General features: G+C 42.0%; 52 protein-coding genes, 2 tRNA genes and 1 other annotated feature (1 of these 55 only partly in view). Of the genes, 15 read left to right on the top strand and 39 right to left on the bottom strand.

From position 1 onward, the window contains the following. Positions 1–571, top strand: the 3' portion of a protein-coding gene (locus ACFO4R_RS00850; RefSeq protein ID WP_379787065.1) for a DUF542 domain-containing protein. 77 nt of this gene lie to the left of the window's left edge; the window shows 571 of its 648 coding nt (coding positions 78–648); its start codon lies off the left edge, out of view; the stop codon is at positions 569–571. Between the two features lie 795 nt (positions 572–1,366). On the opposite strand, the gene ACFO4R_RS00845 is transcribed toward ACFO4R_RS00850, so the two are convergent. From ACFO4R_RS00845 to ACFO4R_RS00735, 23 genes are all read right to left on the bottom strand, one after another. Next, positions 1,367–2,779 carry a hypothetical protein gene (locus ACFO4R_RS00845; protein WP_379787064.1) on the bottom strand — a complete coding sequence of 471 codons (1,413 nt, stop codon included), beginning with the start codon at positions 2,777–2,779 and terminating at the stop codon, positions 1,367–1,369. 6 nt (positions 2,780–2,785) lie between these two features. Beyond that, the gene (locus ACFO4R_RS00840) at positions 2,786–3,643 is read right to left on the bottom strand and encodes a hypothetical protein (RefSeq protein ID WP_379787063.1); all 858 of its coding nucleotides are present in this window, start codon (positions 3,641–3,643) and stop codon (positions 2,786–2,788) included. Between the two features lie 13 nt (positions 3,644–3,656). Next, the gene (locus tag ACFO4R_RS00835; RefSeq protein WP_379787062.1) at positions 3,657–5,357 is read right to left on the bottom strand and encodes a B12-binding domain-containing radical SAM protein; all 1,701 of its coding nucleotides are present in this window, start codon (positions 5,355–5,357) and stop codon (positions 3,657–3,659) included. Position 5,358: 1 nt separating this feature from the next. Further along, on the bottom strand, positions 5,359–6,465 hold the full coding sequence (locus tag ACFO4R_RS00830) for a radical SAM protein (RefSeq protein WP_379787061.1): 1,107 nt from the start codon (positions 6,463–6,465) through the stop codon (positions 5,359–5,361). Continuing rightward, positions 6,466–8,229 carry a dynamin family protein gene (locus ACFO4R_RS00825; RefSeq protein WP_379787059.1) on the bottom strand — a complete coding sequence of 588 codons (1,764 nt, stop codon included), beginning with the start codon at positions 8,227–8,229 and terminating at the stop codon, positions 6,466–6,468. A gap of 29 nt (positions 8,230–8,258) precedes the next feature. Next, entirely contained in the window at positions 8,259–8,702 is a 444-nt protein-coding gene (locus tag ACFO4R_RS00820; protein WP_379787058.1) for a hypothetical protein, read from the bottom strand. A 63-nt stretch (positions 8,703–8,765) separates the two neighbouring features. After that, positions 8,766–9,668, bottom strand: coding sequence for a GTPase (locus tag ACFO4R_RS00815; protein ID WP_379787057.1), 903 nt, complete (start codon positions 9,666–9,668; stop codon positions 8,766–8,768). 126 nt (positions 9,669–9,794) lie between these two features. Further along, complete coding sequence (locus ACFO4R_RS00810) at positions 9,795–11,366, bottom strand: GTPase (protein ID WP_379787056.1); 1,572 nt, start codon at positions 11,364–11,366, stop codon at positions 9,795–9,797. Positions 11,367–11,593: 227 nt separating this feature from the next. Beyond that, positions 11,594–12,553: a YARHG domain-containing protein gene (locus ACFO4R_RS00805; protein WP_379787055.1), complete on the bottom strand. Its 960-nt coding sequence runs from the start codon at positions 12,551–12,553 to the stop codon at positions 11,594–11,596. A 129-nt stretch (positions 12,554–12,682) separates the two neighbouring features. Continuing rightward, a complete protein-coding gene (locus ACFO4R_RS00800) occupies positions 12,683–13,621 on the bottom strand; it encodes a YARHG domain-containing protein (RefSeq protein WP_379787054.1) in 939 nt (312 codons plus the stop codon). After that, positions 13,618–14,544, bottom strand: a complete 927-nt coding sequence (locus ACFO4R_RS00795; protein ID WP_379787053.1) for a helix-turn-helix transcriptional regulator — start codon at positions 14,542–14,544, stop codon at positions 13,618–13,620. Before ACFO4R_RS00795 ends, ACFO4R_RS00800 begins: the two co-directional genes overlap by 4 nt. Before the next feature lie 933 nt (positions 14,545–15,477). Beyond that, positions 15,478–16,500: a hypothetical protein gene (locus ACFO4R_RS00790; protein WP_379787052.1), complete on the bottom strand. Its 1,023-nt coding sequence runs from the start codon at positions 16,498–16,500 to the stop codon at positions 15,478–15,480. A gap of 423 nt (positions 16,501–16,923) precedes the next feature. After that, a complete protein-coding gene (gene atpC / locus ACFO4R_RS00785; protein WP_379787051.1) occupies positions 16,924–17,328 on the bottom strand; it encodes an ATP synthase F1 subunit epsilon in 405 nt (134 codons plus the stop codon). A gap of 3 nt (positions 17,329–17,331) precedes the next feature. Beyond that, complete coding sequence (gene atpD, locus ACFO4R_RS00780) at positions 17,332–18,729, bottom strand: F0F1 ATP synthase subunit beta (protein ID WP_379787050.1); 1,398 nt, start codon at positions 18,727–18,729, stop codon at positions 17,332–17,334. A gap of 19 nt (positions 18,730–18,748) precedes the next feature. Further along, the gene (gene atpG / locus ACFO4R_RS00775; protein WP_379787049.1) at positions 18,749–19,594 is read right to left on the bottom strand and encodes an ATP synthase F1 subunit gamma; all 846 of its coding nucleotides are present in this window, start codon (positions 19,592–19,594) and stop codon (positions 18,749–18,751) included. A 27-nt stretch (positions 19,595–19,621) separates the two neighbouring features. Then, a complete protein-coding gene (atpA, locus tag ACFO4R_RS00770) occupies positions 19,622–21,133 on the bottom strand; it encodes a F0F1 ATP synthase subunit alpha (RefSeq protein WP_379787048.1) in 1,512 nt (503 codons plus the stop codon). 15 nt (positions 21,134–21,148) lie between these two features. After that, positions 21,149–21,694, bottom strand: coding sequence for an ATP synthase F1 subunit delta (atpH, locus tag ACFO4R_RS00765; protein ID WP_379787047.1), 546 nt, complete (start codon positions 21,692–21,694; stop codon positions 21,149–21,151). Continuing rightward, on the bottom strand, positions 21,682–22,200 hold the full coding sequence (gene atpF / locus ACFO4R_RS00760) for a F0F1 ATP synthase subunit B (RefSeq protein WP_379787046.1): 519 nt from the start codon (positions 22,198–22,200) through the stop codon (positions 21,682–21,684). Before atpF ends, atpH begins: the two co-directional genes overlap by 13 nt. A gap of 45 nt (positions 22,201–22,245) precedes the next feature. Next, entirely contained in the window at positions 22,246–22,506 is a 261-nt protein-coding gene (atpE, locus tag ACFO4R_RS00755) for an ATP synthase F0 subunit C (RefSeq protein ID WP_379787045.1), read from the bottom strand. Between the two features lie 22 nt (positions 22,507–22,528). Continuing rightward, positions 22,529–23,074: an ATP synthase F0 subunit C gene (gene atpE / locus ACFO4R_RS00750; protein WP_379787044.1), complete on the bottom strand. Its 546-nt coding sequence runs from the start codon at positions 23,072–23,074 to the stop codon at positions 22,529–22,531. Positions 23,075–23,112: 38 nt separating this feature from the next. Beyond that, the gene (atpB, locus tag ACFO4R_RS00745; protein WP_379787042.1) at positions 23,113–23,820 is read right to left on the bottom strand and encodes a F0F1 ATP synthase subunit A; all 708 of its coding nucleotides are present in this window, start codon (positions 23,818–23,820) and stop codon (positions 23,113–23,115) included. Positions 23,821–23,907: 87 nt separating this feature from the next. Beyond that, a complete protein-coding gene (locus ACFO4R_RS00740) occupies positions 23,908–24,288 on the bottom strand; it encodes an ATP synthase subunit I (protein WP_379787040.1) in 381 nt (126 codons plus the stop codon). A gap of 27 nt (positions 24,289–24,315) precedes the next feature. Next, positions 24,316–24,540, bottom strand: a complete 225-nt coding sequence (locus ACFO4R_RS00735) for an AtpZ/AtpI family protein (protein ID WP_379787039.1) — start codon at positions 24,538–24,540, stop codon at positions 24,316–24,318. A 1,247-nt stretch (positions 24,541–25,787) separates the two neighbouring features. On the opposite strand from ACFO4R_RS00735, the gene ACFO4R_RS00730 reads away from it, so the two are divergent. Next, on the top strand, positions 25,788–26,453 hold the full coding sequence (locus ACFO4R_RS00730; RefSeq protein ID WP_379787038.1) for a GntR family transcriptional regulator: 666 nt from the start codon (positions 25,788–25,790) through the stop codon (positions 26,451–26,453). A 224-nt stretch (positions 26,454–26,677) separates the two neighbouring features. Here the strand turns inward: ACFO4R_RS00730 and ACFO4R_RS00725 are convergent, their stop codons facing one another. The 3 genes from ACFO4R_RS00725 to ACFO4R_RS00715 all read right to left on the bottom strand — a co-directional run bounded on the left by ACFO4R_RS00725 (position 26,678) and on the right by ACFO4R_RS00715 (position 31,072). Continuing rightward, positions 26,678–28,159: an alanine/glycine:cation symporter family protein gene (locus ACFO4R_RS00725; protein ID WP_379787037.1), complete on the bottom strand. Its 1,482-nt coding sequence runs from the start codon at positions 28,157–28,159 to the stop codon at positions 26,678–26,680. Positions 28,160–28,567: 408 nt separating this feature from the next. Then, complete coding sequence (locus ACFO4R_RS00720; RefSeq protein ID WP_379787036.1) at positions 28,568–29,350, bottom strand: dimethylarginine dimethylaminohydrolase family protein; 783 nt, start codon at positions 29,348–29,350, stop codon at positions 28,568–28,570. Between the two features lie 540 nt (positions 29,351–29,890). After that, entirely contained in the window at positions 29,891–31,072 is a 1,182-nt protein-coding gene (locus tag ACFO4R_RS00715; protein ID WP_379787034.1) for a stalk domain-containing protein, read from the bottom strand. 465 nt (positions 31,073–31,537) lie between these two features. On the opposite strand from ACFO4R_RS00715, the gene ACFO4R_RS00710 reads away from it, so the two are divergent. Then, positions 31,538–31,614: transfer RNA gene (locus tag ACFO4R_RS00710), tRNA-Pro, on the top strand. A 580-nt stretch (positions 31,615–32,194) separates the two neighbouring features. On the opposite strand, the gene ACFO4R_RS00705 is transcribed toward ACFO4R_RS00710, so the two are convergent. The 4 genes from ACFO4R_RS00705 to ACFO4R_RS00690 all read right to left on the bottom strand — a co-directional run bounded on the left by ACFO4R_RS00705 (position 32,195) and on the right by ACFO4R_RS00690 (position 35,272). Beyond that, positions 32,195–32,614: a PH domain-containing protein gene (locus ACFO4R_RS00705; RefSeq protein WP_379787033.1), complete on the bottom strand. Its 420-nt coding sequence runs from the start codon at positions 32,612–32,614 to the stop codon at positions 32,195–32,197. 372 nt (positions 32,615–32,986) lie between these two features. After that, a complete protein-coding gene (locus ACFO4R_RS00700) occupies positions 32,987–33,757 on the bottom strand; it encodes a hypothetical protein (RefSeq protein WP_379787032.1) in 771 nt (256 codons plus the stop codon). 163 nt (positions 33,758–33,920) lie between these two features. Next, positions 33,921–34,463 carry a hypothetical protein gene (locus ACFO4R_RS00695; protein ID WP_379787031.1) on the bottom strand — a complete coding sequence of 181 codons (543 nt, stop codon included), beginning with the start codon at positions 34,461–34,463 and terminating at the stop codon, positions 33,921–33,923. Beyond that, on the bottom strand, positions 34,451–35,272 hold the full coding sequence (locus tag ACFO4R_RS00690; RefSeq protein ID WP_379787030.1) for a hypothetical protein: 822 nt from the start codon (positions 35,270–35,272) through the stop codon (positions 34,451–34,453). Before ACFO4R_RS00690 ends, ACFO4R_RS00695 begins: the two co-directional genes overlap by 13 nt. 487 nt (positions 35,273–35,759) lie before the next feature. On the opposite strand from ACFO4R_RS00690, the gene ACFO4R_RS00685 reads away from it, so the two are divergent. Together ACFO4R_RS00685 and cuyB are read left to right on the top strand one after the other, a co-directional pair. Then, positions 35,760–35,836, top strand: a tRNA-Arg gene (locus tag ACFO4R_RS00685). A 484-nt stretch (positions 35,837–36,320) separates the two neighbouring features. Beyond that, positions 36,321–37,013 carry a cysteate racemase gene (gene cuyB / locus ACFO4R_RS00680; RefSeq protein ID WP_379787029.1) on the top strand — a complete coding sequence of 231 codons (693 nt, stop codon included), beginning with the start codon at positions 36,321–36,323 and terminating at the stop codon, positions 37,011–37,013. Between the two features lie 217 nt (positions 37,014–37,230). Here cuyB and ACFO4R_RS00675 read toward each other — a convergent pair whose 3' ends face one another. The 7 genes from ACFO4R_RS00675 to ACFO4R_RS00645 form a co-directional block, all read right to left on the bottom strand. Continuing rightward, the gene (locus ACFO4R_RS00675) at positions 37,231–38,211 is read right to left on the bottom strand and encodes an ATP-binding protein (protein ID WP_379787028.1); all 981 of its coding nucleotides are present in this window, start codon (positions 38,209–38,211) and stop codon (positions 37,231–37,233) included. Positions 38,212–38,229: 18 nt separating this feature from the next. After that, a complete protein-coding gene (locus ACFO4R_RS00670) occupies positions 38,230–39,480 on the bottom strand; it encodes a DnaD domain-containing protein (RefSeq protein ID WP_379787027.1) in 1,251 nt (416 codons plus the stop codon). A 386-nt stretch (positions 39,481–39,866) separates the two neighbouring features. Next, positions 39,867–40,979, bottom strand: coding sequence for a S1C family serine protease (locus ACFO4R_RS00665; RefSeq protein ID WP_379787026.1), 1,113 nt, complete (start codon positions 40,977–40,979; stop codon positions 39,867–39,869). A 12-nt stretch (positions 40,980–40,991) separates the two neighbouring features. Further along, entirely contained in the window at positions 40,992–41,780 is a 789-nt protein-coding gene (locus tag ACFO4R_RS00660; RefSeq protein ID WP_379787025.1) for an MBL fold metallo-hydrolase, read from the bottom strand. A gap of 616 nt (positions 41,781–42,396) precedes the next feature. After that, positions 42,397–43,668 carry a serine--tRNA ligase gene (serS, locus tag ACFO4R_RS00655; protein ID WP_379787024.1) on the bottom strand — a complete coding sequence of 424 codons (1,272 nt, stop codon included), beginning with the start codon at positions 43,666–43,668 and terminating at the stop codon, positions 42,397–42,399. A 48-nt stretch (positions 43,669–43,716) separates the two neighbouring features. Beyond that, positions 43,717–43,915 (bottom strand) — a binding site (T-box leader). Between the two features lie 48 nt (positions 43,916–43,963). Beyond that, the gene (locus ACFO4R_RS00650; RefSeq protein WP_379787023.1) at positions 43,964–45,376 is read right to left on the bottom strand and encodes an LCP family protein; all 1,413 of its coding nucleotides are present in this window, start codon (positions 45,374–45,376) and stop codon (positions 43,964–43,966) included. Positions 45,377–45,553: 177 nt separating this feature from the next. Beyond that, positions 45,554–45,904, bottom strand: coding sequence for a winged helix-turn-helix transcriptional regulator (locus tag ACFO4R_RS00645; protein ID WP_379787022.1), 351 nt, complete (start codon positions 45,902–45,904; stop codon positions 45,554–45,556). Positions 45,905–46,143: 239 nt separating this feature from the next. Between ACFO4R_RS00645 and ACFO4R_RS00640 the strand changes: the two genes are divergently transcribed. The 9 genes from ACFO4R_RS00640 to ACFO4R_RS00600 all read left to right on the top strand — a co-directional run bounded on the left by ACFO4R_RS00640 (position 46,144) and on the right by ACFO4R_RS00600 (position 55,058). Continuing rightward, positions 46,144–47,604: a leucyl aminopeptidase gene (locus ACFO4R_RS00640; protein WP_379787020.1), complete on the top strand. Its 1,461-nt coding sequence runs from the start codon at positions 46,144–46,146 to the stop codon at positions 47,602–47,604. A gap of 652 nt (positions 47,605–48,256) precedes the next feature. Continuing rightward, a complete protein-coding gene (locus ACFO4R_RS00635; protein ID WP_379787019.1) occupies positions 48,257–50,554 on the top strand; it encodes a patatin-like phospholipase family protein in 2,298 nt (765 codons plus the stop codon). Between the two features lie 18 nt (positions 50,555–50,572). Further along, positions 50,573–51,310 carry a hypothetical protein gene (locus tag ACFO4R_RS00630; RefSeq protein ID WP_379787018.1) on the top strand — a complete coding sequence of 246 codons (738 nt, stop codon included), beginning with the start codon at positions 50,573–50,575 and terminating at the stop codon, positions 51,308–51,310. Between the two features lie 13 nt (positions 51,311–51,323). Beyond that, the gene (locus tag ACFO4R_RS00625; RefSeq protein WP_379787017.1) at positions 51,324–51,803 is read left to right on the top strand and encodes a hypothetical protein; all 480 of its coding nucleotides are present in this window, start codon (positions 51,324–51,326) and stop codon (positions 51,801–51,803) included. Continuing rightward, entirely contained in the window at positions 51,800–52,072 is a 273-nt protein-coding gene (locus ACFO4R_RS00620) for a hypothetical protein (RefSeq protein WP_379787016.1), read from the top strand. Before ACFO4R_RS00625 ends, ACFO4R_RS00620 begins: the two co-directional genes overlap by 4 nt. A gap of 151 nt (positions 52,073–52,223) precedes the next feature. Beyond that, positions 52,224–52,724, top strand: a complete 501-nt coding sequence (locus ACFO4R_RS00615; protein ID WP_379787015.1) for a hypothetical protein — start codon at positions 52,224–52,226, stop codon at positions 52,722–52,724. Between the two features lie 101 nt (positions 52,725–52,825). Further along, complete coding sequence (locus ACFO4R_RS00610) at positions 52,826–53,329, top strand: helix-turn-helix domain-containing protein (protein ID WP_379787014.1); 504 nt, start codon at positions 52,826–52,828, stop codon at positions 53,327–53,329. Then, positions 53,305–53,862, top strand: coding sequence for an IS630 family transposase (locus tag ACFO4R_RS00605; protein ID WP_379787210.1), 558 nt, complete (start codon positions 53,305–53,307; stop codon positions 53,860–53,862). The genes ACFO4R_RS00610 and ACFO4R_RS00605 overlap by 25 nt, the downstream gene beginning before the upstream one ends. 485 nt (positions 53,863–54,347) lie before the next feature. Continuing rightward, positions 54,348–55,058 carry a hypothetical protein gene (locus ACFO4R_RS00600; protein WP_379787013.1) on the top strand — a complete coding sequence of 237 codons (711 nt, stop codon included), beginning with the start codon at positions 54,348–54,350 and terminating at the stop codon, positions 55,056–55,058. Positions 55,059–55,359: 301 nt separating this feature from the next. Here ACFO4R_RS00600 and sdaAA read toward each other — a convergent pair whose 3' ends face one another. Together sdaAA and sdaAB are read right to left on the bottom strand one after the other, a co-directional pair. Continuing rightward, the gene (gene sdaAA, locus ACFO4R_RS00595; RefSeq protein ID WP_379787012.1) at positions 55,360–56,238 is read right to left on the bottom strand and encodes an L-serine ammonia-lyase, iron-sulfur-dependent, subunit alpha; all 879 of its coding nucleotides are present in this window, start codon (positions 56,236–56,238) and stop codon (positions 55,360–55,362) included. A 3-nt stretch (positions 56,239–56,241) separates the two neighbouring features. Next, positions 56,242–56,910 carry an L-serine ammonia-lyase, iron-sulfur-dependent subunit beta gene (sdaAB, locus tag ACFO4R_RS00590; RefSeq protein ID WP_379787011.1) on the bottom strand — a complete coding sequence of 223 codons (669 nt, stop codon included), beginning with the start codon at positions 56,908–56,910 and terminating at the stop codon, positions 56,242–56,244. 544 nt (positions 56,911–57,454) lie between these two features. On the opposite strand from sdaAB, the gene ACFO4R_RS00585 reads away from it, so the two are divergent. Beyond that, positions 57,455–57,671 (top strand): transposase (locus ACFO4R_RS00585; RefSeq protein ID WP_379787209.1); only part of this gene is annotated, 217 nt, incomplete at its 3' end.

The raw sequence follows: 57,671 nt of genomic DNA, 5'->3' as shown, positions 1-57,671 counted from the left end.
CATCGACTTCTGTTGCGGAGGATGGCAGATCCTCGAAGACTCGGTCAAAAAACAGGGTCTCGATGTCGACAACTTTGTAGAAGAACTCAACAGTTACGAACCCCTAGGAGAGATAAACGACTGGAGACAGGCCCTAAACCTCGACAAAAAGGCCTTGATCCACTATATCGTTACAACCCACCATAGAACGGAAGAACAGCTGGTGGAAGAAGTCGAGAAGCTGCTCGAAAAGATCCTCTATGTGCATTACGAACACCACGGTGAAGTTTTGACCTCCATCTATCAAACCTTCCTCGCTTTAAAGCAGGATCTGATGCCTCACTTTGCCGATGAAGAAAAAATCGTCTTCCCCGAAGCTCTCCGAAATCCGACCACGGACTGGAGCAAGCTCAGAGATGACCATGACCGGGTGGGAGAACTCCTTCGCAAGCTACAAGCGTTGACCGACGACTTCACTCCTCCCGAGGATGCCTGCCCCACCTACCGACTCGCCTTCAGCAAAATGCACGAACTCGTCGATGACATCCACCTGCACGTATTCCTCGAAAACTCGGTCCTGTTCGAACATTAGTGCAATAGCCCATAATTCAAGAAACAGGGAAATACCGCACAATTGGCAAAATAACTTTCTTTGTGTAACGAAGTGTAGAAACCCTTTAAACACACAATTTATACGATTCTTCGATAGAAGTATGGATATATCTGTTTTTGGAACACGAAAATCCGTTTTATCTTCTATGGGTCACAGATTATTTACATCCACAGCTCAAAAGAATAATAGTATTATACGATTCTCCGATAGAAGTGTGGATATATCTGTTTTTGGAACACGAAAATCCGTTTTATCTTCTATGAGTTACACAGCATTTATATCCATAACCTAAAGGAAGAATAGTATTAGGGAAGAGCTTTGTTCCGGAAAAACTGATGTTCTACAACTTTTTCGAATTATAGGATGTTTTCTCATACTATTTAATCTATTAGGATTGTCCGGTTGTGAAGTTTGAATTCTACGTTTGCTCAAAATATTTCCGGCAAATATATATTCTCTCCACCTGACATTTTAAATGGGAGAATAGTATCAGCATAACATCAATTTTATACAAAAGATAAAATTCTTGAAAAGATTGATATAACAAACCTCTGTATTTTATAAAGTCGAAGAAAAAATCGGAAACTTGCCTTTGTACGCTGTTCCTCAGTGAAAATAAACAGGTGCTTATCTTATCGATACCGATCCTCCCGTAAAGTGGAAGGACGGCAGATATATAAGCACCTGTCATACGTTCGACGAGAACCGGGCATACTGCTCTTCTTCGATAGAACTATTGTCCTATCCATTCTACTTTTGTATGCGATAGTCCTGTTATTTTTTATTTTCCCATCCTTTTCCAAGCCAATACCTCAACTCTTGGGGGGTGTAAAATATCCTGCTATTCTTTACTTTATAGGTTTCTGCAAAGGATATACTATTTTTCATCCTCACATCGACAGAGTTTGCATTTCTGTCAAAACAGCCGTCCATGTACTTCATAAACTGTTCATACTCTCTTTCAACTTTCTTGATATAATCTTTAAGTAAGGTATCCAGTTGTTGGTCCAAGGAATTCATAGTCTGATAGTATCTTCTTAATTCATATCCGTCATTAAATCCTATTTTGGCCAAAAACATCTCTACTGCCAAATCCGCTTCTCCTCCATAGCGAATTCTTATTTCTCTAAAGACAAGTATGATTAGACGAGCCCAGGCAATTAAATTCAAATGGAGTGCAAAAGTTAACGCATTCCCGCCTTGAATGAGAGATCGAATTGCCGCATCCGCTCCATCGACCAAACACAAAGTTGCATTTCCGACTATTATCATCATCCGTAAATCTGCGTGCCTTTGGCTGGGGATACATTCTTTCCAAGGTTTTTTATGATAAAATCTCTGTTTTATAGCCCAAATCAATTTAATGGCTAAATCCATTATTATGATTGGTACAGACATTGCTGCACCGTGTCTTAAGTCATATCCCTCCTGAAATATCCTTACTGCAATGTCAGCAAAGGTTTCTCCGTCAAAGTCTCCAAATTGCATTGTAAGAAATAGTTCATAGAAAGGAATTGGAAGACCTGCACCTCGCCCAACTTTCCCCGGTTGCCTTGTGGAACTTGAGCCTACAAGATCAGACATAATATGACCTAACCAATTACAGATTCCACAGAAGATCCTCGATTCAAAGTTTGTACCCTGCATATACATAATTTTGTTATTTCTAGCATCTTTTATAGGATACAAACGAATGAGTTTTCCTTGAGATATAAAACTCGCTTGACCCGTGAATTGATCCAAAATAGAAAATAAGAGTCCTATAATGTCCGGAGAATGTGCCAAAGACATAAGATGGTGGTTTCTGGGGTTCATTCCTACTATTTGTCCGCTTGAATCTTTCAAGTCCGCTGCATATCTTGCATCAAAGTTTACAGGAAATGACTGTTCCAAATAAGAAATCGATCTTACCAAGTTGTCCGGTGCCCTTCTCGACTTTCCTTGATCAAAACTCCTCCCATCTACTTGCCAAAGCATTTGAGCAACTTTTGAAACAGCTATATCCGCTCCTCTATCCGTCATATTTCCCAAAGGGCCTATACCAGGCGTTTTAACAAAAAAAGAATCAATAATTCCGGCTGAAAAACCACAAAATGCCGCTATCATATAATCATACTTGTCACATTTTGAATCTACCCACTTCTGCCCTCTAACAAGTCTGTTTAACTCTAAATCGTTCTTATTCATAATCTATCACCTCGAAATCGTAGATCCTATCTTCTTGGACAATACTTCCGAAGAATTCAGAAGTATCATAAGTTCCTTTATCTCGTCATCCGTAAAATTATTAATATTTTTGTTTGGATTTTTATTGAGATAAGTGAGCGTTCTCATTATAGAATTGGAAAGCTCTATGGTCTCTTTATTCCATGTGGAAACCTTAACGTTGATTCCTTCTATTCTGGTTATCTCTTTTTTTATCTTTCTTATAGAGGATTCCAATTTTCTTCCCAGTTCTTCATTCGATAAATTGATTGCAATTAAGGTTGCTGCCAATGAAACCCCACCGATGACCCAACCTATGGGTCCCATTGCAGCAACCATAGTGCTTCCTCCTGCAACTCCCGCTCCTCCGGCAGCAAGTGCTCCACCACCCAGCCATGCTAAGGCTGCATTTGTAGCAGCTGCACCTGTAAGAGAAGAAATTGCAATTCCTGTAGAAGAAGTCCCAAAAAGCATTGCTATGGATACTGCTGCATGTCCTCCTAACTGGGATACTGCCAATCCTCCCAAGGTCCCCGCCATTCCTATTTTAGCTGTTTGACTGCTCTGCCTGTTTTCCGTTTCTACTCTCTCAAGCCGTTGCATTACATCAATAAATCTTTTATAATTCAGTCGTATCTTGCCTAACTTCGTGTCAATATCCCTACGTCTGTTTGCAAGTCCTTCAATATATTTCTCAACTCTCTGGATCGTATTGATTGAATTTTTTCTTGAATTTTGTAATCTTTCAATATTGTATATCGTTCTTCTCAACACTTCCTTATATTGAGAATCTACTTTCTGTAGATCCTTCATAGCCCTATCAACATATTCCGAATTTAACAACAAACTTCACCCTCTTCTAAAATTCACTCACATACACAAGACACCTGTCATTTAGCTTATAATATACCTCTTCTATCTTCTCTATAGATACACCAAACATCCTTGCCATTTCCTTGGAATTATAAACCCCGGAAGCATTGACAAGAATATCCTTCTCAATTCCTCTAAAACTGCCTACCTCCGTAAAAAGATCTTCCCCTTCAAGAATTATGTCCTCAAATGTTCTTATTATATAGTACTCGGGATGAAATGTTTGCTCACGATCACTTAAGTGTTCTATAAAGTTCACTATATGCGAATGAGAAAGGTAGTGTCTTTCCCAAGTGGGATTCAGGTGAATCCTCTTCCCATCTTGAAACAACCCCTGCAAAACATCTTCTTTTGTTGAGAGAAGTGTTGCTTCACTATATAAAGACTCTACATAAGACTCAAACTCTCTTTTTAATTCATAGATTTCCTTTGTTGAAAGTTCCTCTGTCTCTACAACCGGACTTCTCATTGTATTGAGGTTATATTCTTGAAAATGTTTGTTTATCTTCATATTGAATTTGCCGGGGTTATTTACAATTTCAGTGTTTGGATAAGGAGCGAAATACACAACATACAGCTCAATAATTCCCTTCGCCGAATAAATAAGTTCCTTCACCAATCTCTTACTTTCCTCTATACTGTGCCTGGTTTCAAGTGCTCCTCCTATAATAAAGTTACCTGTAATACCATGGATCCCCGTTTTCTTACAAATCTTTATAGTGTCTGCTATCATGTCGAAAGTAGTATTTTTATTATAGGCTTTTAACACATCATTCGATCCGCTCTCAATTCCAAACTGAATACAGGTCAAGCCGGAGTTGACCATTTCTTGCAAAACATCAGGGTTTTTCAAGACAAAGCTGACATGTCCTTCACAAAACCACTTGATCCCTCTTTTCGAAATTTCATTACAAAACTCCAAAACTCTTTCTTTTTTTATAGTAAATGTATCATCGTAAATGTTAATGTACCTCAACCTCTTGTTATGTTTGTATATATAATCGATCTCTTCCATAACATTAGGAATACTCCTAAATCGAACATTCTTGGCATTTGCTCCTTCATAGCAAAAAGTACATTTGTACGGACAGCCTCTTCCCGTAATAATACCCACTGTGGTTCCATCCCGAAATTTTTTGGATACACTGTCTTCCATACTTGGATAAGGTATCGTATCCAAATCCTCGATGACAGCATCTAAGGTTTGATTAACAATAAGGCTTCTCTCTTTGTCATCCCTTCTTATCAGAGAAGGGATCTTCTCAATATCAAAAGAATTGTCTATCAAACACTCCAGTAACCTCTTTACCGGAATCTCGCCCTCACCCATAATGGCAAAATCATTACCTGTCGCTTCAAAAAACTCATAATCCAAAGCCATTACCTGAGGGCCACCAACAACCGTAATAACACGAGGGAACATTTTTTTCACCCATGCTATTGCATGAGAAACGATCCTGATATTATCTGCTGCAACATAAAATCCTATAATCGGCACCTTATGATTTTCGACTTCATTCCTTATGACTTCCTTACAGGCTTCTACTCTTCCCGAAAACACATAGGCCTTAAAATCATGCTTCCTTAAATATGCTGCAATAAGATAATGTCCTATGCTATCTTGAAAACTTGAAGAATGACCGCTCAAATCTCTGGATATATTGACCAATAACAGCTCATAGAGCATCTCAGTTCCTCCCCTTTTCTTGGATCAGTTTCTCTTTCAACAACACAAGACCCTCTCCGTGAAAGAAGTCAAATATCTTTTTGTAATCTTTGCAGTACGGCGGTACTTTCGAAAGTCCTCCACCTATACTTGCATCCGCATTGCAACCGCAATTACATAAGTTTCTATATCTGCATCCCCGACAATCCTCAGGTGCATGTTCATTCCTTCGACTTAAAAGCATTTGAAGTTTGGAACTCTTATTCAGATCATACCTTTTTTGACTTATATTTCCCAATTTGAACTCGTCCATATCCGAATACTTCCCGCAAGGGTATATATCTCCCTTATGATCAATACACAAAAACCTATAGTTACAGGACGGATCAAAGGAACATTCGCGTATTTTTTGATCCCACACTATCCCTTGTAGAATTTTGTCAAGGGGAGCTATGCTTACTTCCAGATCGTTTTTCACAATATACTTAAACAGATCTATAAGATAGTCCGCATACTGCCCTTCTTTTAAAGCCAGTTCTTCTTTTCCATAAGCATTCCCATAATTTAATAGAGGATTTATTTTCAAATGCAAATTATTTTTCTCAAGAAAGTCTAAATACTCGTATCCCAAACTCAAAGTGTTCTGAGTCAGTACGGTTAGACAGGAAACTGATATCCCATGTTCCAAAAGGGTCAAAATATTTTTTGACACCCGATCAAAGGTAACGGTATTTGCCACTGTACGTCTTTGGAGATCATGAGATTCTCCCGGAAAATCTATGGATACTCCTACACTAATATCATACTTGGATATAAACTCGATGTATCGTTCATCGAATTTATATCCGTTTGTTTGCATGAAGATCTTTAATGAAATGTCAGGATAGTTTTTCTTGGCCCGTTCAATTGCGCCTTCATAGATAGAAGGGTCTATCAACGTAGGCTCTCCCCCGTGCAAAATAATGCTCACTATGTCCTCATTACCAGCTCTGCAAAGCTCGCACACATAGCTTAAGATCTCTGTAAGTTTATGCTCATCTACCTTTTGAATATTTCTTTTTTCTCCTACGGAACAATAGCTGCAGTTAAGGTTGCAGCCGTTTGTACCTTTTAAAATAACTGTCAACATCTACATTCTCATTCCCTCTAACCTATTTAATGCACTCTTAATTTCATGACTTGTTTTTTGATGAAGAGCCTCTACAGGTTCGTAATAACCTTTGGTAAGCCCTTCTATATAATCACTTACCGTTGAATCAAATACATCGTTTAACTGTAGAATAATATTATTCGCGATCTCGTTGTCATTGACTCCTATATCAAATGTGGAATACCTCGTCTCGCTTACGATCTTAGAGGTATAGTACTTCTTTTTAAAGATAATTTTTCCTACATTCTCGAAAAAACCTTCAGCATCTCTTTCCACTTCTTTCACATAAGAGTGCTCATATGCTATCTTCTCCTGTCTCATTTTCAGATCACCTATCCCCGTAAGGTGAAGATCCAATTGACTTACCTGCTGTGACTGCAACAATGTTTGCTCCATGCAGACCCTTTGAATAGCTTCTGAAATAGCCATATTTATGGAAGAAGCCAGTTCCTCCTCTTTGATCTCTCCTACTTCACCCTTTTCAACCTCTGCCTTAGCCTTTGCGATAATCTCCAAAACCTTCATATTGGCCTTCGCTTTGATTTGTTCGATCATATACTGTTTTTTCCCGATCAACTCATCCTTATACGTATCGATTTTTGAACAAAATTCTCCTATCTCCGAGTGCATTTGCTCCAAACTTTCTATTACGCTGTTGATCATTGCATTTACTCTGTCTCGGGGAGTTTTTTTCTTCATTTCCGAAGCATCATTTTTTGTAATTTCAACCAACTTGCTCAGAAGTTTCCCCATATTACTCGCCTCAAACATCTCTTGATCATTATGCTCTATGGCTTCCGTCGCCAACAAGGCAGAAACTGTAAGAACATCGGCATACTGCAACACATCTTCCATACCTTGTTCTCTCAGAGAAGTCAACATGTACTCTTCCTGGTCCTTCCTGTCTTTCTCGCTCTTAGGGATTAAGATACTGATCTCGTCTCCTTCATCGTCCTCTTCATAATCGTAAGCATCCGATTGTGTGAGCAACAAGAGCATGGGTTTTCCCATTTCGTGCAGTTGCTTTATTTCCGAAAATTCCTGCCTTGTCCCCGCCGCATCGGAATTGCTTGCAAAAATAATAAGATCAGAGTTTTTAACATATTCTTTTGCCAATAATTCATTTTGCTCTGTAACGCTCCCGATGCCGGGTGTATCAAACCAACACATCGCACCCAAATCGATCCATTGAATGGTGCTGGTCGCCTCACTCTTATTTACATAAAACTCTTGGCCGTTACACTCCCGTTCTTCATCCATTGTTGTCATCTTATTCTGTTCGTATATCTTGCCTCTATCATAGACATGGACCTTCATATCTTCAACCTTATCATATGAACTCGGAATCCCCTTCGTTCTTAATGTGTTTCCCATAATAAAATTTCCAAGGTAACTTTTTCCCGCCTTTACCTTTCCAAAAACGGAGATTGTAAATCGACTTTCAAAGTCCTGAATAAAGGCCATTCCTTTTATTCCTTCTTTAACCTTTTCATTGGATTCCTTTATGTTCGAAGATATTGTCTGTGATGCTTTATCAAAGATGTCTGCCACCATCTCATCATTCCGATTACTTATTTGACCTTTCAGCTTGGATACTATGTTCTTAGTTGATTCGGAAAGATGATCCAATACCTCACTCACTTCATTCTCCCTCTTGTTGATTTGATTTTTCATATCTTCAAATTTACTTTTTTCTTCCAGCATCACATCGACAAATTCGTTAATTTGCTCCATCATGTTCATCTTTCATTCCTCCAATAATATCTAATCCTCTATTTTTCGGTATTCTCTTTATCTCTTTTTGTTTCTTCAAGGATCTTATCGATCTTCTTGATCAATTTATCTATCTCTTCCACATTTTTTTCCAAATGATCATTTGTCTTCCGTATGTCTCTGCTCTCTTCTTCCCTGATTTTTCCGTCTCCATCCTGCTTAACTTTTGTAACATCCACCTTTACTCCGCTTTCATCCTTTATCTTTTTGGTTTTTAAATAGTCATTGACTTTTTCTATCTTATACTCATTTACCTCGTCTTCTTTTTCAGATATCTCTTTTTTCTTGCTTTCTATCCTACGTCTTCTTCTTTCAGCCGCATCTGAGTAATTACCGTAATTACCGTAATTATCGTAATCATGATGATCACTATAATCATCATAGTCCGCCGTCGCTATTCCTACTACTGCTCCTCCACCTATTACTGCAAAAATTACTGCCATATCTCATTCCTCCGTCTAACCAGATTAATTATTTCCCTTCAAAAACATCTTCCCATCAAAAATCTACCATCTTCCTACCTCGTCCAATTCGTCTCCCAATTTTTTCAACTGCTTTCTTTGAGTGGAGAAATAATCGAATACCGTCTTCCAAACATCATATCGCAGCTTATAGTTCTTCACGATTCTTTTGCGGTTCTGCTCTATCTCTTTTTCAAAACTCAATCTTCCCTTAGATAGACTTTTTTTCATATCTTCAGCCAGAGATTCCAAATCTTCCAAAGCGATTCTGTTTTTTAAGTTCAGATATTCCTGTGCATAAGATTCCAAATACTGCGAGAGTTCTAAAAGATTACTCTTTTTGATCAAGATGTCTTTTTGCTTTTCAACGCCGATCAAGTACTTCTTGACAGAAACATCGAAAAACGCAACCTCCGTCCCCAAAATATCAAATACCGATTTTTTGACCTCCTCGATGATACTACTGTAATCTTCATCGTTTTCTCTGGTGTCTCTCCATGTGCAAACAAAAAGTATCCTCTTCTTTATTTTTTCTGGATCTCCGATGTTATCCGCTATCATCTTCAGCCAATCTACTTCACTTCGATTGAGAGGGCCTGTTCTGATATTATGGAGCATCATAATGATATCCGCTTCCATAATAGTGTCAAAAGCCAATTTATCATCTTCCGTTTTCACATCGATTCCCGGAGTATCTATAAATTCAATGTTTTTATAAATAAAACTGTTTGCGGAAACCGTTGTTCTCGCAGCTCCTGTAGCGAAAAATTCCTCCTCAGAATTTACAAGGACATTGAATAAACTGCTTTTCCCCGAACTTACCATTCCTGTATTAACCAGTTTTACCACATTGTCGGATAGCCTTTTTTGAATCCCTTGATATCGTTTTACATAGGAATCTCCACAATATTTCTTTATATTTTTAATTTCACCCTTTGAAAAATCCATCCAAACCACCTTTCATATCTATAAAATATTCTTGTTTTAAAAAACTGCCTTCTATAGACGGCCATGATACCCGTTATAATCCGAACTCTTATAATCTTAAAAACGTACGGATCAAAGACCTAGCCACTATGCCAACATATTTTCCACACCTTCAAGTTTTTTTCTCAAGTTCGACAAGCCTTGCATTTTTCTCATACAGTCTTCATGAATTTGTATATTATGAGCTTTCATTGATTGTATCCTACCGAACTGCTCATCATAAACTTCTTGGACCTGCCTTGAGATCGCTGCATTTATTCTTCTTAACAGATCGTCCAAATCAGAACTCGCAAACTGTCTTGCTTCCTGTTTTTTTCTTATAGTTTCGTGCAGTTTATACTCTTCATTCCTGTTACGTGCCTCAACCTGCTTCTGTAAAAGTGCCTTTTTTTCCTGCTCTTTTTTCTTTCGACTCTTAAGAAAATCCCAAAAACCGGGTTTTTTAGGTAGTTGCTCTTCTTCACCCTCTACATATTCACCGGAGTCATCCATGGAAAAACTATGGAGTTTATATGCATCCAAGTTCTCAACCTCCAAAGAGTGGTTGGTAGAATAAACGCTATCTTCAAAGTTTTTCTGTATATATAGCATAAACGAGGTCATTCTCATGCTATATTTTTCATTTATGTCAAAAATAGCTTGGTTGGCAACTGACTCAAGGGCTTCATAATTTTCATGGAAGTATGAGTTGGTCAACTCTTCAAGTACATTATTCACGGATTGTTTTGCCATAATCCTCAAGTCATTTGTCAAGTTGTTCTTCATTGCAAGCAAGGAGTCCATTTTTCTTTCAAATTCCTCACTCTTATCTCCGATCATCTGCTGTGTGATCACCTTTTCCAAATTGTCCATGAGATCCTTTATATTTGAAATAGGCCGGCTGAATAAAGCTTTCACAGACTTATCGTTACGAATAAACTGCTCTATCCTCTGTTCCAACCTTTCCACTCCACTGGATTTGAACAACTCCGCACGTTCTCTAAGAACGCCTGTCAGGGCTTTTTTCGCATTTAAAACAACAACCTCATACTTATCTGCGATCTTACTGTCATTACTTTCTCTAATTAAGTTTTTTATGACCTTATGTTGGATTGTATTTAATTCTTCTTGGTGTAGAGCCTTAACCTGACTTTTCCTTTCCTGATCCCACTCCTTCTTAATTTCGGTCCCTCTGTCGTTTAAGACAATAATAAACGGAACGCCCTTTAAAATAAGGCTTGCTAACCTTTTATAATTGCTCCTGTCCTCAAACAACCCCTTTGTACTCATAACAAAAAGGATTACATGGCATTTATCCAGAAATTCCTGTGTTACTTGTTCATGTTCGATAGGTGCATCTACTCCTGGAGAATCCACCAGGATATATTCCCCCTTATCGTATTCCGAAATTTCCGCCGTCATCGGCCTGTCCGCCATTTCAGCAACTTCTTCCCTACACATTGCGTTGATCAAAGTGCTTTTCCCACTGTTGTAAATTCCATATACCATGATTTTGGGCTTTTCCACATCCAACAGTTGAATCACCTTCTCCTCCAACTCTTGATGGATTCCGCTTTCATGGTCACAAAACTCGTCCGATACGTATTGCGAAAACTCGGTAGCAATATCCTTCAACTTTGATGCAAAATCCTTCTTTTTCTCATAAATTCCTTGTACCATTCTTTTCCTCCCCTTTGTAACATGTTTAAACTTCTCTTCATGTGAACCAATGTTTCTATATTCCAATAACTTAGAATACATCCATTATCATAACTACCGATTACTTATGTTTTATATCTATAATCTTTTATAGCTTTTGCTTATTGTTGGATAAAGTCTTATTCAAAAATAAGATCGAACGAACCATCCTATATTTAAATGATCTTTCCGACTTCCCCTCCCCATCCCTACTTCAACATCTCCTCGACTTCCAGCAGGGCTTTGAGATTAGCTTTTTCGTACTCGTTGAAGAGCTGCGTTTTGATGTATTCATCGGTCAAGCCTTCCACGGGATGATACCAGCTCTGCGACATAAAGTAGTCTCTGTTTTTCGCCTTTTTGAACACGAAGCCGTGTCTGGCATACATCTCGTTTATGATCAGACGTACCAAGTCCCTGTCTCCCGTTTCATATATCATCTGCAAGTCTTCATCCGTCAGATAGTCGGTGTCCGAATACGGAAGGAGGTAGTCTTCCGAAGGAGGGTCTCCCTGTTGTTCATAAGAACTGCTTTCCTGAGGCGATGCCTGCTGTGTATTTGCTTTTGGTGCCTGCTGTGTATTTGTTTGCGCCGCCTGCTGTGTATTTGTTTGCGCCACCTGCTGTGCATTTGCTTTTGCTACCCGTTGTGTATTTGTTTGATCTGTCTGCTGTACATTTGCTTTTGCTACCTGTTGCTCACTCTTCTTTTTCCCAAACTTCACATCGCAGCTGTCTTCCATTTTTTCAAATAAGTCTTCAGCTACTGCAGGTTCCTGAGGAACATCATTGAGACTCAATACGTGATATTTGTACTCTTTCTTGTTAATTTTTCTGTACTTTAGAGTTGCAGTTACCGTTTGTTCTCCATATTGGACATTCCCCTTGATAGTGAGATACGTATTCCCGTCCTGTGCCGGATTATAAAGTTCGTAGGTGGGTGAATCCATAAAGTTCTCTACCAACTCTCCCAAGGTATATTCAGAATTGTCCGGTTTCATCTTCCTGATTGTCTTTACTTCTCTTGCCTTGACAGGATCAACATTCCCCTCTACACTTCCCAACGCATTGTTCAAGTTCTGCTGTTGAGAAAGATCCACATTTGATACAAAAAGAAATCCCAACACCAATAACGCTAAAGAGTTTGATATCAATTTATATTTGTTCATAGTTCCTCCAATTATTTAATCTTCTGTTCGCCGAAAATACGATGATATCAACATCTGCTCAGCAGACTGTCTTCTATAATAAACTCATCCACTTTCCGTTTCGATGATTTTGCCGATCCCTCCCCATCCCTACTTCAACATCTCCTCGACTTCCAGCAGGGCTTTGAGGTTGGCTTTTTCGTACTCGTTGAAGAGCTGCGTTTTGATGTATTCATCGGTCAGGCCTTCCACGGGATGATACCAGCTCTGCGACATAAAGTAGTCTCTGTTTTTCGCCTTTTTGAACACGAAGCCGTGTCTGGCGTACATTTCGTTTATGATCAGACGTACCAAGTCCCTGTCGCCCGTTTCATATATCATCTGCAAGTCTTCATCCGTCAGATAGTCGGTGTCCGAATACGGAAGGAGGTAGTCTTGCATCTCGGTTTCTTCTTCTCGTACTTCTCTCTGATCAGGAGTGTTTCTCTCACCTAAAACGTTTACCGGAGCATTGGCGTAGACCTTTCGTTCGATCGATTCGACACTTTGAGTTTCCTCCCCGATTGCGGATACCATCGCAGTATCCTCCTGTACATCTTCCTCCGGGCTTCGGTAGCCGAATTTGACATCGCAGTTTTCTTCCATCTTTGCAATCAGTCCTTCATAAAACAGGCCCATTTGGGGAACATCGTTTAAGGTCAGGGCATACAATTCATATCGACCCTCCTCGACTTCCTTATATTTAAGATTCGCCCTTACGGGAACATCGTGAAAGGTGATATTGCCTTTAATTGTGGCATAGGTATTGCCGTCTTCTTCCGAATCGTAAAACTCGTAAGTCGCCGCTTCCATAGTGCTGTGGACCAGTTCTCCCAAGGTATACTTCGAGCCGTCCAAGACGATCGATCTGATTTCATAGGCTTCTCTTACCCTTGCCGGGTTAAGTTTTAGTTCCATATCGTTAAGGACTCTGTTGAGGACCTGTTGCTGCGTATAGTCCATCTTTGATATAAAACTTACTCCTACTACAACAATCACGAAGATCTGTGTTATCATGTTAAGCCTTTTTATCCACTTAGCATTTTTCATAGCCCCTCCAATACTCTCACATAATCTCCCTGGCTCCTGAGCCACATCTCAATTCCGTTGCCGTAAACTTCGACTTTGATCTTGTAACCCTCCTTTCCTTCGGATAGGACCTCCGCCGTCGGAAGTCTGTCAAGAACAGATTCCAAGGACGGACCGGTATAGAGAAAACTCACCTTCTTAAGCTGCCCCGCATACATAAACTGGACCCTCTTCCTGAACTCGCCCTCCAAAAATCTGCTCGTGTAGGGGATCTCGAATCTTGTTTTTGTTGCCACGACCCTTTGGATGCGATCGATACGAAAGATGGTGGGATACTCCTTCGGCTTCTGCGTCATAAAGGCGATCAGATAGAAGTAGTACTCCGAGAACATAATCGAACAGGGGTCGACCAGATGTTTCTTAAGTTCTCCGTCTTTTCGAACATAACTGATCTCGATCGTCGTGGAACTTAGTATGTAGTCGGAGAGGTCCCACAATATATTGAGTAGTCTTTTGTTATGTCTTAGCGGAACATAGTAGTACTCCTCGTTTTTTATCATATCTTCTATTTTTTTTCGCTCGTGTGGCGACACCTGTAAGATGAGTTTCTTCAGCAGTTTTTGCAGTTCATCCTTGCAAAACGCCCGACTTTCGAGCAGGATCTTACAAACCGCCAGAGCCTCTTTGTCGATGAGAGAGGTCCGATTCGATTGAACAAGACTGTATCCCCTCTCCCTACGATCGTAGATGATGACATCTTCCCGGTTGACATCATGTTCGATCAAATAGACTCTTAGGTCTTCAATGTCTCTCTGGATGGTCTTTTCGCTGACCCCGTATTCCTGAGACAAACGTTTTTTGGTCACGATCTCGCCGCGCTTTAAGAGTTCATAGATATGAAGCAGGCGAAACCCTTTGTTTTCCTTGTATAATTCGACTTTCAAAATAAAAACCGCCTTTTCTTTCCTAAAATCTGATGTCTTTTGTAGGGAATGACAGAAAAGGGCGTTTTCTCCCCGGTTTATTTGTTTCGGATGTTATCCTATCCGTTGTATTGTCTACTTACTCGGTTCAAATTCCACCCTCGCTTAATACCATTCTCCCTTAGAAGTGTGCTTATATCCACGCCTGCAAGTATAGAAATCCATTTTATCGCCGGCAGAATAAAAGGCATTGATATCAATTATTCAAACGGATCATCGTATAAACCGACTTCAACTTTTACACAGTTGATATTGCGGGAATCTCAATCGGATTACAGTGCTGTACGAGTATCTGTTAAAATTGACAGCTTGAATGCTTTGAAACATATAATCATCCAAATGGTTTTTCGATAATGATATATTCTACATATCCGGTGTTTCAAATGGAGAATAGTATTACAACAGGCTTTTTGTTTTTTACATTTTTTTTACATTCTAAAAAGAATTTTACTCTTTTCCTACATTGATGTCAATAGGAAATAACGTCAAAAAGCTTAATATTTCAATATTTTTATTGTCGCTGAAACAGTTTTGTAAAAAAACTTGCCCCACCCTCTAAAAACTTGACTTTTCCTATAATAAGTCTTCCAAAAACTTCCCTCAACTTTGTAAAAAAGGAAATACGCCCTCTAGCGATTATCCTGATACAATTGCATGATTTTGAGGAGATCGTATTTGGAAGTTCGGCCTTCTGCTCAAACCGAACTTCCTCATCTCTTGTCTTATGCAATACCTTCCCGTTCCTGTCGTTATTTTCGATATTTTTACCGGAGATCGGTACTGTACTATTCTCCAATAGAGGTGTGGATATATCCGCTTTTCGACCACGAAAAATTGTTGTATCTTCTATGGAGCACAGATCGTTGATATCCACAACTCAAGGGAGTACGAGTATTAGTAGGTATAAGGATCCCAGTAATGATCCGCCTGCCATCTCAAGTACTCAAGATCGTCCGCATAAAGCCAATCCATACCCACACTTTTGTATCCTTCTTCCAAGGCATCCGCCACAGCATGTCCCCATACACTTGGAGCTCTGTACACATCTTCGATCACCTGATAGTCTATATCCGTCATATCGGTTGTCTGTACCTGATTATAGGTCGGAGCACTTGCCTGCATCGGTGTGCCGTAAGTTCTTCCATGCGTTTTGTAGTAATCCTTCAGATAATAGAGTTCTCTCTGTGCATAGTCCTGCTCGGAGATGGGTTCTATAGAGTTGGTGTAGTCGGTATTCCCGGTTTGGAAAAAACTGATCTGTTGATCGGAGTCAAACAATTCAAGTCCGCTGATGATGTCGTTCATCCACTCCTTGTTTACCTTGTTCGACTTCGCCACGACCTTGATGGAAATTGCACCTCCGTTGCCCAGGATGCCGACAAGGTAGTCCGCCTTTGCCGTCGTTGCCCTCTCGTAGTCCATCGTCGTCTTTACATAGCCCTTGGATATGAATTTTGCAGAAGGGTTCAGATTCTTCTTAAAGAAACTCAAGGTCTCCTTCTTTACCTTTGCATCCTCTCTTCCGCCGTTAAATCCGATCATGCTCTCCCTCGGCAGAAGCTCAAGTTCCGCCCTGTAATTTCCGTTTTCGAACTCCACCCGATACTCGGGATTTTGACTTCCGAGATAGCCCGCCTTGACCTTCGAGTCCTTGGGCACCCTTATGCTGATGTTTGCAGGGTAAGAGAGGGGTACCCTCTTGTGTGTGGAAGGATTGTCCTTCTTCATATCCATTGCCTTGCCCTTTTTGTCCAAGTGGGTATAGTAACCGTCGATATAGACGTATTCGACTTCATCGGGGTCGATCGGAAGGAGGATCCCGCCGTTGGCGATGTCCATATACTGCACTGCAAAACTGTTTCCCGCCATCTGTACAAAAAATAATACACTCATAAGAATCGTTGCTAATTTTTTCATCTCTGTCTCCTTTTCTCTTACGTTTTTTCCGATTTTCATACTATTATCTATTAGAATTGACAGGTTGAATGATTCGAAAGCATAGGAGCATCCAATCGTTTTCAACAATTGGATATTCTGTTCACCCGGCATTTCAAACGGAGAATAGTATCGATAAGTTATCCGCAAAACCGTCTTGTCTCACGCCTCACCTCCCATGTTTTGTAAATATCTCTTCTCTTTGCATCTCTCTTGCCGTCTTTCTGTTTTTATTATACGGATCCGGTTGGACACTATATGGGTATGTAAACAAAAAAAAGATAACTTTCATAAATTTTTTATGAAAATTATCTTTTTCTTTTAAATCGCTTTTCGGCAATTGGATATTTTGTGTACCCGGCATTTCAAACGGAAAATAGTATCAATCAAATCCCGACACTTCTCTTAGGGGTTTTTCTTCAAATCGATGCGGTTCAGGGCTTTTTTGAGCTTGAGCTCCGCGATCTTGTATTCGATGTCGTCTCTCTTACAGCTCTGCATCACCTTCTCGGCCCTTTGTTTAGCTTCTTCGGCACGACGCATATCGATATCTTCGGGACGCTCCGCCGCCCTTGTCAAAATAGTGGTCTTTTCCTGATCGACGAGCAGGATTCCGTCGGTAATAGCCGCATAGGTCTTCTGCTTGCCTTTGATGATCTCGATCTTTCCTATATCGACCTTTGCAACATAATCGATATGGTGTTTCTTGATCCCGACATTTCCTTCGCTGGTCCTCACAACGAGAAGATCAATTTCGTCATCGTGAAAGGTCCCTTCGGGAGTTACGATGTGGAGGCGAAATGTTGCCATAGGCTATTCCCCCTTTTTCGCTTTTTCGATCGCTTCATCTATACTTCCCACAAAGAGGAAGGCGGATTCGGGAATATCGTCGTGTTTTCCTTCAATAATCTCTTTAAAACCCCGAACGGTTTCTTTGAGCGGTACATATTTTCCCGCCATCCCCGTGAACTGTTCTGCGACACTGAACGGTTGGGAGAGAAATCTCTGCACCTTTCTCGCGCGAGATACCGTGAGTTTGTCTTCTTCCGAGAGCTCATCCATTCCCAAGATGGCAATGATGTCCTGCAAGTCTTTGAGTCTTTGGAGGATGGATTGCACTCCCCTTGCGACTTCGTAGTGCTCCTTGCCCAAGACCTCGGGCGACAATATCCTCGAGGTGGAGTCCAGCGGATCCACCGCCGGATAGATTCCCAGTGACGCAATCTGTCTGGAAAGTACCGTGGTCGCATCCAAGTGGGCAAAGGTGGTTGCCGGAGCCGGGTCGGTCAAGTCGTCCGCAGGTACATAGACCGCCTGAACCGAAGTGATGGAGCCCTTCCTCGTCGAGGTAATCCTTTCCTGTAAGGCTCCCATCTCGGTTGCCAAGGTGGGCTGGTATCCTACGGCGGAAGGCATCCGTCCGAGCAGGGCCGATACCTCCGAACCCGCCTGGGTGAAACGGAAGATGTTGTCGATAAAGAGGAGTACGTCCTGCCCTTCTCTGTCCCGGAAGTATTCCGCCATGGTAAGTCCCGTAAGACCTACCCTCATCCTCGCTCCCGGTGGTTCGTTCATTTGACCGAAGACCAGGGCGGTCTTGTCGATAACTCCGGATTCCTTCATCTCGTTATACAGGTCGTTGCCCTCACGGGTCCTCTCTCCTACTCCCGTAAAGACGGACAAGCCTCCGTGCTGTTTGGCAATGTTGTTGATAAGTTCCATGATGATGACGGTCTTTCCTACTCCGGCACCTCCGAAGAGTCCTATCTTTCCTCCTTTTTGGTAGGGACAGATCAGGTCGATGACCTTGATTCCCGTCTCCAGAATCTCGGCAGTGGTCTGTTGCTCTTCGTAAGAAGGCGGTTCTCTGTGAATGGGCCAGGACTCCTCCGTCTTAACCTCGCTGCCGTTGTCGATCGGTTCTCCCAAGAGGTTGAAGATCCTTCCCAAGGTCTTGTTTCCCACGGGTACGCGGATGGGGCCTCCCGTATCTACAGCCTTGATTCCTCGAACCAAACCGTCGGTAGAACTCATCGCGATGCAACGCACAACATCTTCTCCAATGTGCTGTGCCACTTCCACGATGAGGGTTTTGCCGTCGTGCTCTATTTCAATTGCATTCTTAAGGTTGGGAAGATGCGCGCTGTCAAAGCGAATATCGAGTACCGCCCCGATAATCTGCACTACCTTCCCTTCGTTTCGTTGATTCATATGCGTTTTCCTCCTCCGTCTACTTGAGTGCTTCCGCTCCCGATACGATTTCCGAGAGTTCCTGCGTAATATTGGCCTGTCGTGCTCGGTTGTAAAGCAGGTTGAGCTGCTCTATCATCTCCTTGGCGTTATCGTTCGCCGCTTCCATAGCGGTACGCCGTGCTCCCTGCTCCGATGCAAAGGCCTCCAATACGGCGGCATAGAGTACGCCCTCCAAATAGATGGGTATGATGCTGTCAAATACTGCCGTCGGAGACGGATCGTACACAACAGCCTTGTATTCATAATCTTCTTTTTCTATATAAAGCGGAAGAAGTTTCTTGACCTGTACGTTTTGTGTGAGTGCGGAGACAAACTCGGTATAGATCAAAGTCAGGTCATCGATCTCGCCTTTGTTAAACAGCTCCAAGACCACGCTTGCAAGTTGATTTGCCTGCACGAAGTCTATCGTTTCCGCAAAATCCGGAAATTTATAAGCGACATCGTAGCCCTTCTTCTCAAAATATTCGATCGCCTTCTTCCCTACGACGACGAGTTTGGCTTTCTTGCCCTTAAGCTGCATTTCGCTCCTGCGAAACAAATTGGCGTTATAGCCTCCCGCAAGACCCTTGTCTCCTCCTATGATGATGTAACCGGAGGTCTTGATTTCTCCCGACCTCACATAGGAAGACGAAAAATCGTTGGTCGTGTTTGCGATCTGTTTCATCGTACGGTACATCGTATCAAAAAAAGGTTTGGACTTCTCCGTTTTTTCCTTTGCCTTCCTCAGCTTGGACGATGCCACAAGCTCCATCGCCTTAGTGATCTGCATCGTACTTTCAACGCTCTTGATGCGATTTTTGATGTCTTTCATCCCTACTGCCATAAAGACCTCCCTTCTGCTCGAAACCCGTTATCGGTTTTTGAATTCAAGGGTGTACTCGCCCAAGGCCTTGTTCAACAATTCTTCCTGCTCTTTGCTGATGTTGTTCTCTTCGATCATCGAGGTTCCAAGATCCGGATAGTTTTCCCTCATAAAGGAGAACAGCCCCTTCTCGTACTCACGGATCTTCTCAAGTTCGACTTCCTTGAGGTAGCCGTGGTTGGCGGCATAGATGATCATAACCTGTTCTTCCACCTTGAAGGGAGAGTTCTGTTCCTGCTTGAGGATCTCCACAATCCTCTCCCCCTGATCGAGACGCGCCTTGGTGTCTGCATCGAGGTCGGAACCGAACTGCGAAAAGGCTTGTAGTTCACGATATTGGGAGTAGTCCAAACGCAAGGTCCCCGCGACCTTCTTCATCGGTTTTACCTGCGCATCCCCTCCTACCCGCGATACGGATATCCCGGGGTTTACCGCGGGACGTACTCCCGAGTGGAAGAGTTCGGTCTCCAAAAAGATCTGTCCGTCCGTGATGGAGATGACGTTGGTCGGAATATATGCCGACACGTCCCCCGCCTGAGTTTCTATGATGGGAAGGGCAGTCAGAGAACCTCCTCCCTTGTCATCGGAAAGTTTCGCCGCCCTCTCGAGCAGTCTGCTGTGCAGGTAGAATACATCTCCGGGATAAGCTTCCCGTCCCGGCGGACGTCGAAGCAGGAGGGACAGTGCCCGATAGGCGACTGCGTGTTTGGACAGGTCGTCGTAGATGCACAGAACGTGCTTGCCCTTGTCCATAAAGTATTCGCCCATGGTACAGCCCGCATAGGGGGCGATGTACTGGAGAGGCGCAAGCTCGGATGCGGTGGCCGCAACGACAACGGTATAGTCCATCGCTCCGCTTTTCTCCAAAGTCTCAACGACCTGAACAACCGTCGAAAGTTTCTGCCCGATGGCAACATAGACGCAGATGACGTCCTTTCCCTTTTGGTTGATGATGGTATCTATGGCAATGGTTGTTTTTCCCGTCTGACGGTCTCCGATAATAAGCTCCCTCTGTCCTCTTCCTATCGGTATCATGGAATCTATCGCCTTAATCCCCGTCTGCAGGGGTTGATTTACCTTCTGTCTTTCAATGATCCCCGGAGCATTTCTCTCGATGGGCATATAGGTGCTCGCCTTGATCGGTCCCTTTGCGTCGATCGGTTGTCCCAGTGCGTTGACTACACGCCCCAGAAGTTCTTCTCCTACGGGGACCTGTACTACGTTCCCCGTTCTTTTTACGGTATGACCTTCCTTGACATCCTTATCAAGGCCGAGCATGACCGCCCCCACGGAATTCTCCTCCAGATTCAGTGCCATTGCATAGACATCGTTATCAAAGGAGAGAAGTTCTCCGGACATGCAGTTGTCGAGGCCGCTTATCTTGGCAATCCCGTCTCCGACCTCCATAACCTTACCTACATCCTGCAACTGCGACTTCTGTCCGTAGTTTTTGATCTGTTCCTTTATCAGGGCACTTATCTCATCCGGTCTGATATCCATAGGTTCACCGCCTTTCTATATAATGGTCTCTTGTAAGTCTTTCTTCATATCTTTGAGCATACTCTCAAAACTCCTGTCGAGTTCCTTGTCGTCGGTTTTTATCTTGATTCCGCCGAGGATGGAGTTGTCAACGAGGTTTTTGAGTTCGATTTTTTTGTTCGGATTTGCTTCTTCGAGTTTTTTTGTAAGTCTTTGTTTCTGTTCTTCTGTCATTTCTACTGCCGTTGTTACAAAAAACTCTTTGATGTTCTCGTGTTCACAGTGTTTCTTCTTATACATTTCAAAGATCTCGGGAAAAGCTCCGATTCTCTCTTTGTCCACCAATATCTTCAAAAAGTTTACGATATAGGGATGACAGTTTTGAGCAAAGACCTTATCGACCATCTCCCTTCTCTCCTGTTTCGAAAAATAGGAGCTTTTGAGAAGATGAATATACTCTTCCTCCTGTCGATAGACCTCCCCGATATACTCCAGTTGTCGGTAGATTTCAAAATGTATCGCTTCTTCCTGTGCCACTTGGAACAGCAGGTTTCCATAGCGTTCGTGTGCTAGTTCTCCCATTTCGTATCACCTACACTATTGATAAACTCATCGATCAACTGCGACTGATCCTGCGTTGTCAGATTTTTTTGTATTACCTTTTCAGCTACCATCAATGCAATATCGCCGATCTCATTTTTGATGGAGTGAACCGCCTGTTGCTTTTCTCTCTTCAACTGCTCCTGTTTCTTCTTGAAGATCTGCTCCGCTTCCGCCTTTGCATGTTCAACGATCTCATCGTGTTGTTTCTCTGCGTTTTGTCTGGCAAGACGAACAATCTCTCTTCCTTCTTCCTTGGCGTTTTTGATACGCTCTTCATAGTCGCTGAGTTTCTTATCCGCCAGTTCTTCCTTTTCTTGCGCCTGAGAGATCTGATCTTCGATCGACTTCGTGCGTTCATCCATAAAGTTTTTGACCGGTTCGAACAGGAAACGTTTCAACCCGAGATACAGCACCAAGGTATTGAGCATTGTCAAAAGGATCTGCCAGCCTCCGAGGGCGACGAGTCCTTCTTTTATAAGGTTCAAAGAATCCCCTCCTTATCTATAGTTTCTCATCCCGTTCGTCTTTTCTTAACTCGTGAAGGGTTTTACGAAAATAAGGATCAATGCAATGATCAGTCCATAGATACCTGTCGTCTCCGCAACCGCCGCACCGAGCAACATCGTCTTGATGATATCTCCCTGCGCTTCCGGCTGTCTTCCTACCGCTTCTGCACCTTTTCCGGCTGCAAAACCTTGACCGATCCCGGGTCCGATCCCCGCTATCATAGCCAAACCCGCTCCGATTGCCGAGCATGCATAAATCAAATCTTGTCCTGTTATTCCTTGCATAGTCTTTTCCTCCTAATCTTTTTTATAAAAACGGATTTGCATACATCAATATCAGTGAAATGATGAGTGCATAGATCCCTGTTGTCTGCGCTACCGCCTGACCGATGAACATCGCCCTCATAATAAGAGATTGATACTCCACCCTGGTTCCCGAAGCCTCCGTTCCTTTGCCGGCCGCATAACCTTGGCCGATGCCCGGTCCGATTCCCGCTATCATGGAGATACCCGCTCCGATCGCCGATGCCATAATGACAATGACTGAACCTTGGAGATTGATAAGCGGATTTCCGAAGAGCAATATCAGTGCAATGACAAGGGCCAGAATGCCGGAAGTTTCGGCAACCGCCGCACCGAGCAGCATTACCATAGTAACCGACTTTTGAGCCTTGGGGTTCTTACCCACCGTTTCGGCTCCCATTCCTGCAGCATAGCCTTGGCCGATCCCCGGTCCGATTCCCGCTATCATGGCAAACCCCGCTCCCAGAGCCGATGCTGCAAAAATCAACGATTTTCGATCAAAGGTCATCAACCAACTAAAAAATTGATTGATAAAATCAGTTTGATTCAATAAACTCCCTCCTTGTATCGAATATTTGCTTCACAGGTCTACTCTATGGAGCCTGAAATATAAACCATGCTCAGCATTGCAAAAATAAAGGTTTGTAACAAACCGGAGAACACGTCGAAATAGACATGAAGCAGTACCGGAAAACCGAATTCCAAGATCGGAAAACTCATCCCGAACAGACTCTTCGACAGTCCTGCCAACGCTCCATAGACCAAACTCATAATGATCATACCGCCCACAACGTTTCCGAACAGACGGAAAGACAGTGAGATCGGGTTTGCAATCTCTCCGATGAGGTTGATCGGCGTAAGCAGAAAGAACGGCTCCGTAAACCCTTTGAGATAGGTCCCAAGCCCCTTTGCACGAACTCCATTGACATGACACATAAAGAAGGTAATCAGTGCCAAACCGAAAGTCGTATTGAGGTCCGCTGTCGGCGGTCTCAAAAAACCGGTCAGCCCCGCAAGGTTGGCAAATGCCAGATACAACATCAGCGAACCGATGTAGGGTGCAAAACTCGTCCTGTTCTTACCCATGGTACTTTCGACCATATCATAGACCGCACCGACCAAGGCCTCAAGTACATTTTGTACTCCTCTTGGAACCTTTTTGAGATCTCTTGTCAAAAGATAAGACGAAAGGATCAACACAGCAATAATGATCCAACTGACGACCAGGGTCTCGGTGATCTTTAACCCGAATGAGGTTTCATATAAGATATATGGTCCGAAACCTTCGTTGCCCATATTGTTCCCCCTTTCCTAAAATAAGTAATACCCTCTCCTGTAGGCAAACCGCCTGCAAGGAAGGCTTATCTATACAACAGCCCGACATCACTTGCGAAACAGGATGTTCAGGATGTTTGTACCGAAGATGACAAACTTGAGCAGCAAGAAACCTATGATAACGCCCAAGTAATGGACGTTGCTCGACTTGATTGAGAGATACAGCACCGCTCCCATCGTGATAAAACGGATGAAATAGTGGATGGCGGCATAGCGTTGTGCAGAAGACGCATGCATCTTGACCGCCTTCTCCATAGTGATCGCCATCTGCCTGAACTGAAGCAGACTTACCCCCACTCCTACGACGAGTCCAAGGATAAAAGGCTTGGGTTCTTTCAATAAAAAAAACGACAAAACGGCAATAACGACAGCCACTGTCACCGTTTTTATCGCTAGTTCTGCCTGAAATTTTAAAATTGTCTTATCCAAAGCGCTTGCACCCCACACCTGTCGGTCTTATAACTTCTTTTTGAAAAACCTTGAAAGCAATTTATACGCATTCAAAAAACCTGCCGTCAGGCCGACCAAAATAGAAATCAGAAGGAGGTTCTCGCTCCAATGATAGCGTGCAATCAACCATTTGGTAAGCATAATCACCAAAATAACAGGTGCTATGATCGAGATCCCCAACTGCATCATCAGAGAAATCGTATACATAATGTCATTTCGGTTCTTAGCCATAGTTCCTTCCCTTGCCTTTGAACGCTCTTGCACGTTTTGATCATTTTCCGTCCTGCTCGTTTATACTACTTACCACTATAAAACCCAAGTTATTCACCGGACAACCCCTAAGACGAAATAACATCCTACAAGTCCTAAACAGCGTACTTATTCAGCTACAAGCCTCACTGCGTTTTGACAGGCAAAAAATGTTTTCAGTAGGAGCAAGGTAACGTACGGATACCTTTTAGAGAGTACTGTGAATGATTCGATATGGGAACATCCCTTACCGAACCGGAAGGCGACGCTTGGGGCGTCCATTCCTCAGGCAATCCCGCACCCGAAAAAGCAGCTTGACATCCATCGTTCTTCATAACTACATTCTCAAACACATTGGTTTGACAGGATTTTCGTATTTCGAGAAACAACAAAAAAATGTGTTTTCAGAATTATACGCCATCCTTCTTGTTTAATACTATTCTTCGATAGAAGTATGGCTATATCTGTTTTGCAACCACGAAAATTCGTTTTCTCTTCTATGGAGTGCAAGTCGTTGATATCCATTATTCAAAGGAATAATAGTATAAGGACGGTTTGTTTTGCTTCTCGTTACCTGTTTATCGTGCGGTTTTTCCTTTATTTTATTATTATACTTGATTTTTAAGCATAATTCCACGAAAAAGAATAAATTTTTCGAATACATTGATTGGTTTTCTAAATATTTGACAAAAAATTGTAATCCTCTTGTGTCATCCAAAGAACAACACACAAGTTCAAGCAATTCCTCCCTCTTTTATACAATGTCGTTACAATTTCTATCGGTGCAATTCAAGTTCCATAATTATGTAATAGGCAGGAGCAATTCAATATCGAACTATTCAAGAAAATCATATACATTCTGTCGGGAGTCAAGGATAAAATCTCCGATTGATTTGAAAGATTTGCCCACCTTGTAAACTCACAGGCAAATAACGAGTTCGCCTGTGTATATTATTTTTGTAAATCCCTCTTTTTGCATCCGAGCGAAAGTTTCAAGCTTGTGTCCCTTGTCCGATTGGACAGTGTACAACTTAAACAGGAAGATGTTCTACCATACAGGTATCTGTATTCTATACGATGTTTTGTACCGTATGTGGGGTCTTTTCTCAATCCTGCTCAAGATCCAATCTATTTGTTCGATAAAAAACTTATGCCTGTCGTTTTTTAAAATATAGTGAAGCCCAAGATGATTCTATGGTATAATATATATTATTTTAGGGGGTGATCTGTTGATTTATCAATCTTTAAAAGAACATGTCTACAATTATATATCCGATGAAATCAAAAACAAAAGTTTGGATGCCAACGAAAAAATCAACGAACAGGAAATATGCAATAAACTGGGAGTTTCCAGAACTCCGGTTCGAGAGGCTCTTATTCAATTAAGTAGTGACGGTCTGCTTGAAATAACACCCAGAAGAGGATTTCGAGTAAAGGCCCTGACTATGAAGGAGGCTCAAGACCTCTATGCGGTAATTTCCAACTTAGATGTAATGGCTGCGGAAATTGCCATCCGGAAATTATCCGAAGAAGATTTGGCTCAAATGCAGGCATTATTAGAAAAAATGGATGATGCCATTCTGCGTTATGAGTTCCGTGATTATTACAAACTTCAAATGGATTTCCACAACATATATATTCTTCGAACGGACAACCAACCACTGATCGACACGATTTTCAGGCTCAAAAAGCGTTTTATTCGACAAAGTTACCCGAATGAGAAGAGCAATTGTGTTCGAGATATTCTGCTTAATACCAACCGGGAACATCGTGAGATCTTCCATTGTTTCAAAGAGAAAAATTTAGATAAGTTAAAAAGAGAACTCAAGCAACACTGGAATCTAAACTACGCTGAAATGGATTCTTTAGACGAAAAAAAGATTTATCAGGAGTAATATCCGATAAATCTTTTTTTCATCTTTACAAACCACGCTCTACATACTCAAACTTCATGCAGTTTGGTACTGTCCTCTATTTGAATTGTTGCTATCGGCAGATCTCACCCGACAAGTTTCAAAACAGTTTGTATGTCACATGTCTCCACACCTGAACCAAACTTCAGCATGGGCTCTATATCCACAGCTTTTCTCGAGTATCTCTACTTATGGTTTGACATCGTTTAGCTTGCTCTATCCACCTTGTTTTCCTCGTTACTTCCCTCATAAAAGACATTGAAATCCGGGTCTACACTCCCCTTTTTCATATATCTCGCCTTATAGTCCTCCACCAATTTCAAAAAGACAGGTGTCAACATAAATAGCGCTATCATATTTGCAAAAATAGGAAATGCAGTTGCCGCATCCGAAATAAGCCAAACGGTTGTTCCGGGGAGTCCGTGCTTGGAAGCGATAAATACCAGTGCGGCGCTGGGTATCGGATAGAACCATTTATATCCCGTCAGCAACCGTTCCTTTAACGCTGTATCACCCAAAATATATCTCAATACGACTTCAATCTGAGTATAGACTCCGCTTGACGTAGTCAGCCCGAAGAAGAAAATCCCCACTGTCAAAATAATTCTTCCAAACGAACCCATTCCGCTCTCGAAGGCGCTTAAAGTCAACGTAGCTCCGTCCAGTCCGCTTGACCACTGTCCGGTGATAATGATAACCAAGGCTGTCAAACTACAAACAACAACCGTGTCAAAAAACACTTCAAAAATTCCTAAAAGTCCTTGTTTAAGAGGGTGGTTTATCTTTGCAGATGCATGGATCATCGGAGCGGATCCCCAACCTGCTTCGTTACTGAATACCGAACGACTCAAACCTGAAGTCAGGGCCAACTTCACACCTGCTCCCGCAAACCCTCCCACGGCAGCTGTTTTTGTAAATGCCGATGCTATAATCAAACCGAAAGAAGGAATCAAATTTTGTATGTTTAACAAAACTACGATCAATCCTCCGACGATATAGAAGATACACATAAACGGAACAATTATAGTTGCAATCTTGCCCAACTGTTTCATTCCTCCACTTATCATTATATAAAGTGCAATCGTATAAACCACAGCCACCACGTTTATGTTGAAATTGAACGTCCCTGCAACCGCTTCAGATACGGTGTAGGTTTGAATATTGATAAAGATCGCCAACACATATCCGAAAGCAAACAAGATTCCCAACAGTTTTGCAAGCATTTTCTTGTTTTTTTCAATCCCGATCCCTTTATGAATATAATAATTCGGTCCGCCGTAAGACTCTCCCCTGCTATTCTTAGAACGGTAGTATACCGCTAAAGTAATCTCTACCGTTTTTACAACCAGACCGAATAATCCTGCTATCCACATCCAGAATACAGCTCCCGGTCCTCCCAGAGCAATGGCGGCGGCAACTCCTCCTATATTTCCGACCCCGATCGTTGTTCCAAGTGCCATACTCATTGCCTCAAAAGAAGATAATATCCCCGCTTTATCGCCCGGGGAATCTGCCTTATCTCCCATAACACTTTTCTTGGCGAGTTGAATGGAACGACCAAAGAAACTAAACTGGAAAAAACCTGTCCTAAAAGTCAGATAAGCTCCAACACCTAGAATTAAAACCACCAGGGGCAAACCCCATAGATAATCATACACGATAACTGTAATCAATTCGGATATATTCACGGTAAACCTCCTTATACGAAAGATATTTTAAACATATCTTAAAAATATGTATATTTTTCACAAGATCAGCCTCTTGAAGGAATTGTCTGAAATACTATACTGCTCGAAAACACCTGCCTTGAATATGATTCCAACTTTCAAACAGCCTATTCACACCCGGTTCTACCTCTGATAAGACCGGCATAGGATCTACCTCTATTTATTTCTTTAAGTAATGGGATAAGCAATCTCCTATTACAAGCACAACAAGCTGAACTGTCTTCCTATACGCAAAACAAAACTCAAATACGATCTGTTTAAAAACCGCCTGCTTTTCTCATATTATGTTTTCTCGATCCGTCCTCGAAAACCAAAGGACAGATCAGAAAAAACATAATTTTTGATACAAGACCTTCCAAGCAATATTTTTTATTTCAACGATGTAAATCTAAGAGACAGGCAACTTAGACCGCCGTCTATTTTTCTGTATTCCGAGGTGTCAACAGTAAGCACTTCGTATCCCATTTTTTCAACCATTGCCTTTACTTTCGGATATCCTTCGGGAACAATCACCTTATCATTTACCCAAATACAATTAGCCGCATACGCTTCATCAAGTGGGATCTCGTACTTATTATACTTGTCAAACTCCGGATTTTCCAAAAATTCTCCTGCCGCCAAGAGATTGTTGTTTTCGAGATAATTTACACCCGTTTTTAAATGCAACATCTCTTTCATTTCAACAACAGATCCCGTATGCCCATGCTTCTCCAATATAGAGATGAATTGTCTGCATCCTTCTTCATTGCTTCGCTCCGACTTTCCAATGTAGAAATGATTGCCAACCATCATCACATCTCCGCCCTCCATAGTTCCCGGAGCTTCAATGTATTCTATCTTGTCTTCAGGATAAAACTTCTTAATCGTTTCGACGATATATCCCGATTCTTTTTGTCGAGTGGAAGCACCCGGTCTTGAAATAATCGCAACCTTATCTGTCAAAACAGCGGTATCTTCAACAAAGCAGCTGTCCGGAAACTCTTCCATTGCTTCTAAAACCGTAACTTCACATCCACATTTTTTTAATGCTTCTATGTAAGCATCGTGCTGTTTTAACGCCAACTCATAAATTGGTTTGCCCAGTTCGGGAGCGCTCGTAATTCCATCACAAATACTTTTTCCGGGTCGTCTGACAACAATGTTTTTAAACATAAAACTTCCTCCTTTTATATATTGTATACAATATATTTTATTTTATATATAAGATATCATCGCTTCCTGTTTTTGTCAATTCCTATTTTTCCGCTCCCTGATCGTTTTTTATAACTTCGACACTTTCGCCCCGTCTTCCTCAAAACAACAGGAAAAATTGTTTTATCTTCTATTGTTCACAGATTGTTTATATCCACAACTCAAAAGAATAATAGTATTAAATACAAAAAGACGACCGGATCTGTAATTTCCGGTCATCTTAAATATATTGTATTCTATTGTCTTCTATCAGTTTTCGTCCCTCAACAGGAATTATGGAGCCGAAGAGACTCTCATCTTCCCAAACGATCATACCCTCCCGCACACCGATATATTTAGGGCAGTACCGCAGAAAAAACAGCACGGAATCAATGTCATACAAAGGATAAGACGATTGAAGTCATTGATGTAAAAAGCTTTCGCATTTTAGACCCTCAGAGAAAAATCGGGCGTTGCCTTTTTGCGGTGTTTTCTTAGTATAAGTCCCAACATGCCGTTACGCTAATCTTCAATATAACAGTCTCGAAACTTTACCGCATCTTCATACTTCAATATATCGTAGCTGTTGCCATAAAACTTACAACGTGCAAATTCAATGTTTTGGCTTCCCAAAGCGTAGATAAAGGGCCATCTCTCCGTACTCCTATTATTTCGGATGTGGGAGTCTCTGATCAGGACATTACTTGTGTTTGAGAACTCGAACATTGAAAATTCCTGAGAATCCTTAAAGACGCAGGAGGCAAAGCTGATGTCCTTACAACTCTCGAAGCTTACACAACCGTAAGTACACTCGTAAATTTCGGTATTCAGCACCTTTATGGACTCGGAATTCTGTCCTGTCACTCCATAAGTTCCGCAGCCGTACAGACGACAGTTTTTGATCAGGACCTTCTTTGTATTCCTAAAGTCGAAGACTCCTCCCGTACAACTTCCCGATTCGACCGTGTGTCCCGCCTTTACACCGCGGATTGTAATGTTGGAGCAATCTTCAAAAGAAAGTACATCGGAGTACCTCGGTCTGACCAGAAGTACGGGTTTTGTTCCGGGCTTCGCTACGATCTCCAGATTTTCAACTCCTTTTATCACATGTTCCTGACCGTCAAAGACATCTATGCTTTTGATATTCGGATTGGAGACCTCCATAACGTTTGACAGGACATACTCTTTGCCTGTGAGTATCAGCTTGGTGTCGCTGCCTATGTTTTTGAGGAAACTGAGTTCATCTGCAACCTCCACCACACGATAGCTTTGTATCACAACTTTGTTTTCCGCCTTTTTCCACTGTACTTCACAACCGAATTCTTCGGCGATCATTCTCAACGGAACAAAGACAACTCCGTTCTTCAGCTTCGGAGCAACATCGCTCTTCTTTTGTTTGCCGTTTTTCTTGTAGATGTTTTTGTTCGCGGGAATCTCCAAAAGATCGTTCTTGCTCCTGATACGTACCGTCTTTGTCTTGGAATCCCACGACACTGCATATCGAAAACTCTCCGAAATCGCTCTAAGCGGTACCAAGACTCTTGCATTGTCAAGGATCGGAGAGACCTCCGAGTACATGGGTTCTCCATTTATGACCACTCGGATGTCTTTATCCGCAAACACATTCCCCACCGTCACCATAAAGCAAATTGTAAAAAAAATGAATATACCGATAACTTTTCTTTGTTTTTCGGTTCCTGACATGGTCCTACCTCCTCTTATGTATCAAACAGTTCATTTTCTCCCCTCTTCTATCCTAACTTCTGTTCCTCCTTTCGGTTTTGTCCATTGTTTCTCTTACCCTCACCGACAGCGATCCGTCTTTATTATTTTTATTATATCTGATTTTTTAGATAATTTCCAATTTATTTGTCTACAGTTCATGTTTCGCCCCGTATTTTTAAAACGGTGTGTTCTATACACTTACGCTCGGATTGTTTTTGTTCTTCTTTTGTACTGTTTCTCACTAAATGACTTGACTGCTCATGCAGTTTTCTCTCAAAGCGTTTTCGATAATGCTCTGTTATTTTTATCTTACAATTCAATCGGAGAACGCAGTTGTGGAGATGTTACTGCGATGCCTAAAACAAAACGTTTTTGCACTTATGCAAAATTTTTCCGTTTTTCGGTTGATTTTTTTGCCAAATCCTGTTATTATAATATTAACATCGGGATGTGGCGCAGTTTGGTAGCGCACTTGACTGGGGGTCAAGGGGTCGCAGGTTCAAGTCCTGTCATTCCGACCATTTAAAAAGAACTGTTGAATTCAACAGTTCTTTTTTTATTCTCTTTGCAAATGACAAGGTCTGCATCCGCGTGTCGCTTCCATCTCTGTAATCGAACACCATATGGAATGAGTAATACTATTTTTCGATAGAAGCGTTGTTATATTCACACTTACAAGCACAAAACCCTATTTTATCTCCCATAACCGAAGGATATTGATATCAAGAATTCAAATGAATAACAGCATAAGTGCCGTTTGATTCAAAAAAAGCGAAATGATATAGGTTTTACAAGTTTTCTGTATTTTATAAAAGGGAGGGAGGATTTTATACTATTCTCCACTAGTACATTGACATGTTGAAATTCATATAAACTCAAACTATGTTAAGAGTGTTTTTGCATTATAACGAGGATCTAAGTAAGGGTAAATATCAATATGTCACTACACCGGCAGTATGGATATACCTCTCTTTTGACTACGAAAAATTATTCTATCTTCTATTGTTACAGATCGTTTATATCCATAAGTCAAAAGAATAGTAGTTTGGGATTTCTAATTTTGTCAGCATAAAAAGACCAGGAAGTATCGGGGAAGCCCTCCTAAAAGATTTTGATATCGGGATTGATTTTTTTGATTTCCTCAAAGAACCTCTCCTTGTCTTTAATCGATATCATAAGCCCCGATTTGGCCTTTCTTCTTATCTCTATCCTGTCAAGCGAGGCGGCGAGGGAAGACAGGGGATTGTTCGTCTTTGAGAGTGAAACGATGTCACTGTAGGGGATCTGTGTTTTGATAGGCCCGAAGCGAATAAAGAGTGTTCCTTCTTTAAGTTCCACATAGTTAAAGAGCAGAATCGAAACAAAAAAACCTTCCACCAAAACAAAGACTGCCCAGTTAATAATCAGGGCAAACAGATCATAATCAAACATTGCCCCTCTGATAAGGGTCGGAACAGTAACAACTGCTACAAAAAGCATCGTTGCATAAAACCATCCTCCCACTTTTCCTTTGAACCTCATAAGAATCCTCCTTAATACTGTCCACTTGCATTGCCTTCTGATACTACTACCCGTTTAAGTTGCCTACTTCAAAGCTTCAAACCACGACCTTCCAAATTATTGTTCGACGATGACACCTTGCGTCTATACAATTATCCGCTTGAACTACTAATATCAACGTCCTTCTTTTTATGAGTGATAAAACAGAGCTTTACGCTTACAGGTTCAGACATAACCACACTTCTGTCGCAGATTCGTATTCCCTCCTATTTCAAACAGACAAGCGTACATCCGCCTTTCCTCAGTTATAAAAAAAACATCACTCCACAAGAGCCCTCGCACTCTCACAGGGCTCTTGCAGATGTGATCTCCTTATGTTTTGCAGTCTTCTTTCTATTGTGCCTCTACAAGGCTGTAAGCAAAAGAGTAATCTTCTTGCGTCAAGCCGGGAGCATCCGACGAGAAGATCGACAGGGGCAGTCTGTTCTCAAATTGTACCAGACCCTTTCCGTCCTGATATACCCTTGTTTCCGTATAGGTATTGTCCAAGAAGTCTTCGACGTTTTTGACAACGGTCTGTACTTTATAGGTACGACTTCCCTTCTCACCTTCGGCTTCGACCAACTCATTTTGTGCAACCAATTCTTTTCCCTTAAAGTTAAAGGTCTGCTCCCACTTTGTACCTTGTTCCAAGGGGAGTTTTAATATGATTTGATTTTCGATAATACTGTCTCTCAAGTGCAAGGAGTCATAGAGACCGAAAGACTTGGATTTTTCGGTCTTAAAGGTTACCGTTCCGTCTTCTGCAATCTCAACCTCTTCCACAAATGTTCTGTCATTGGGGTCGTCTCCCTCTCCGTCGACCATATAGCCCTCGTACTTCAAGACATCGGAAGTTCCGTTCTTACTTTCTCCCGCGAACTTGGAGGCGTAGCCGAACTCCGCATAACCGTGATAATACCTCTGTGTGTCGTCCTGCGGAAAAATCGCCAACAGGTCTTCTCTTGAACTCTCCTGCTCTGCGGGTTTCTCGGGCTCCTGCACGACAGTTTCCTGCGTAGGCGGTGCAGGTGCAGGTTCTTGCGTGACTTCTTTTTCTTTACATCCGAAAAGTAACATCGTGCTGACGGTAAGCATCAATGTGGTTATTAAGATCTTCTTCATTTCCAACCTCTCCTTCAACATTCATTTGTTTCCTGTTTTCATTATACCCGATTTGCTCTGTCGATAGTTTACAAATTTAAAACAATTCCCCTGTGTTTCCTACTCTTATCCCGTATTTCGGGACACAAACACCACAGAAAAACTTCCTGAACAAACCGTCTTCCTACCCCTTTACCCTCTCAACAAAGTCGATTACGCTCCCCCAACCTTTTTCTTTCGCTTGGTAACCCCATACTTCCTCCGTCAATTCTTCCAGCTCATCGATGCTTTTGTGCAGTTCTTCGGACATTTCTTTTCTCCTATCCTTGGAGAAGCTGTTCAAATATTCATCACTGATCTTGAACCGGACGTTTTGAAGAAAGTTTACCGTATCTATATAGGTATCCGTATATGCAAACACGGTGCTTTCGGGGAAACAATCGATGACCCTCTCAAAGGCCTTCTTCATCTCCGGCAAGTTCAAAATTTCCAAAGTCTGTGGAATATACGAGACCCACTGCGGATAGTTGCAGATCAGCTCCCACCATCCGTCCGCCTTCCATCCTCCCACGAGGTTTCCTGCGACAAAAAAACGGAACAAGTCCTCATCTGTACGTTCTCTGATCTCGTCGATCTCACCAAGTTCACGCACCTCGTCCAATATCCTCACAAAAAGATCCTGTGAATATTCCTCTCTACCGTTCAACACTTCCTTTAAAGTACGCATGCTTCCTCCTGTGAAACCACTTCTTCTATCAATCCGTAAACCTCTTGCAACGGTCCGAGAACTTCTTTTTCCTTCACAATCTGCCTATAAAGGTCCTCCAAGGTGCTTGCAGGAGAAAGCAGAAAAAGGTGATAGGTCTGAAAACGAACCCTGCCCAGCTTTGTCAGACAGGGGAGCAAATCGCCCAAGTCCTTATGGTTGAACCAACAATCCGTTTGCAGTGCAAATTCACGGTTATAGCTTCCACAGGCGATCTCACTTCTCAGGAAGTCATCCATTGTGGGATAAACATCGCTCAAATATCTTGTACAGGCAAGATGGTATTCTATTTTTCTTACCGACCGATCCACCCTGGATACAAAGCAAAGACCGTAGCCTTGAGGCATCTCGACGACCAGTACATCTCCCTCTTGAAAATGAGGCTCTTTTTGTTTCTTTATCTTCGGTCTCCTCAAAGGTTTCGGATTGTCCGTCTGAAGATGGAGAGCCAGCTTGTCGAGGGCTTTCTGCCTTTGCTTGAGGGCTTTTTCGTCGATCTCCTTCCACAGTTCACAGGCCCCGCCCTCTATAAGCTCCAAGGCCTTCTTTCGAACCTCATCCTCTTTGTATCCGACCTTCCAAAGAGAATAGGCAAAGGCGGTCCAATAGATCTCTTCGTATAGTTCATCGATACAAAAATTCTCCGCCTCCCGTAACCAATCCTGTCTTATCGCCTCCACATCTTCTCCGTCTTTATACCTCTGCGTAACGGAGTTATAGATGTCATAAGCACTGTCACTGTCAATAATTTTTACTCCATCGATCGCCATAAGCCCTTCCTTTCCGTTTCTCTTGTGTAACCCTTCCCTTTTCTTCAATCATACCATAGATCTCACAGCACAAAAACGATTCAATCCCTGTTTTTACAGATATCCTTAGAAAATCCCTCACAAGGGCATGCCGTATCTTTGCCCTTGATTTACAGATGACACAGCGGTAACGAAGGAGTTTAGGACAATACCTCTTCTATATAATTGCCTATTAAAATTGACAAGCGGAATATTTTGAAGCACACCGTCCTCCAAATTGTTTTTCGGTAATGATATGGAGTTCCTGCCCGGCATTTCCAATGGAGAATAGTATGATAAAGCCCGTTTCATGCTTCTTTGAATCATGCGGGATCTCGCTTAGACTCCTCTGTATCCGAGATTGCAAATACAACCGCTCTCCTGACTCTCTTTCTCTTTTTAAAAGAAAGCCCTTGACAAAGCTCCTATTTGATTGTATACTTTTTAGTGTTCAAAGGATGGTTATTGCGTACCCATAGCTCAGCTGGATAGAGTGTTTGGCTACGAACCAAAAGGTCGGGGGTTCGAATCCCTCTGGGTACACCAGAATGTTTGAACAGCGGGATAAAATGACATGATGTTCATCGTGTCATTTTATTTTTTTGTTAGTAAGAAAGTAGAGGTAATACCGGACTCTCTTTTCTTCGAACCGTCCTTCCAGGTCTTCTCTTAACAGAAGGAAGATCAATCTCAAGCAAGGCAGCGGGATTTCGGGGTGAAAAATTGGGGCAAGCACTTTTTTTCTCCCTCTATAAATGATATAGTATAAGCACTGTATAGAACATCGTGCACTTATCCGAGATCATTCTCTCATAAAAATTTTTCGGTGTTTAAAGTTTTTCACCAAGACCGAGACTTGATCGGACTGTTTATGCGTGGACGATACAGTTATCGAAAACGGTCTCAGCATTGTTATCATCGAGTCATACCATCCGGATATGTAATCGGATGGAAGTATAAGGGAACTTCTTCGAACTCTGAAGGCTTTTGACCGTTTTATTCGACCGAGAGGAAAGGAATATACAAATTTATGAAACAAGCTAAATTAATGGGGGTGATCGGCGGTATGGGCCCTCTGGCGACAATGGATTTCGCCACGAAGGTGATCCGACTTACTCCTGCCACAAAAGATCAGGAGCATATTCCGATGATCATAGACAACAGGACAACGATCCCCGATAGGACCAACTATATACTCAATGGTACGGACAGTCCGTTGGAGTCTTTGATTGAGTCTGCACGTTTTTTGGAAAGATCCGGAGCGGAGTTTCTGGTTATGCCGTGCAATACCGCCCACTATTTCTATAAGGAGATCAAAAAAGAAACCTCCCTTCCCTTCCTCCACATTGTGGAGGAAACCGTGAAGGAAGTCTTGCAACGCGACGAAATCAAGAGGGTTGCTCTGATCGCAACCAAAGGCACCTATTCCTGCGGTCTCTACGAGCGTTTTTTTGAGCAGGAAGAAACGGAGCTTCTCCTACCTGACGAGGATGAAAAACAACTGATTATGGATATGCTCTATGCGATCAAGTCGGGAACTCCGATGGAAGTTTCGCCGTTTGAACGTCTTCTCCGTCGTTTTATCGACAAGGGCGGAGACCACTTCATCTTGGGCTGCACGGAATCTCCTCTGTTGTTTGAACAATATGGTCTCTCTCATCCGGTCTTCGACTCCTCGCTCATCCTCGCACAACGTGCCGTGGAATTCGCCTTCTCCCTTTAGGAAGAACTATCCTTTGTTCGGATAGAATCGATGGTGTTTCCCGTTCTTACAAGATTTATGTGGATTATAAAAGCCTTGTGTCTTTGCAAACTACAAGGCTTTTTATATTGTTATCCCACTGATATGCCATATCCGCAACAGAGAGGTAACTGCAAAAAACAAATATCGCTTGCGAAACACACCTGTTCCACACAGCAGCTTTGAGACAGAATGGAGTTTATACCTTTCTTCTGACATCTTCTCCGACAAAACGATAAAAATTAAAGTGTTTTACCATCCGAGAATAAATTCTTTCTTTATACAGTTCACGCAGTTCCAAGGGGCTTTTATTGGTGGAGATCAGCATCTGCCTTTGTTTTTCGATCCTTGAGTTGATAATATGGAAGAGTTCGGCTTCCACAAACTGGTTGACCATCTCGGTTCCGAGGTCGTCAATGATAAGCAGGTCCGACTCAAAGATCAAATTCCTCGTAGAGTGTTTATAGAGTTTTTCATACTCCTCCCTGCGAAAGGTGTAGGTCTCCAAACAGTGGATGAGCTCCCTTACTGTAAAGTAGATCACGGTTTTGCAATCGTCCATCGCCCTCTTGGCGACACAACAGGACATATAGCTTTTGCCAAGTCCGGTATTTCCCCAAAGCACAACGCTCTTTTCTCCTTTTCCCAAGTTCTCCGAAAAAACCTCCATATTTTTTCGAATCCTGCGTATTACCCGGCGTTGGGTCACCGCCCTTCCGTCGACCTCGATGGGCTTTTCATCATCGAACACTTCTTCTTTAAAGGATTCAAAGTTCTCCCTCTCGATCCGCGAACCCATGTTGGATCCCTTCTGGATGTCCTTGCTCACAAGCTCTTTAAGACAGTTACAGGGAATATACCTTCCCTGCCTGTCCAAAAGATAACCTGTATCGCTACAATATTCGCAAAGATATCTGACCTTGAAATCCTCTTCTTTGAGTTTGGCGTATTCCAGATAGATCTTTCTCTTGTTTCGAAGTCGTTCGAGTTCTTCTTCCATAGGACGGGTGTCGATACCCATGATTTTGGATCGGCCTATTTGAATATGTTCGTTAGCTATCGCCCTATCTACTTCTTCGATATGGGGATGGTTTCGATAGATCTGTTTTTTGCGTTCTTCAGAGCCTTTTCTTGCCGCATCCCTTCTCTTTTCATAGATGAGTTGTATGTTTCTATCCATGACTTACACCTCCTTCATCTATCCCTCGCTCCAATCGGTCCGTAGTTTGCTCAGAAGTTTCAGTTCTTCTTCCAACTCTCTCTCCCGTTCCTCCTGCTTGGTCAATTTCTTCCTCGATAGGACCTCCCGTATTTCTTCACGACCGATCTCAAACTCGCTCGTCTCTTGCTTGCGATGTTTGATGTCATCCACCGTCGGATACTTCATCAAGCGATACAGTTCCCTGATACTTTTCTTGTAGTTGAGTTTCTTCATATATTCGATGGTCTTGGTGATCTCCTCCAGGCTGAAGTGTTCATAGAGATAACGCAGGGCCTTGATGTCCTCCTTCGTAAGAGGATCTCTTGCAATTCCGAGTTCTTCCAATATATGGATCCGAAATAGGGTCGGGTCTTTTTTTTGTGCATTTTCCTTCTTTCGGAGGTTGAGTTCTCCCGTCTGCTCGTTCCAATTGCGAAGGATTCCGTCAACGTATCTCATATTCGGAGATTTGATCGCCGTCGCCTTGGAAAATGCCTCTTCTATAACGTCGATCCCAAAACGGTATTCGTCGATCCACTTGTCTATCAGTTTCTCCTCCGCCTTGGTCGGAAGACGGTATTCGCCAAGGAAGGACAGTACCTTTTTGTAGATCCCGTAGCGTTCCCCCCTCTGCATCAAAAAATCGCCCAGGTCTTCAACAGTACGAACTCCTTCGGAGTACCAGATACGCAGGATGGACATCGCATGGTTGACGGACCTTGAGCCTCGATTGTGCACACAGTAGCGGAATGCCTCCACCACAAGCTCCTTCGAAATATTATGCGTAGAGATGTACTCGTTGATACTCCTCTGTTGATGGCTCATAACAATCATTCCAAGGATCGATTCGATCTTGTCGTACATCTTCTCATACTCTTCATTTTTCTTAAAGACCAGAGCCCTCTCCCGAGAGATGTCGACCTCTCCCCTTGCATTATAAAATCGTTTGAGATTCTTAAACTCCACCGAATAGTCCCAGGTGTCCGCCCCTTCCGGCCTGTGCTTTGCAATCAAATTACAGCTCTCAAAAAAATCCCATGCCTGCATAACGTCATCGAGAGATACATTGAGGGTCTCGGCAAGAAACCGATTGTCAAAGGTCTCACTCTGTTCTCCCTGGCACAGGTAATATCCATAGAGGTAGATCTTCAAAAACAGAGGTTCCACAATGGGCAGAACCTGCGAAAAAAACACATTGGGTATCGGTGTATCCAATGCTTCACGATGTATTTCTTCTTTAAAAAACATAAGTCTTCCTCATTCTTTTGTCTATACGTTCTTTCTTCTCCGATATAATTATTCTATCATATCCCCCCTTCTTTCGCAATAAAGGACACAGGCGGTCGGATATGACGTCTTTTTGTGCAACCGATGGATCTGTATGCCGTGTCTTTTTCAGAAGATCATCTCAATTTTAACCGTGTGTGATACTATTCTCCGATAGAAGTATGGATACATCTGTTTTTCAACCTACGAAACATCGGTTTATCTTCTATGGGGCACAGATTGTTTATATCCACAACTCAAAGGAAGGATAGTATAAACCATTGATATAAATAATCTTCTCGAGAACACCTGTGCCTATCATACATAAAAAGAGGGCCTTTCGACCCTCTTTGATGTATGAATATCACTTATCGGAAATGCACTTGTGTCTTGATCTCCTTGCCGTCTCGCATAATGGTAAGCTCGACCTTATCTCCTTTTTTGTAGGAATATAGAAGGGTGGACAGTTCCTCCATACTTTTTATCTTTTTTCCGTCCATTTCAACGATAACATCGAGTTCTCTCAATCCCGCCTGCTTTGCAGAAGTGTCGGGATATACCTTAAAGACGATAATGCCTCCATCTTTGGCACCGTAGTCTTCTCCGGTCATTTGTCTGAATGCGTCTACATCATGGCCTTTAATACCGAGAACCACCTTTTCGACCTTACCCGTCTTGATTACCTGATCTACGATCGGTTTGGCAGAATTGATAGGAATAGCAAAGCCCAACGCTTCTCCCGCACCTTCTTTCAAGGTATTGATTCCGATTACCTGACCCTTGGAGTTCAACAGAGGTCCTCCGCTGTTTCCTCGGTTGATCGCTGCCGAAGTCTGGATCAGATTATCCATAACATGCTCCGAATCCACCTGTAAGCTACGGTTCAATCCACTGACAATCCCTTCCGTCATCGTCCTCTCGAACTCCAGTCCAAGCGGGTTTCCGATGGCAATCGCCAGATCTCCTACTTCCAAGGCACTACTGTCTCCAAGTTCTGCAGCTTGAAGTCCCTTCTTGTCGATCTTGATCACCGCCAAGTCCATATTGGAGTTGCCCCATACGACCTCTCCTTCTTCTTTGGTCCCGTCGGAGAGCAATACATTGACTCCTCCGCTTTCCGCTCCGTCCACAACATGGTAGTTGGTCAAAATATAACCGTCTTCCCGAACAATGATTCCCGTACCCACTCCGGTAGCCGGGTAGGTAAAGCCCCAAAAATCGTTACGCAACATCGTTGTCGTCTGAATTCCTACCACCGAGGGCATAGCCTTTTTCGCCACCTCTTTATAAATATTGTCCGTAGTTTCCACATAGGTTACCTTCTCCAATTTTTCACTCTTCGAGGTTGTCGATTCAATGTCATTTCTTTGAATACTCAGTCCCGCTCTCTCCAAAAAATAAGGCATTGCTGTTACGGAAAGAAGACAGCCGACCAACACTCCTACCACGGTTGACAAAAAAACGGATTTCTTTGTGCCCATATCCATTCCTCCTTAATCCAAGATATATTTAGGGGAAACAAAATCTCTAAGAAGAATGCTCAATCTCACATCCTTATCGGTAATACCGAACTGTTCCATAACCGTCCGAACGACCTGCTCCGCCAAGAGAGGCCGATTGTTCTCCTTGCTCAAATGTGCCAAAGCGATGTTGGTAATGCCCGACTTGACCAGAGCGGTGGCAAGTTTGCCCGCATCGATATTGCTCAAGTGGCCGCTGTCGGAGCGTATCCTTGTCTTCAGAGCGTAGGGATAACTGCTGTACTTTAACAACTCATCGTCGTAGTTGGATTCGACTATGGCAAGGTCGGAGTTCATCAAAGCCCTTCCGACTTCATCGCTGACATACCCCAGATCGGTTGCAATCGCGATCTTTGTCTTCCCGTTCGTCACAACAAACCCGCAGGGCTCTAAAGCGTCGTGGCTGACTGCAAACGAACTCAACTGAAGATCTCCGATCGAAAAATCTCCCGAAGCCTGAATAATATGTCTGTTTTTATCCGCTATGGAACCGACGGTCTTTTCCATCCCGTCCCATGTTCCCTGTGTCGCATAGATGGGAATGTCATATCTTCTGCTCAGGATACCGACTCCCTTGATATGGTCCAGGTGTTCGTGACTGACGAAAATCGCCTTGATGTCCTTCAAGTCCTCCTGATGCTCCATCAGGTTCTTCTCTATCTTTTTGCCGCTGAGGCCTGCATCTATCAATATTTTTGTGCTTCCCTCCGAAACGAAATGACAATTCCCCGAGCTTCCGCTCGCTACGGAAATATACTGCATATTCTTCTCCTCTATTCTATTTCCTATTTTTAGGATAGCAATGTTTTGTGGTAAATCTTTAAAATTGCCCTTGTTCTTTGTATGATTTCTCACATAGGATTGTAGATTTCTTTTCACAAATAAAAACTACTTGTAAAAAGCGAGTTTCCGCTTTTGAAAAAATATTTCATTTGAGAATTATCATCTTGTAATTCATATCTTTTTAAATCTAGTATAAATAGATAGTCATTGTCATCCAAGGGACTCTTTCTTATTGTATCACTTATTTCAGACTTTGTATCCTATTTCGACAAAAAAAACCTTCGAGAACAACGATTTCTATCTTATCGTTGTTCTCGAAGGCGGTAGTTTGTCTCCCATTGAAGAGCGGAAAGTATCGAGTCTGCACATCTGCCCTGTCGGAGCGATTTGGACGGTCGAAGCAAGAACTGTTTTTGGACAATTGACATCTTCCATGAACCGGTTATTTCAAACGGACAACAGCATCTATCGCTTCTCGGCGATACATGTTTATCAGAGAGAACATCAACCGTTCGTTCGGTATAAACCGCTCGGCAGATCCTCGTACAAACGAAGGTCTACCTTCACAGCAGAGTATTGCATTTGTTCCACAAATTTATTTGATTATATCGACACCCATATAAGGTCTTAGAACTTCGGGGATCACGACACTTCCGTCTTCCTGCTGGAAGTTCTCCAAAATCGCCGCCACGGTACGTCCTATGGCAACTCCCGAACCGTTCAGGGTATGGACGTACTCCGGTTTGTCTTCTTTGCTTCTCTTAAATCTGATGTTTGCACGTCTCGCTTGGAAGTCCTCAAAGTTCGAGCAGGAAGAGATTTCCACATAGCGTCCGTAGCTGGGCATCCACACTTCCAAATCGTACTTGAAAGCTGCGGTAAAGCCCAAATCTCCCGAACAAATTTGAACCACTCTGTAAGGCAGTCCCAGTTTTTGCAGCACGGATTCCGCATCGTTGACCAATGTCTCCAGTTCATGATAAGACTCCTCGGGTCGAACAAACTTGACAAGCTCGACTTTCTGGAACTGGTGCTGACGAATCAGTCCTCTGGTGTCACGTCCTGCCGAGCCCGCTTCCGAACGGAAGCAGGGGGTGTAGGAGCAGTACTTGATATTCAAGTCATCGCCGTTTAAGATCTCATCTCTATGAATGTTGGTCACAGGCACTTCCGCAGTCGGAACAAGGTAGTAGTCCAAACCTTCCAACTTGAACATATCTTCCGCAAACTTCGGCAATTGTCCGGTACCCACAAAGCTTTTTGCATTGGCAATAAAAGGCGGCAGCATTTCCGTATAGCCGTTTTCCGATGTATGGGTATCCAGGAAGAAGTTGATAATGGAACGCTCCAGCCTTGCACCCAGATCCTTGTACAAGGTGAAACGAGAACCGGTGATCTTACTTCCCGTATTAAAGTCCAAGATGTTGAGATTGGTTCCGATATCCCAGTGTGCTTTGGGTTCAAATTCAAACTTCGGTACTTCTCCCCAAGTTCTGATCTGCTTATTGTCTTCGTCGGTCTCTCCGTGGATGACTTTTTCGTTGGGAACATTGGGGATCCTCATCATCTTATCGAGGAGTTCCTCTTCGGTATCCTTGACTTGCACATCGAGGGCTGCAATCTCATCGGATAAGCGTTTGAGTTCCTGCATCAACTCTTGTGTATCCTTGCCTTCCTTTTTGTATTGGGGGATCTGTTTGGACTTTGTCTTCTGCTCGTTCTTCATGACTTCCACCTTCTGCAAAAGTTCAATCCTTCTGTTGTCAAGTTCTATGACTTCATCCAACGAAAAATCTTTCTCTCCCCTAAGTGCCATTCTTTCTCTGATCAGTTCCAAGTCCCGTTTGATTCTTTTGATATCAAGCATTGTTATCCTCCTTTTTGTTAATAAAAAACCTTCGTTCCAATGCTGTTGCATTAGGACGAAGGTATAAATTCCGCGGTACCACCTAACTTGATTATAATCCGGCTCTAAAGAATTAACGCTTCTTTCACGTTTCGGTCTTCCCGAAAAGGCTCCGAAGCGGATTCTAAGACTTCCCCTGCGAATTTTCACCATCCATTCGCTCTCTGAAAGGTTCTTCTCTTATACTGCTCTTCTTCAACGCCGTTTTGCATACTATAGCACAAGTTTTCCGTTTTTTCAAGTTGTTATTCAAATTTTAAGAAAACAAGTCCTGACCCTCTACAGGTGCAGGTTCTGCAGGAACATTCGGTTCCGGCTTAGGTTCATTCTTTACTTCCGGCTCGGTAGGAGCGGTAGTGTCGGTTGGAGGTCCGGGTTGAAGTGTTACCGGCTCACTCGGATTTGTCGGAGTTGTGGGTGTTTGACCCGTGTTCGGATTCGAAGGCTTTTGCGCCGTACCCGGATTCGGTGCCGAGGCGGGATCCCCCGTGTTTGTTCCTGTCTGATCTGCGGGGTTTTGCTCCCCTCCCTCCACAACTTCCGTTGTTTGAGTTGTGGTAGGCTCTTCCTGTTGTTCCTGCTCCTCAAGAAGAGTATCCTCATGAACAATGTTCTGCTCCTCCGGAATCGTCTTGGTCGCCTTCTTCCCCTTCGACTTCTTACCTTCTCCTTCATGTTGTCGCTGAATCGCAACGATATCCAAGGTACTTCTCTTGTGAAACTTCTCATGTTCCCAATCGGAGTATTCCCCTGCAAGCATATATTTGATCTGATCGTTATATATCGGCTCATCCATCAGGAAGTAGGAGATATTTCCGATGTAGAGACTCTCTCCCGCCAACACGTCTTTGATAATATATTCCGGTTTCAGATTTGCAGCCGAAACACCCAGTTGCAAAATATCCTTTTTGCTGAGATCGGTCTCCACATTCTCATAGACTGTTTCGAGCAACTGTGGAATCTTTGTGATGGATTCGGGTGACAGGACCTTGTCGATCAAAGCGCCGATAAACTTCTGTTGCGCTTCCACCCGACCGAGATCTCCCGCCGTATATCCTTTTCGATATCTCAGATATTGCTCCGCCTTCCGTCCGTCAAGAAGATGCGTTCCCTGCTCCAAGTCGATGCGAAGAGGAGGTTTGATTGCATTGTCGGTATAGTGAAGGCCTCCGGGATGATCGATGGTAATTTCGACTCCGCCCACCTTATCCACAATTTGATACAGTGCCTTATAGTCTACGACCGCATAGTGATGAATCGGGATTCCCAACAGTTCTTTTACCGCCTGGATGGACAACTCCGGTCCTCCAAATCGATGAGCGTGGTTGATCTTCGTCGCCTTCCTTCTTCCCGGAAGCACCACCCTTGTATCTCTGGGGATCGACAGGATAAACGCCGAGTTCTTATTCGGATCCAAACTTACAAGCATCATCGTATCCGAACGCGGAATGTCTCCCTCACGATTTCTTTCGGGAGCATCCACTCCCAAAACGAGAATATTCGTCCTTTCCGTAATTCCTTCCTTCTTGTCGAGAACTTCGACGACTTCGGGTGTGATCTCTTCTTTTTTCTTTTTGTCATCGTGTTCCAGATATACCTTCGTACCTATCGTTCCAATGATCCCGACCGATAGTACGGTAATCAAAAAAACCTTCAAAAAGTGTTTCATATCTCATTACTCCCCGCAAATGAATAGCTCCATTATATCCTTGGAGTTATTTTTAGAATTCTGTTTTTCTACCTATTTATTCTACTTTTTCTAATAAACCTTGTCCATCTCTTTGAACATTTTTTACAAAAATTCCTGTTTTAAACTTCAATTCGTCGCTACTTTACACAACTTTCTTTAACGGCGATCCGCCGTTGTTCTCTCCCGGTTTTGTATTTCCCGGATGTACTGTTCCCCAAAGACCTCGATCTCACTCAAAACCCTCTCAAACCTTCTTCCTATTTCGCTCAAGCTGTACTCTACCCGAGGAGGCACCTCCGCATAGACCCTTCTATCTATGAGTCTGTCTTTCTCCAGCTGCCGAAGTTGTCTGGTCAAGACGGATCTCGTTACTTCCGGGATCCGTTTTTCGAGTTCACCGAAACGTTTGGTCCCCTCACTGAGTTGATGTAAAATAATGATCGCCCATTTGCCCTGCAACACCTTCTGCGTTGCCAAAAACGGACAGTTTCCGTAAAGCTTTTCCATAAAATTTCTCCGTGAATTCAACAATTGTATCTCAAACGCTACTATGTAGTATAAATACTCATACCTAATTTGTCAATCCCTTAAATCCATACTCTAGATCCAATGTACGGCATTGCTCCCTTCTTCTTTTTATCCTAAAGTTTGATCGAAGCTCTCAAGATTTGTCCATCTTCTGTTTACGAATCCCGTTCTTTGGTATAAACTTAGATGAAATGTATTTTTTAAGGAGGTTTTCAACAATGGAATTTAAAGTGAACAATCAATTGGAATTAAGTTCTTACGATGTGGTCGTCCTTCCTCTCTGCGAGGGCCAAAGTGTCGATCACAAAGAACTTTTAGATGTAGTGAAACCCTATTTGAACAAGGATTTTTTTGAAGCAAAAAAAGAAACGTATTTTACAATCTCCGCATCGAGTGCAGAGAAACCGGTACAGATCATCCTCGCAGGTCTGGGAAAAAAGGAAGAGGTGTATTTTGAAACGGCTACCGATGTGATCGGAGCAGGAGTAAAGCAAGCCGTATCAAAGAAACCCTCGCGTGTAGCCGTCTATCTTAACGAACTTTCCGACATCGTATGCTCGGACAAATTGAGCGCGATTGCAAAGGTAAGTGCTCTTGCAAGCTATCGTTTTGACAAATTCCTTTCTTCGAGCAAAGAAGCCAAAAAACTCGAGAGCCTTACCTTCATCGATTCTCATGAAGATGCTGAAACCGCAGTTGAGAGGGGGTATTCTCTTGCACAGTCGATTTTGATTGCAAGAAAACTCGTGGATGAGCCTGCAAACATTATGAAACCAAAAAAACTTGCCGAAGAAGCGACAAGGGTATGCAATGAGGTCGGCATTGAGATCAACGTTATGGGCCGCTCCGAAATTGAAGCTCTGAATATGAATGCCTTCCTGAGCGTTGCCAAGGGTTCGGACGAAGAGCCTCAATTGATCGTTATGAAGCATATGGGAGACCCCTCTTCTTCCGAAATTACCGCCTTGGTCGGCAAAGGCCTGACCTATGACAGCGGCGGCTACTCCATCAAACCCACCGACTCGATGATGACGATGAAGAGCGATATGGGCGGTTCCGCGGCGGTCATCGGCGCAATGCACGAGATCGGAAAGAGAAAGCCCAAGATCAATGTAGTAGGAATCGTAGCGACCTGCGAAAACATGATAAGCGGCCATGCCTACCTGCCGGGAGATATCCTCACTTCGATGAGCGGAAAAACCATCGAAGTGGTCAACACCGATGCCGAAGGAAGATTGACTCTTGCCGATGCAATTACCTATGCGATCGAAAAAGAACATGCCTGCCGCATCGTTGACATCTGTACCTTGACGGGAGCTGTCGTTGTGGCGCTCGGCGAGGAATATGCGGGAGTTATCACTAGAGATGACAACCTTTGGGATGATGTATACAAGGCTTCTCAAGCTTCTTTGGAGCCCGTTTGGCGTATGCCGATCAACAAGGCTTTGGAAGATAAGAACAAATCGAGCGTTGCCGATCTCAAGAACTCGGGAGGACGTTGGGGAGGTTGCTGCAGTGCAGGTGCCTTCGTCGGAGCCTTCGCTCAGGACAAACCTTGGATCCATCTAGATATCGCAGGAACCGCCTTTATCGAGACGGAAAAACCGTACTTGACAAAGGGCGGCACCGGTTACGGAGTCCATCTGCTGGCGGAACTCGTATCTCTTTGGGCGAAGTAAGTTCTTCGAAATTCCGCTTGTATTAGGAGAACCACGTATACAAAAAACCTCTTCTTTACAACATCTTTTTCTTAATTGAAAAAGTCATTTTACAAACCTCGGGAGTTTTCTTGGACTTTTTTGTAAACTATTGTCCGAATGCACCCTGTATAAACATTTTTTAAAGCGAAATCGAGCAGGAGGGGAAATTAAATAATTTCCCCAACCTCTCTAACCACCGTTCGTACCTCATGCACACGCTCTCGGAGAAGATTTTGTGACTTATTGGAGCGACTTTCAAAGAGATTTTTTGTTTTCAGATTAACCTATACATATACAGTCTAACGATTACTTTTATATTTGAAATTTTATAAATAATATTATCAATGAAATCTTGTTTTAGGGGTAGTTAAATTCGTTGATTTGGTATATTATAAAGTAAGTGATTATTTTTTTATGTACACAATTAATTCTATCAGAGCCCGGTTTAGCTTTGTATTTAAAAATATGACAAAAAAAGACGAATATCTCTGTATAGAATCGATTTATTGATCAAAAGGTAATACATCCGTTTTGTCTCCAATTGGTTTAGTTTGATTTTGAGATGATAAGTATATTATTTAATTGTTTTTTGATAGGTCAATACGCTCTTATCCTAAAGGAGGGATAACAAATGAACATCGGTATAGTCTTTGAAGGCGGCGGAGGTAAAGGTGCATATCAAATTGGAGCTTGGAAAGCAATCCGAGAATTAGGTATAGAGCCTTTTGTTACTTGTGTTTCAGGCACTTCCGTCGGAGCTTTGAACGCCGCGTTATTTTATAAGGGTAGTTATCAAATCGCAGAGGAAATCTGGAAAGGAATAACTAACGAAGATATTTTACATAAAAAGAAAATAGATTCTTTTGATAACGGAGAATGTCTTTTTTCACAAGAAAAACTGTCTCAATTGATAGAAGAAGCAGTGAGATGTCCTTCAAATAACAATACATGTAAGGCTTGTTACGTTACTTGTCGCAATAGAGACAAAGACGAGTATAAATACTTTAAATGGTCTGATGTTTATGATGTGGAATTTAAAAAGCGTATTCTTCTGGCATCTTCAGCAATGCCCATTGTTTTCGAAAGTATTAACATCGATGGTGAGTGGTATGTCGATGGAGGTGCTAACGGTGACAATATTCCCGTACGACCGCTTGAAAGGGAAAATCTGGATTATATTATCATACTTCATTTATCGAAAAATCCTGCAAATATAAGAAATTTCTTAGGCCAAATAATTGAAGTTTTCCCTTCAGAGAATTTGGGCGGTTTCATAGATGGAACCTTAGACTTTGACCAAAGATCGATTAGAAAAAGAATGGATCTGGGATATATGGATACGAAATCAGCATTGCTCCATTTAGCTGATATATGTTCCTCAACAAATTTGAAAATCCAATCACGAAAAAAGTACAGACCTGCTAAAAAAAGGAAATCTTTTAAAATACAAATAAATTATATGGAGGATGAAAAAATGACAGAATTCAAGTTCACAAGCGAAGATACTCGCAAGGAGTATGAAGCAAAGCTAAATGCTTTAAAAAAAATTGCCGATACTAATTCGGTAGACAATGCATACCTATGGGATGCAACAGTAGAAAAATACGCTACTAAAATATCAAAGGTAAAGAGCATTCTTCAAACAGAAGGAATTAACGACTTTATAACATCAAAAATGTTTAAAGATATTGATAATTTCTTGAAAAGATGTTCCGATTCGGAGTTCCATATTGCTTTAGTTGGTGCTATCAAGGCTGGAAAATCAACTTTAATCAATGCTCTTCTCGGATATGAATACGCTTCAACAAAGGTGACACCGGAAACAGCCGCCTTGACCAAGTTCAAAAAAGCTCCATTAAATTCTATCAAAGTAACTTTTTATAATGAACTTGAATGGAACGATTTATGGAATAGTGCAAACGAAGCCAAAGCATCTGTTTTCTTGGAAGAATATGCTACCTTAGGCGCTGATAGTCAAAAAAGTAACTGGTTAGGTCAAAACGATAAAATCATTACCTGTAATACCAAGGAAGATTTAGTAACAGAAATTAAAAAGTGGACTTCCTCAAAATCCGTTTGCCACTATTTTGTTAAAGAAGTTGAGGTCAGTCTTCAAGAGTTTGAACTTCCGGAGGGGGTTGTTCTAGTTGATACTCCGGGATTAGACGATGTCGTGGAATATAGATCAAATATTACCCGAGATTATATCGATAGAGCCAACGCAGTACTCGTATGTATTAAATCTGACGCTTTAACAGGTCAGGAGATGGCTACCATCTATAGCGTATTTGCAAACACCAGATACAATCCCGGAAAAGTGTATATCATCGCGACCCAAATCGATACCTTAAATAGACCGAGAGAAAGCTGGATCGAACAACAAGAAGAGTGGCTGAAATATCTGAAAGGCAAAGGTGCTTATGCAAGCTTGGAGCTAGCAAAAAAGAACCTTCTCCCTGTTTCCGGATATCTATATACCTTACTCAAAGACTATAATAATCTATCGGATGATGATGATAGATCCTGGGATCTTGACTCCATTATAAGAAAGTTCCGGATTAAAAATATCAACGAAAACTATCAAGATCTATTAAATTTCACAAATATAGCTCTTCTAAAAAATAAAATCAACCGAGAGATCGTGCAAAACCACAAGCAACTTTTGATTGATGATATTATCGGAAGTTATGAAATCTGTAAAGAGTCTATTCGAGAAACCATGTTAAGTATCAAAAAGAATCAAGAAGAGATTATCAGGACAAGCCAAGGCGGTATTGAAGAAATCAAAAAGAAACAGGCAGAATATGATGCTAAATATAAAGAAGCTGAACAAGATAAAAAAGAACTTGAGAGCCTATTGAAGAAATTGAAGATCGCGACCTCTCAAAGGGCAGATGAACTGGAAAAAGCTATCACAAGTTTAGCATAGAAAATTGGAGGAGAGCATATGAGTCAGAATATTGTAGGACCAACGTTTCCGCCATTAGGCGATGGCACCGGTGAAATTTTCGGCATAATCATAAAAGTTGTAAAAAAACTTGTAGATCTCTTTAAAAAACCCTCAAAAGAAGCAGGAAAGACCGATTCTATCAACAATAATTCTTCACTTGAAAATATCGATCGTATCACACAAATTTTTTCTGACTTCAAAGACCAAGTGCGCCTTAAAGCATGCGAAGTGGAAAGTGCTGCAACAGATGAAGTAAATTATTATGTAGACGAACTTCACGATATTTTAAATGATAATGCTGATAAGGTGGATAAGTATGGTATTCGTATTAAGAGAATAGAAAAGCAAATCAATAAGATATCTTCAAGGATCAAAGGAACTATCGACAACGAACTGTCACGAAAAGTTTCTTTGGACAATCCGGAATGCAAAGAAATCGTAAAGATGATTCCCGGTTCAAAAAAAGAAGTCGCCATGAATACATTTTTGAGCTCCTCTGTAAAAGAAGCACTCAAAAAGTGTTGTTCCAACATCCATGAAAACTTGGACGAAATTTACGAAGATGTGGAAAGTGAAATCATTGGTGCAGTAGAATCCATTCAAAAGGAAAATGATCATTTGAAGGCATCTTTGTCTGCAATTGACGAGGACAACTATGAAGTAACTGCCCGAAAACAAATGATAGATGCTTATTTTTCTATAGATGCTTGTGACATTGTTCTGGAAACTTTGTAGAGGAGGTATAAAAATGGGTTTTTTTTCGTGGTTAGGAAGAGGTATAGGCAAGTGTATAGAGACCGTCGGAGATGTTTTTGGCAGCGAAACTATCAGTAGATTCGGTCAAAATATTCAATCAGCTTGTACTGAGAAAGTTTCTTCCGAAAAATCTTACAACAAAAAGGAGGCTAATATCTACACCACCAATCGTTTGAATGAAATATTGGTTTCTTTTTCAGAAGGTTATTTTGAAGCTGCCACTTTCATAGAGAAACGTTGTGTGAAATTGGTTGAGGATTACTACGACAGCTTGATAAACATGATTGAAAATGCCCCTGAAGGATCTCGTAGTACCGCAAATTTAAAAGCATTAAAAAACGGAAAAAGTAAAATTTCAAAAACAATTGTCGGAGGGATCAAAGATCCTTTAGCAAAAAGAATGTCACTTGATGATTCCGAATGCTTAAAAATCTTAAAACTGGATTCAGGCATAGAGAAAAAAATGCAATGACCAAATTTACTGAAAAAGTAATACATGAAGCCTTGAACAATCTATCCAAAAACGTTCGAGAGGCCTTAAATGATCAGGTGGAAGACATACAAGATTACATCAATGGTATATCCGAAGAGCAGGAAAAAGCACTACAGACACTCAAGGAACATTTTGACAAGATGGTTCGAGATAACGAGTTGGAACAAAGCGATAGAGAAAAAAACTGTGTGATACCACTATATATCCTTGATGCATCAAGCTGTATCTGTGAGATTATAGAACAATAATAATCTCTGTTGCAAATTTGTTTTAGACACACTTCTATAATATTAGCCAATAACACTGTAAGGTGTTCAAGATATATGATTATGAAACAAAAATTTTCTAACTTTTACTTTGCGTGAACCTTTCGGACACATTAAGGAGGAATTAAAATCTATGAGTTTTGAAAACTGGATATCTAGGATAAGGTGTAAACAAAAAGAAAAGAGCGAAATAAGGATGCGCGAAAAATTTTCTTTTTTACTTGACGAGATCCGAGAATCTGAAAATAGAATCATCGAATATTCTGCTGTTAAAGCAGAGGAACGGATCTTACCCAGTACTCTCGATTTTCTACAAAAAACAAATACAACTATCATAGGAATGGCAAGTGCAATGCAAGAAAACAACGATTATTTTCAGGGAATGATGGAAGATCTAAAACAAACGTACTTTAACAATCAGGAAATAACCATGCAGACCCTGCGATCAATCGTTTCCAAAATCGAACACATTGAATCCGATCTCTCTAACACAAAGGATTATACCGAGACTGCAGTTCAAAACAGCACAAAAAATATTGTGTTGAGCATAGATGAGGTTAAATCTCTATTGCAATTACTGGCAGTTAATAATCTATTGGATGAAATCGATATCAAAAAGAGAATATCCAAGTAGAAAGGGCTTCATACTATTATTCAATAGAGGTATTGATAAAATGGAGAAAAGATGAGAAAATAGAATAGAGAAACACATAAAGATAGAAAAGGATGAGAAGCATGCCGAAAACACACTCTATTGATCCACAAGATGCGGAAAAAATAAAACAACTCCGAAAACAGATCCGAGATAAACAAGAAGACAAGAGATTATACGCTGTTCAACTACGAGCAGAAGGAGCTCCCCATCGGGACATCGCAACAAAACTCGATACCTCAAGACAAGTGATAAGCAACTGGATCAGTAAATACGTCAAAGAAGGGTTGGAAGGTTTGCTCAAAAAAGGGCAAAAAGGAAATCATAGAAACCTAAGCTTTGAAGAAGAAGCACAGTTACTACAAAGCTTTGAAGAAGAAGCAAAAAAGGGACAACTCATTTGCATACGAGAAATCGAAGAAGCTTATAGAGACAAAGTTGGCCATAGCATAAGCAACGCACAGATTTATCGTGTATTAAAGAGGCATAACTGGAGGAAAGTAATGCCAAGAAGTAAACATCCCAAGAAAGCGAGCGAAGAGGCAATAGAAGCCTCAAAAAAATTAACACACCGGCAAAAGAGTTAGAAAGCGTTTACCCTAATAAGAGATTGCGTATCCTGTTTGAAGATGAGGCAGGCTTTGGAAGGATCAACAAACCCAAGTATTGTTGGTGTACGAAAGGAGTGCGTCCTTTGGTTCCTTGTCATCACATCAGAGAGTATCGATACGTGTATGGAGCGGTAGAACCTCTTACAGGAGAGCACTATTTTCTAGTGATGCCCTATTGTAATACCGGGTGCATGAATGTATTTTTGGATGAACTGTCGAAAGAATATGAGGAAGATGTGATTCTATTGATTTGTGACGGTGCTGCATGGCATAAATCGAAGGGATTAAACATACCGAAAAACATTCGAATCACGCATATTCCGCCCTATACTCCGGAGATGAACCCAATCGAACAAATTTGGAAACAACTTCGTAGGATGGGGTTCAAAAACGAAGTATTTAAGACATTGAATGATGTTGTAGATCGATTGTGTGAAACCATTAACTCCCTAACAAAAGAGATGGTAAAACAAATTACTCATCGACAATGGATTTGTCAATCGTTCTAATGAATTTTAGTATTATACTGTTATCCATTGAAATTGACGGGGTGAACGCTTTGAAATATATAATCATCCAAACTTCGTTGGTAATGACTTATACTACTCTTCCTTTGAATTATGGATATAGATAATCTGTAACCCATAGAAGATAAATCCATTTTTCGCGGGTTGAAAAACAGATATATCCATACTTCCGGTGAAAAATAGTATTAGTACAGCTCTCTCGGAACAATCAACAGCATAATAAATATCACGCGGTTGACGCTTCCTTCAAAAAATGATATATTTAAGAAGAATCATATCGTGTGTTTTCGGTTCATCGAAAGTTTCTAAAATGAAGGGGTATCATTTAGTTTTTTGTGAAATTGTTTTAAATAAAAACTGTCGTTGATTATGTAAGTTTTGAGTTTTATGGAGTTTAAAGAGTCATATTACAACTTCGAACTCTTGGAAGGGGACTTACTTAAAAAACTAAAAAAGGAGAATTTTTTATGAAAAAACAAATGAAGATACTCTCTTTGTTGGCGATTTGTGTTTTGTTTTTGAGTGCATGCGGAGGAAGCAAGCCCAGTTCCTATGACGGAAAATGGATTGCGGTATCTACAGAAGCGATGGGAATACAAATGAGTGCAGAAGAGTCATTTAGTGGTGAATTCAGCCTTGAGATTAACGGTACAGGAAAATTGAAAGTTAAGCTTGAAAATCAAGAACATTCTGCTCCATGGGTAGAAAAAGACGGAAAAATAGTTATCAACATAGATGGAGAGGAAATGGTAGGAACTCCCGGAGAGAATACGCTTACTTTTGATAATATAATGGGACAGGGACTGAAGGTGATTTTTGCAAAAGAAGGTACCGATGCAATGAATCCTGAAAATTACCTTCCGGAAGCATCTAAGGCAATGATTGGAAGCTGGAAGACCGAGTCCGTTAAAGATGCTTTGGGGCAAGAGTTGAGTGAGGTGGAAGGATTTAAAGATATCAATGAGGCCTTGCTGATGGACTTCAAAGGGGATGGCACTGTCGATGTAACATTCCTCGGAGAGTCACTCGGCACCCTGCCGTGGTCTATTGCTTTTGCGACCGGAACCATCGATTTGGACAAATATACCATTCTATTTGAAGAACCGGTTGATGGAAAGCTGAAAATAAGTGTTAGCAACAGCGATATGTACTATGATTTCATTTGTGTAAAACAATAAAATCATCGTTTAAGAGAAAGAGGAGCAGATCTCCTCATGAAACTTATTAAGAATGAAACCACCCCTCGGATATCCTTTTCCAAAGGGTGGTTTTTTATAGTGTGGTATAGTATTGTTCAATGGAAGCAAACCTGATGTCCATTGTGTGTTCCGGGTCTTTATACTATTATCTATTGCATTGCCCGGTGTAGCGGCACGTTGAAATTCAAGGCGATTCCGACCTTGATATGAACTCTTTCGGTTTATAACCGGGATAAAAAATAAAGCTAACTGTCAATATGTCCGCACACTAGAGACTTCTCTATTTTTTTAAGCCCAAATAATCCTCTCGCACCGCACAGCCCGTCTTGGTTGCGGCAAGTCCTCCGGTCCCCGTCTCCCTTAGGTTTTCATCCAAGGCTCTTCCTACTTCTCCCATCGCCTGAACGACTTCTTCAAAGGGAATAAAGGACGTAAGCCCCGCCATTACCATATCTGCCGAGATCAGAGCGTTCATCACTCCCGAAGCATTGCGAAACGCACATGGATACTGCACAAGTCCCGCGATCGGATCGCAGACCAGACCCAAAATATTGATCAGGCTGATGCTTGCACTGTGCAGGATCTGCTCCGTAGTCCCGCCCAGCATTTCGACGACCGCCGATGCCGCCATCGCGGAAGCCGCACCGCATTCCGCCTGACAGCCTCCTTCCGCCCCTGCAAAGGTCGCATACTTCGCGATGATCTGACCGATCCCGATCGACGTGAGCAGTCCGTTTTGGATCGTTCTTTCATCGAGGTCATACTTGTCCCTTGCAGATACGATCGCCGCAGGAAGAATCCCTGAAGAACCTGCCGTCGGAGCCGCAACGATCTTACCCATCGTTCCGTTGACTTCACTCGTCGAAAACGCCATTGCCATCGCCTTCATCAAAAACTTTCCTACAATCGGCTCCTTCTCCTGTGCATAACGGTAACTGTTTTTTGCAAACCCGTCTATCATCCTATACGTCGTGGGAGTCTCCTTTTCAAGGTTTTCAGTTGCCGAACCCTCCATTACCTTGACGACCTCACTGACCTTGGCACGGATCTCTTCCTCGGTTCTCTTGGTATTCTTCATCTCCTCTTCCAAAACCAAGTCGTAGATCCGGCAGTTTCTCTCCATGCACACTTCTATAATCTCTTTTGCCGTATTTAACATCCCTTATACCCCCACATACTTCGCAGTGATGAATTGATCCGAATTTAAAATGGCACTTTTGACAAACTCGGACAGTTCCGTGTCCATCTCGATGGTCAACGTTACCACATTGGTCAACGAGTTCTTCTTGGTTATAATCGATTCTATATTTGAACGATTTCCCGTCAGCAAGGTCGATATATAAGAAATGATCCCTCTCTGGTCTTCATACTGCAACAGCAAAGTCGGATACATGCCCCGAAACTCTACGTCAATGCCGTTGATGTTGACAATGACCATAGCTCCTCCTCCTATGGATGAGCCAATCACGTACTCACTTTCCCTGTCCTCGTAATGAAACACAACCTTCACCGAGTTGGGATGGTAGTTCTCCCCCAGATCGATCGTCTTAATCTCATAGTTCAATCCCTTTTCCTCTGCAATCTCAAAACTTGTACGGATCCTGTCATCATCGGTCGAATAACCCATGATTCCCGCTACCAGAGCCCTGTCGGTCCCATGCCCCTTATACGTATACGCAAAAGAACCGTGCAGATGGAATTCCACCTTAACAAAATCCTCCCCGCATATTTTTCTTGCAGCATTAGCTATCCTGCACGCTCCTGCTGTATGGGAACTCGAAGGTCCCACCATAACCGGACCGAGCACCTCAAATGCACTGTACTCCGCCATAACATCCCCCTGTTTCTTCTCTTTTCAAATCTTTGTCCCGCGATTTTTTCATCGTATATTTCAAATCACATGGATTTCTAAACTATTATTATTTCATTTTTTTCGTCCTTTTTCAAGTACTTATATTAAAATTCATTGGAGCAATCGACAAATCCATTACTATTCACATCCTATACCAAGATTACATAGAAACACTTGTAATACCGGAGCATATCTAAAAACTAATACTATTCTACGTTCGAAATGCCGGGTATACAGAATATATCATTACAAAAAAACAATTTGGATGATAATATATTTCAAAGCATTCAATCTGTCAATTCTAATAGGGAAATACTGCACAAAAACACCAAATAGCCCCCTATAAAGAACAAAAACTATGATAACATAAACGATATAAAACAGAATCAAACCCAGTAACTATACTATCCTTCGACAGAAGTATGGTTATATCTGTTTTATAACCACGAAAATTCGTTTTCTCTTCTATGGAGTGCAAATCGTTGATATCCATTATTCAAAGGAATAATAGTATTAGAAAACCATACTGCATGATAGAGAACGAGGGAGAGCCGTAAATAAACAACAGAACCTGTATAACCTCTCGGACATGGCAACCGTTGCGGAAGTCATCGACAGTCGATCCTTCTCGGAGTTTTGCTACATCACTTCCGGCAACCAAGTTCCTGATGGAGATACTCTAGGCAGATTCCGTCATCTTCTTGAGCAAAACAATCTACAGCAACAATTCTTTGAACAGG

Source organism: Filifactor villosus, assembly GCF_042652965.1.
GTDB lineage: Bacteria > Bacillota > Clostridia > Peptostreptococcales > Filifactoraceae > Filifactor > Filifactor villosus.
Note: the sequence above shows the minus strand (reverse complement) of the source record. Positions and strands in the feature narration are given on the sequence as shown.

Excerpts from the sequence above, each read along its gene's own strand:
- ACFO4R_RS00610 (WP_379787014.1), top strand. The coding sequence starts at position 52,826 with ATGCCGAAAACACACTCTATTGATCCACAAGATGCGGAAAAAATAAAA.
- serS (WP_379787024.1), bottom strand. The coding sequence starts at position 43,668 with ATGCTTGATATCAAAAGAATCAAACGGGACTTGGAACTGATCAGAGAA.
- atpA (WP_379787048.1), bottom strand. The coding sequence starts at position 21,133 with ATGGATATCAGACCGGATGAGATAAGTGCCCTGATAAAGGAACAGATC.
- atpG (WP_379787049.1), bottom strand. The coding sequence starts at position 19,594 with ATGGCAGTAGGGATGAAAGACATCAAAAATCGCATCAAGAGCGTTGAA.
- ACFO4R_RS00600 (WP_379787013.1), top strand. The coding sequence starts at position 54,348 with ATGAAAAAACAAATGAAGATACTCTCTTTGTTGGCGATTTGTGTTTTG.
- ACFO4R_RS00635 (WP_379787019.1), top strand. The coding sequence starts at position 48,257 with ATGAACATCGGTATAGTCTTTGAAGGCGGCGGAGGTAAAGGTGCATAT.
- ACFO4R_RS00645 (WP_379787022.1), bottom strand. The coding sequence starts at position 45,904 with ATGGAAAAGCTTTACGGAAACTGTCCGTTTTTGGCAACGCAGAAGGTG.
- ACFO4R_RS00620 (WP_379787016.1), top strand. The coding sequence starts at position 51,800 with ATGACCAAATTTACTGAAAAAGTAATACATGAAGCCTTGAACAATCTA.
- ACFO4R_RS00720 (WP_379787036.1), bottom strand. The coding sequence starts at position 29,350 with ATGTTTAAAAACATTGTTGTCAGACGACCCGGAAAAAGTATTTGTGAT.
- ACFO4R_RS00820 (WP_379787058.1), bottom strand. The coding sequence starts at position 8,702 with ATGGCAGTAATTTTTGCAGTAATAGGTGGAGGAGCAGTAGTAGGAATA.
- ACFO4R_RS00650 (WP_379787023.1), bottom strand. The coding sequence starts at position 45,376 with ATGAAACACTTTTTGAAGGTTTTTTTGATTACCGTACTATCGGTCGGG.
- ACFO4R_RS00830 (WP_379787061.1), bottom strand. The coding sequence starts at position 6,465 with ATGTTGACAGTTATTTTAAAAGGTACAAACGGCTGCAACCTTAACTGC.
- atpC (WP_379787051.1), bottom strand. The coding sequence starts at position 17,328 with ATGGCAACATTTCGCCTCCACATCGTAACTCCCGAAGGGACCTTTCAC.
- ACFO4R_RS00810 (WP_379787056.1), bottom strand. The coding sequence starts at position 11,366 with ATGGTACAAGGAATTTATGAGAAAAAGAAGGATTTTGCATCAAAGTTG.
- sdaAB (WP_379787011.1), bottom strand. The coding sequence starts at position 56,910 with ATGGCGGAGTACAGTGCATTTGAGGTGCTCGGTCCGGTTATGGTGGGA.
- sdaAA (WP_379787012.1), bottom strand. The coding sequence starts at position 56,238 with ATGTTAAATACGGCAAAAGAGATTATAGAAGTGTGCATGGAGAGAAAC.
- ACFO4R_RS00690 (WP_379787030.1), bottom strand. The coding sequence starts at position 35,272 with ATGGCGATCGATGGAGTAAAAATTATTGACAGTGACAGTGCTTATGAC.
- atpB (WP_379787042.1), bottom strand. The coding sequence starts at position 23,820 with ATGGGCAACGAAGGTTTCGGACCATATATCTTATATGAAACCTCATTC.
- ACFO4R_RS00660 (WP_379787025.1), bottom strand. The coding sequence starts at position 41,780 with ATGCAGTATATTTCCGTAGCGAGCGGAAGCTCGGGGAATTGTCATTTC.
- ACFO4R_RS00800 (WP_379787054.1), bottom strand. The coding sequence starts at position 13,621 with ATGAAAAATGCTAAGTGGATAAAAAGGCTTAACATGATAACACAGATC.
- atpH (WP_379787047.1), bottom strand. The coding sequence starts at position 21,694 with ATGGGAGAACTAGCACACGAACGCTATGGAAACCTGCTGTTCCAAGTG.
- ACFO4R_RS00625 (WP_379787017.1), top strand. The coding sequence starts at position 51,324 with ATGGGTTTTTTTTCGTGGTTAGGAAGAGGTATAGGCAAGTGTATAGAG.
- cuyB (WP_379787029.1), top strand. The coding sequence starts at position 36,321 with ATGAAACAAGCTAAATTAATGGGGGTGATCGGCGGTATGGGCCCTCTG.
- ACFO4R_RS00630 (WP_379787018.1), top strand. The coding sequence starts at position 50,573 with ATGAGTCAGAATATTGTAGGACCAACGTTTCCGCCATTAGGCGATGGC.
- ACFO4R_RS00675 (WP_379787028.1), bottom strand. The coding sequence starts at position 38,211 with ATGGATAGAAACATACAACTCATCTATGAAAAGAGAAGGGATGCGGCA.
- ACFO4R_RS00665 (WP_379787026.1), bottom strand. The coding sequence starts at position 40,979 with ATGGGCACAAAGAAATCCGTTTTTTTGTCAACCGTGGTAGGAGTGTTG.
- ACFO4R_RS00670 (WP_379787027.1), bottom strand. The coding sequence starts at position 39,480 with ATGTTTTTTAAAGAAGAAATACATCGTGAAGCATTGGATACACCGATA.
- atpD (WP_379787050.1), bottom strand. The coding sequence starts at position 18,729 with ATGAATCAACGAAACGAAGGGAAGGTAGTGCAGATTATCGGGGCGGTA.
- ACFO4R_RS00790 (WP_379787052.1), bottom strand. The coding sequence starts at position 16,500 with ATGAAAAAATTAGCAACGATTCTTATGAGTGTATTATTTTTTGTACAG.
- ACFO4R_RS00695 (WP_379787031.1), bottom strand. The coding sequence starts at position 34,463 with ATGCGTACTTTAAAGGAAGTGTTGAACGGTAGAGAGGAATATTCACAG.
- ACFO4R_RS00700 (WP_379787032.1), bottom strand. The coding sequence starts at position 33,757 with ATGAAGAAGATCTTAATAACCACATTGATGCTTACCGTCAGCACGATG.
- ACFO4R_RS00615 (WP_379787015.1), top strand. The coding sequence starts at position 52,224 with ATGAGTTTTGAAAACTGGATATCTAGGATAAGGTGTAAACAAAAAGAA.
- ACFO4R_RS00715 (WP_379787034.1), bottom strand. The coding sequence starts at position 31,072 with ATGTCAGGAACCGAAAAACAAAGAAAAGTTATCGGTATATTCATTTTT.
- ACFO4R_RS00805 (WP_379787055.1), bottom strand. The coding sequence starts at position 12,553 with ATGAACAAATATAAATTGATATCAAACTCTTTAGCGTTATTGGTGTTG.
- ACFO4R_RS00815 (WP_379787057.1), bottom strand. The coding sequence starts at position 9,668 with ATGGATTTTTCAAAGGGTGAAATTAAAAATATAAAGAAATATTGTGGA.
- ACFO4R_RS00705 (WP_379787033.1), bottom strand. The coding sequence starts at position 32,614 with ATGAGGTTCAAAGGAAAAGTGGGAGGATGGTTTTATGCAACGATGCTT.
- ACFO4R_RS00835 (WP_379787062.1), bottom strand. The coding sequence starts at position 5,357 with ATGCTCTATGAGCTGTTATTGGTCAATATATCCAGAGATTTGAGCGGT.
- ACFO4R_RS00825 (WP_379787059.1), bottom strand. The coding sequence starts at position 8,229 with ATGAACATGATGGAGCAAATTAACGAATTTGTCGATGTGATGCTGGAA.
- atpE (WP_379787045.1), bottom strand. The coding sequence starts at position 22,506 with ATGCAAGGAATAACAGGACAAGATTTGATTTATGCATGCTCGGCAATC.
- ACFO4R_RS00845 (WP_379787064.1), bottom strand. The coding sequence starts at position 2,779 with ATGAATAAGAACGATTTAGAGTTAAACAGACTTGTTAGAGGGCAGAAG.
- ACFO4R_RS00640 (WP_379787020.1), top strand. The coding sequence starts at position 46,144 with ATGGAATTTAAAGTGAACAATCAATTGGAATTAAGTTCTTACGATGTG.
- ACFO4R_RS00735 (WP_379787039.1), bottom strand. The coding sequence starts at position 24,540 with ATGGCTAAGAACCGAAATGACATTATGTATACGATTTCTCTGATGATG.